Annotated in this window: 46 protein-coding genes, 2 tRNA genes, 1 pseudogene and 1 riboswitch (1 of these 50 only partly in view); of the genes and pseudogenes, 34 read left to right on the top strand and 15 right to left on the bottom strand. The window is 42.9% G+C overall.

Translation table 11 applies throughout. The annotated features are described in order from the left end of the window. Positions 1–28: 28 nt before the first annotated feature. Entirely contained in the window at positions 29–2,791 is a 2,763-nt protein-coding gene (locus D1136_RS05785) for a putative LPS assembly protein LptD (protein WP_202623071.1), read from the bottom strand. A 209-nt stretch (positions 2,792–3,000) separates the two neighbouring features. On the opposite strand from D1136_RS05785, the gene D1136_RS05780 reads away from it, so the two are divergent. From D1136_RS05780 to D1136_RS05755, 6 genes are all read left to right on the top strand, one after another. Beyond that, positions 3,001–4,101, top strand: coding sequence for an N-acetylmuramoyl-L-alanine amidase (locus tag D1136_RS05780; protein ID WP_237566998.1), 1,101 nt, complete (start codon positions 3,001–3,003; stop codon positions 4,099–4,101). A 9-nt stretch (positions 4,102–4,110) separates the two neighbouring features. Continuing rightward, positions 4,111–5,310: an MlaD family protein gene (locus tag D1136_RS05775; protein ID WP_202623070.1), complete on the top strand. Its 1,200-nt coding sequence runs from the start codon at positions 4,111–4,113 to the stop codon at positions 5,308–5,310. Positions 5,311–5,686: 376 nt separating this feature from the next. Beyond that, complete coding sequence (gene dnaA, locus D1136_RS05770; protein ID WP_161876671.1) at positions 5,687–7,111, top strand: chromosomal replication initiator protein DnaA; 1,425 nt, start codon at positions 5,687–5,689, stop codon at positions 7,109–7,111. Positions 7,112–7,192: 81 nt separating this feature from the next. After that, a complete protein-coding gene (locus tag D1136_RS05765) occupies positions 7,193–7,792 on the top strand; it encodes a YigZ family protein (protein WP_161876670.1) in 600 nt (199 codons plus the stop codon). A gap of 80 nt (positions 7,793–7,872) precedes the next feature. After that, positions 7,873–7,948, top strand: a tRNA-Lys gene (locus tag D1136_RS05760). Between the two features lie 210 nt (positions 7,949–8,158). Continuing rightward, positions 8,159–8,605, top strand: coding sequence for a GNAT family N-acetyltransferase (locus tag D1136_RS05755; protein WP_161876669.1), 447 nt, complete (start codon positions 8,159–8,161; stop codon positions 8,603–8,605). A 93-nt stretch (positions 8,606–8,698) separates the two neighbouring features. Here the strand turns inward: D1136_RS05755 and D1136_RS05750 are convergent, their stop codons facing one another. The 3 genes from D1136_RS05750 to kbl all read right to left on the bottom strand — a co-directional run bounded on the left by D1136_RS05750 (position 8,699) and on the right by kbl (position 12,033). Beyond that, positions 8,699–9,271 (bottom strand): flavodoxin, encoded by a 573-nt coding sequence (locus tag D1136_RS05750; RefSeq protein WP_161876668.1) that lies wholly within the window; start codon positions 9,269–9,271, stop codon positions 8,699–8,701. Positions 9,272–9,427: 156 nt separating this feature from the next. Beyond that, entirely contained in the window at positions 9,428–10,648 is a 1,221-nt protein-coding gene (locus D1136_RS05745; protein ID WP_161876667.1) for a site-specific integrase, read from the bottom strand. 194 nt (positions 10,649–10,842) lie between these two features. After that, positions 10,843–12,033 carry a glycine C-acetyltransferase gene (gene kbl, locus D1136_RS05740; RefSeq protein WP_161876666.1) on the bottom strand — a complete coding sequence of 397 codons (1,191 nt, stop codon included), beginning with the start codon at positions 12,031–12,033 and terminating at the stop codon, positions 10,843–10,845. Positions 12,034–12,181: 148 nt separating this feature from the next. After that, a riboswitch (FMN riboswitch) is annotated at positions 12,182–12,303 on the top strand. A 69-nt stretch (positions 12,304–12,372) separates the two neighbouring features. Between kbl and ribD the strand changes: the two genes are divergently transcribed. From ribD to ribE, 4 genes are read left to right on the top strand one after another with little or no spacing between them, the layout of a single operon-like run. Next, positions 12,373–13,473: a bifunctional diaminohydroxyphosphoribosylaminopyrimidine deaminase/5-amino-6-(5-phosphoribosylamino)uracil reductase RibD gene (gene ribD / locus D1136_RS05735; protein WP_161876665.1), complete on the top strand. Its 1,101-nt coding sequence runs from the start codon at positions 12,373–12,375 to the stop codon at positions 13,471–13,473. Between the two features lie 14 nt (positions 13,474–13,487). Next, complete coding sequence (locus D1136_RS05730) at positions 13,488–14,126, top strand: riboflavin synthase (RefSeq protein WP_161876664.1); 639 nt, start codon at positions 13,488–13,490, stop codon at positions 14,124–14,126. Between the two features lie 21 nt (positions 14,127–14,147). Continuing rightward, positions 14,148–15,416, top strand: a complete 1,269-nt coding sequence (locus D1136_RS05725; protein ID WP_161876663.1) for a bifunctional 3,4-dihydroxy-2-butanone-4-phosphate synthase/GTP cyclohydrolase II — start codon at positions 14,148–14,150, stop codon at positions 15,414–15,416. A gap of 25 nt (positions 15,417–15,441) precedes the next feature. Next, positions 15,442–15,906, top strand: coding sequence for a 6,7-dimethyl-8-ribityllumazine synthase (gene ribE / locus D1136_RS05720; protein WP_161876662.1), 465 nt, complete (start codon positions 15,442–15,444; stop codon positions 15,904–15,906). Positions 15,907–15,987: 81 nt separating this feature from the next. Here the strand turns inward: ribE and yidC are convergent, their stop codons facing one another. The 3 genes from yidC to D1136_RS05705 form a co-directional block, all read right to left on the bottom strand. Further along, a complete protein-coding gene (gene yidC, locus D1136_RS05715; RefSeq protein ID WP_161876661.1) occupies positions 15,988–17,838 on the bottom strand; it encodes a membrane protein insertase YidC in 1,851 nt (616 codons plus the stop codon). 35 nt (positions 17,839–17,873) lie between these two features. Beyond that, entirely contained in the window at positions 17,874–19,469 is a 1,596-nt protein-coding gene (locus D1136_RS05710) for a CTP synthase (RefSeq protein ID WP_161876660.1), read from the bottom strand. A 114-nt stretch (positions 19,470–19,583) separates the two neighbouring features. Further along, positions 19,584–21,401 carry a DUF349 domain-containing protein gene (locus D1136_RS05705; RefSeq protein WP_161876659.1) on the bottom strand — a complete coding sequence of 606 codons (1,818 nt, stop codon included), beginning with the start codon at positions 21,399–21,401 and terminating at the stop codon, positions 19,584–19,586. 180 nt (positions 21,402–21,581) lie between these two features. Here D1136_RS05705 and D1136_RS05700 point away from each other — a divergent pair, with 180 nt between their 5' ends. The 6 genes from D1136_RS05700 to D1136_RS05675 all read left to right on the top strand — a co-directional run bounded on the left by D1136_RS05700 (position 21,582) and on the right by D1136_RS05675 (position 25,132). Then, positions 21,582–22,481, top strand: coding sequence for a lysophospholipid acyltransferase family protein (locus D1136_RS05700; RefSeq protein WP_161876658.1), 900 nt, complete (start codon positions 21,582–21,584; stop codon positions 22,479–22,481). An 11-nt stretch (positions 22,482–22,492) separates the two neighbouring features. Then, the gene (locus D1136_RS05695; RefSeq protein WP_161876657.1) at positions 22,493–23,494 is read left to right on the top strand and encodes a glycosyltransferase family 2 protein; all 1,002 of its coding nucleotides are present in this window, start codon (positions 22,493–22,495) and stop codon (positions 23,492–23,494) included. A gap of 49 nt (positions 23,495–23,543) precedes the next feature. After that, entirely contained in the window at positions 23,544–24,107 is a 564-nt protein-coding gene (locus tag D1136_RS05690) for an RNA polymerase sigma factor (protein ID WP_161876656.1), read from the top strand. A gap of 2 nt (positions 24,108–24,109) precedes the next feature. Beyond that, positions 24,110–24,493: a hypothetical protein gene (locus D1136_RS05685; protein ID WP_161876655.1), complete on the top strand. Its 384-nt coding sequence runs from the start codon at positions 24,110–24,112 to the stop codon at positions 24,491–24,493. A 16-nt stretch (positions 24,494–24,509) separates the two neighbouring features. Beyond that, positions 24,510–24,962, top strand: a complete 453-nt coding sequence (locus D1136_RS05680; protein WP_161876654.1) for a hypothetical protein — start codon at positions 24,510–24,512, stop codon at positions 24,960–24,962. Positions 24,963–25,044: 82 nt separating this feature from the next. Further along, a tRNA-Ser gene (locus D1136_RS05675) sits at positions 25,045–25,132 on the top strand. 206 nt (positions 25,133–25,338) lie between these two features. Here D1136_RS05675 and D1136_RS05670 read toward each other — a convergent pair. The 3 genes from D1136_RS05670 to D1136_RS05660 form a co-directional block, all read right to left on the bottom strand. Continuing rightward, on the bottom strand, positions 25,339–25,554 hold the full coding sequence (locus tag D1136_RS05670; protein WP_161876653.1) for a hypothetical protein: 216 nt from the start codon (positions 25,552–25,554) through the stop codon (positions 25,339–25,341). A gap of 90 nt (positions 25,555–25,644) precedes the next feature. Continuing rightward, the gene (locus tag D1136_RS10845) at positions 25,645–26,883 is read right to left on the bottom strand and encodes a tight junction protein ZO-3 (protein WP_202623069.1); all 1,239 of its coding nucleotides are present in this window, start codon (positions 26,881–26,883) and stop codon (positions 25,645–25,647) included. Between the two features lie 461 nt (positions 26,884–27,344). Then, positions 27,345–28,307 carry a manganese catalase family protein gene (locus D1136_RS05660; RefSeq protein WP_161876652.1) on the bottom strand — a complete coding sequence of 321 codons (963 nt, stop codon included), beginning with the start codon at positions 28,305–28,307 and terminating at the stop codon, positions 27,345–27,347. Between the two features lie 379 nt (positions 28,308–28,686). Between D1136_RS05660 and D1136_RS05655 the strand changes: the two genes are divergently transcribed. Next, a complete protein-coding gene (locus D1136_RS05655; RefSeq protein ID WP_161876651.1) occupies positions 28,687–29,364 on the top strand; it encodes a hypothetical protein in 678 nt (225 codons plus the stop codon). 57 nt (positions 29,365–29,421) lie between these two features. Continuing rightward, the gene (locus D1136_RS05650) at positions 29,422–29,577 is read left to right on the top strand and encodes a hypothetical protein (RefSeq protein ID WP_161876650.1); all 156 of its coding nucleotides are present in this window, start codon (positions 29,422–29,424) and stop codon (positions 29,575–29,577) included. A gap of 439 nt (positions 29,578–30,016) precedes the next feature. Here D1136_RS05650 and D1136_RS05645 read toward each other — a convergent pair whose 3' ends face one another. Continuing rightward, the gene (locus D1136_RS05645) at positions 30,017–31,354 is read right to left on the bottom strand and encodes a S9 family peptidase (protein ID WP_161876649.1); all 1,338 of its coding nucleotides are present in this window, start codon (positions 31,352–31,354) and stop codon (positions 30,017–30,019) included. Positions 31,355–31,460: 106 nt separating this feature from the next. Between D1136_RS05645 and D1136_RS05640 the strand changes: the two genes are divergently transcribed. From D1136_RS05640 to D1136_RS05585, 12 genes are all read left to right on the top strand, one after another. Continuing rightward, positions 31,461–32,024 (top strand): RNA polymerase sigma-70 factor, encoded by a 564-nt coding sequence (locus D1136_RS05640; RefSeq protein WP_161876648.1) that lies wholly within the window; start codon positions 31,461–31,463, stop codon positions 32,022–32,024. An 80-nt stretch (positions 32,025–32,104) separates the two neighbouring features. After that, positions 32,105–33,283, top strand: a complete 1,179-nt coding sequence (locus D1136_RS11025; protein ID WP_161876647.1) for a FecR domain-containing protein — start codon at positions 32,105–32,107, stop codon at positions 33,281–33,283. A 34-nt stretch (positions 33,284–33,317) separates the two neighbouring features. After that, positions 33,318–34,457 carry a TlpA disulfide reductase family protein gene (locus tag D1136_RS05630; RefSeq protein WP_161876646.1) on the top strand — a complete coding sequence of 380 codons (1,140 nt, stop codon included), beginning with the start codon at positions 33,318–33,320 and terminating at the stop codon, positions 34,455–34,457. A 6-nt stretch (positions 34,458–34,463) separates the two neighbouring features. After that, positions 34,464–35,438, top strand: coding sequence for a hypothetical protein (locus tag D1136_RS05625; RefSeq protein ID WP_161876645.1), 975 nt, complete (start codon positions 34,464–34,466; stop codon positions 35,436–35,438). 47 nt (positions 35,439–35,485) lie between these two features. Next, positions 35,486–38,860: a SusC/RagA family TonB-linked outer membrane protein gene (locus D1136_RS05620; RefSeq protein ID WP_161876644.1), complete on the top strand. Its 3,375-nt coding sequence runs from the start codon at positions 35,486–35,488 to the stop codon at positions 38,858–38,860. A 13-nt stretch (positions 38,861–38,873) separates the two neighbouring features. Further along, complete coding sequence (locus tag D1136_RS05615) at positions 38,874–40,268, top strand: RagB/SusD family nutrient uptake outer membrane protein (protein ID WP_237566997.1); 1,395 nt, start codon at positions 38,874–38,876, stop codon at positions 40,266–40,268. 24 nt (positions 40,269–40,292) lie between these two features. Further along, complete coding sequence (locus D1136_RS05610; RefSeq protein WP_161876643.1) at positions 40,293–42,092, top strand: hypothetical protein; 1,800 nt, start codon at positions 40,293–40,295, stop codon at positions 42,090–42,092. A gap of 14 nt (positions 42,093–42,106) precedes the next feature. Next, complete coding sequence (locus tag D1136_RS05605; protein WP_161876642.1) at positions 42,107–43,612, top strand: PKD-like family lipoprotein; 1,506 nt, start codon at positions 42,107–42,109, stop codon at positions 43,610–43,612. Continuing rightward, on the top strand, positions 43,609–45,642 hold the full coding sequence (locus D1136_RS05600) for a S8 family serine peptidase (protein ID WP_161876641.1): 2,034 nt from the start codon (positions 43,609–43,611) through the stop codon (positions 45,640–45,642). Before D1136_RS05605 ends, D1136_RS05600 begins: the two co-directional genes overlap by 4 nt. 4 nt (positions 45,643–45,646) lie before the next feature. After that, positions 45,647–46,615, top strand: coding sequence for a PorV/PorQ family protein (locus tag D1136_RS05595; protein WP_161876640.1), 969 nt, complete (start codon positions 45,647–45,649; stop codon positions 46,613–46,615). 46 nt (positions 46,616–46,661) lie between these two features. Next, positions 46,662–47,756 carry a TlpA disulfide reductase family protein gene (locus tag D1136_RS05590; protein ID WP_237566996.1) on the top strand — a complete coding sequence of 365 codons (1,095 nt, stop codon included), beginning with the start codon at positions 46,662–46,664 and terminating at the stop codon, positions 47,754–47,756. Between the two features lie 482 nt (positions 47,757–48,238). Then, positions 48,239–49,483: a hypothetical protein gene (locus D1136_RS05585; protein ID WP_161876639.1), complete on the top strand. Its 1,245-nt coding sequence runs from the start codon at positions 48,239–48,241 to the stop codon at positions 49,481–49,483. Between the two features lie 36 nt (positions 49,484–49,519). Here D1136_RS05585 and mobV read toward each other — a convergent pair whose 3' ends face one another. The 3 genes from mobV to D1136_RS05570 form a co-directional block, all read right to left on the bottom strand. Continuing rightward, the gene (gene mobV, locus D1136_RS05580; protein WP_161876638.1) at positions 49,520–50,830 is read right to left on the bottom strand and encodes a MobV family relaxase; all 1,311 of its coding nucleotides are present in this window, start codon (positions 50,828–50,830) and stop codon (positions 49,520–49,522) included. A 432-nt stretch (positions 50,831–51,262) separates the two neighbouring features. Then, positions 51,263–51,841, bottom strand: coding sequence for an ORF6N domain-containing protein (locus D1136_RS05575; RefSeq protein ID WP_161876637.1), 579 nt, complete (start codon positions 51,839–51,841; stop codon positions 51,263–51,265). A 45-nt stretch (positions 51,842–51,886) separates the two neighbouring features. After that, the gene (locus D1136_RS05570; RefSeq protein WP_161876636.1) at positions 51,887–52,186 is read right to left on the bottom strand and encodes an XRE family transcriptional regulator; all 300 of its coding nucleotides are present in this window, start codon (positions 52,184–52,186) and stop codon (positions 51,887–51,889) included. Between the two features lie 431 nt (positions 52,187–52,617). Between D1136_RS05570 and D1136_RS05565 the strand changes: the two genes are divergently transcribed. Beyond that, positions 52,618–53,112 (top strand): hypothetical protein, encoded by a 495-nt coding sequence (locus D1136_RS05565; RefSeq protein WP_161876635.1) that lies wholly within the window; start codon positions 52,618–52,620, stop codon positions 53,110–53,112. Next, positions 53,112–54,173 carry a hypothetical protein gene (locus D1136_RS05560; protein ID WP_161876634.1) on the top strand — a complete coding sequence of 354 codons (1,062 nt, stop codon included), beginning with the start codon at positions 53,112–53,114 and terminating at the stop codon, positions 54,171–54,173. Before D1136_RS05565 ends, D1136_RS05560 begins: the two co-directional genes overlap by 1 nt. 147 nt (positions 54,174–54,320) lie before the next feature. Here D1136_RS05560 and D1136_RS05555 read toward each other — a convergent pair. Then, positions 54,321–54,791, bottom strand: a pseudogene (locus D1136_RS05555) (site-specific integrase); the annotation flags it as partial. Positions 54,792–55,109: 318 nt separating this feature from the next. Here D1136_RS05555 and D1136_RS05550 point away from each other — a divergent pair. Further along, positions 55,110–56,441, top strand: coding sequence for a site-specific integrase (locus tag D1136_RS05550; RefSeq protein WP_161876633.1), 1,332 nt, complete (start codon positions 55,110–55,112; stop codon positions 56,439–56,441). Positions 56,442–56,444: 3 nt separating this feature from the next. Further along, on the top strand, positions 56,445–57,671 hold the 5' portion of the coding sequence (locus tag D1136_RS05545) for a site-specific integrase (RefSeq protein WP_161876632.1). 117 nt of this gene lie beyond the right edge of the window; the window shows 1,227 of its 1,344 coding nt (coding positions 1–1,227); the start codon lies at positions 56,445–56,447; its stop codon lies beyond the right edge, outside the window.

The raw sequence follows: 57,671 nt of genomic DNA, 5'->3' as shown, positions 1-57,671 counted from the left end.
GCTTGTTTTTGAGTTGGAGGCTTTCCGGTTACCGCCTGTCATACCAGGAATCTTTTTTGGTTAATTTCAGGTCCTGGAGCAGACTGGAACGCACATTGATTTGAAAATTATAAGATTGATGGGTACCGAACGGAATGCAGGAAAAAGTCATTTCCCAGCAATGCAGGTCGCGGGTAATATTGAAACTGGTGGCAGTTACTTCTTTTTGCTGGAAGTCATATCCCGTACTGTACCCTAACTTCCACCGGGGAGTCAGTGAAAAATCGCCATTGATGCGGACCATTTGGGAAATGGTGGTGTTCGTGATGGGACGTGTGGCATTTGCTGCCGGGTTGGGAGCATAGTTCTTGCTGTAATTAAATGTATAGTCCAGGCTGATGCTCCAGGGAACTTCAAAATCCATATATTCATCGTAATGTCCGTTCAGCCGGTCGTTTTTTTCCATTTTCTTTTTCCCGTTATCGGACGAAAACTGAATGCCCGAAGAGGCGGTTACGCGGGTCAGTCGTCCGACGCCTCCGTGATATTTGTTGTATCTCACGGCCGAGGGACTGATGGCGTAAGGATCCAGGGTGCCCGACAGGTTGATGTTCACCTTGTTGTTAAAGACTTTGGTCCGGGCAGAAAGCTGAATCATGGACCAGCGCATGGAATCGGCAAAAATGTTGTAACTGCTCTGAATGCGGAAACTTTCCAGCAGTTTTACTTTTTTAAATTCCTCTTTACCGGTGGTATCCTTGTCATTACGGACTTTCATCTCCACATTATTATCCACACTCAGGTTCAGGGTACCCGTTTGCTGGGAGCGGGTGGATCCTGTCGGCGTCCCGTAAGTTTTGCCGTCAAAGATGGAATAACGAACCGGTTTGCCGTTACGGTCCAGATAAGTCTTATAGTATTTATCCGGGTCCACACCGAGGTTGGGGGTATAGGTGATGCTTGCACTGGGGCGAATCACATGGCGGATGGCAAAGACCTTGCTGTCCGGTTTAAACTGAAACATTCCGTAAATGGTCGGGTTGTAGGACAGGCCCACGCTCGTGTTGTAATTGTGGGCGTAATGTAAACCGTAAATCGTGTCTATGGGAGTATACCCGTAACCGGCTACGGTGGAGTCTGTAACCCAGTTTCCCCGCCGGATGGAACTGAGGTAGGCAACTCCATTGTAATTGATGGAAGGGGTCAGGGAGAGGTCTTTGGCAATGTTGATGCTTGTACTCAACGGAATAGAGTGTTTGAAGCCATTGTTCCAGTCCCGGGCCATGTGCTTGAAAGATTCTCCCAGTTCGGATTCTTTGGTCTGTATGCTGTTGCGTAATTCTGCGTTATAGGTGAAACCGATATTCTCATACCATTTGATTTTACCCACTCTTTCTTTTCGCCGTAAAGGATAGATTTGCGATACGCGGAAATTTACGTTCGGCAAAGAAAGCGAGATGGAAGTGTCCCGGCTGTTTTGGTTGTGGGTAAAGCTGGCTGTCAGGTTGAAAGGCTTGTCCGGCCATTTTTTACTCCAGGAAATGCTGGATTGCTTCCGTTGGTTGGCAATATCGTTGATATTGGTGGAATTGTAGTAATTGTTGCTGGCGGAGGACATATCCACCGAAGCAGAAAAAGTAGTGTAGGGATTGGCTTTCGGGTCCTGATTGTGGTTCCAGCGCACCGACCAGTCTTTGGACTCGGTGTAGTCCGGAGTTCCTTTCTCGCTGGTGTGGTTCCGGCTCATGCTGAAATTGAATTGACCGGTAAATTTATAACGCTTCCGGTAATTCGATCCGGCATCAAGTCCCCACGAACCGTTGGTGTAAATGGTCCCTGTCAGGGCCAGGTCTACATAATCACTGATAAACCAGTAGTACCCTCCGTTACGTAAGTTGAAACCCCTCATTTTTTCTTCTCCGTAGGTGGGCATCAGAATGCCGGAAGTCCCTTTTTTGGTAATGGGGAAGAACCCGAACGGGATGGCTAAGGGCAAGGGTACTCCCTCAATATTAAGATTGGCAAACCCTGAGATGACTTTTTTGTCTTTGATCAGTATGGCTTTGTTCATCCGGATGTAAAAATGAGGATGGTCGTGTTGGTCGCAGGTGGTGTACAGGCCGTTTTTCACACAATACAAAGAGTCTGTCATTTTTTTCGTGAGTTTTCCCTGTACATATCCTTCGCCTTGTTGAGTGATGATTTCCTTGATCACCCCTTTGCCGGTTTTGAAGTTGTATTTTAGGTCAAGGCTTTCAAATTCCTGGTTGCGGTCTTTGAACTTGGGCTTCCCTTGCAATACTCCGCTTGAATCCGCCACTCCTGAAGCATAGGCAATGTTATTGGCCATGTCCAGTTCGATGTAATCGGCTGTTAGTTCGGTGGATAAATATTTGATGAAAGCGTTTTTATATAAAAACATTTTTTTCTCCAGAATGGAAAATTTGACGGAATCGTCGGCTCTGTAAGTGATGATGTCCGTAAACATGGGCTTGGATGCGGCCGTACTGTCTTGCGACATGGCCGTACTGTCGGAAGATAAAACCGTTGAATCGGTTAAAAGAGCGGCTTTGTCTGTCAGGCTGTCGGCTGCAGCAAAGGAATCCTGTTGGCTGGACGGTGATACTGCCGATAAAGTGTCATTTGTCTTTTGGAAAGTATCTTTGTCCGGTAAATTCCTGGTTTTAAGGCTGTCAATAGCCACATATTCCTTCGGAAGTGAGTCTTTTCCCGTTTTTTGCGGGAGAGGGGAGACTGTTTCTATTTCCTTTTTTCCCTGTGAAGAATGCGATGCGACAGAGCATGCCACCATTATAAAAATGATAGATATCGTGAGAAATTGAAGTGTATATGCTCTTAGTTGCAATTTATTATACTATTTTTGTGATGAATAAATGCATTCCGCTTCCTGAATTCGGAGTGCAAATGTAAGAAATATTGATTGTTAATAGCCATCATTCTTTTTAAAAAGTTTTAAATATCATGATAATTAAATGCGGATTTGCAGAAATATTGCTTATTATGTTTACAATATTTACTGTGGGAACATCCGTGGGACAGACAGAAGTAAATAAATTAAAATGCATTTGTATTGATGCAGGACATGGGGGCTCTGACCCCGGAGCCTGCGGATTGCAGTCCCGGGAAAAAGATATTGTTCTGAAACTGGCCCTCAAGGTGGGAAAGTTGATAGAACAGGCATATCCGGAGATAAAAGTAGTTTATACCCGGAAAACCGATGTGTTGATTGACCTTTCCCAAAGGGGGCAAATTGCCAATAATCATCATGCGGACCTGTTCATTTCCATACACATCAATTCCAACGAACTGCGCTCTCCCCATGGCTTGGAGACTTATGTGCTGGGGCTGCACCGCACGAAAGAAAACCTGGCGGTGGCCATGAAGGAAAACTCCGTAATCAAGTACGAGGAAGATTATTCCACCAAATATGCCGGCTTTGACCCTTCGCGCCCCGAATCGTATATCATGTTTAGCCTGATGCAAAACCTTTATTTGGAAAAAAGCCTTGAGTTGGCGGCACTGGTACAGGAAGAAATGGTGGCAGCCACCAAGCGGTCGGACCGGGGAGTGCGTCAGGCGGGGTATATTGTGTTGGTCAAAGCGGCTATGCCCGCCATATTGATAGAGGCAGGATTTATTTCTAATCCCGAAGAAGAAAGGTATTTGCTTACCCAAACCGGACAGAATAAAATTGCGACCGCCATATTCAAGGCTATTCAGAAATATAAGATGAAGGTTGAGAAACAGGAGGATGTCATTTTGGTGGAGAAAAAGACAGAAAAAAATACTCCTCCGGAACAAGCTCCGGTAAAGATGCCGGAGCCCCGGAGTACTGCTTCACTTCAATATGCGGTTCAGGTGGCTTCCGCTACTGCTAAAGTAAAAGATGTTTCCCGCCTATGTCCCGGAGAAAAAGTAGGGGAATTGGTTTCTGGCGGGCGTTATCGCTATTATGTCAGGCCGGGAGCGGAACTGGAGGAGGTGAAGAAAAGCTTTTCGAAAATAAAGAATAAAGTCAAAGATTGCTTTATTATCGGTATTTATGATGGAAAGGCCATCTCTGTGGCTGAGGCAAAAAAGTTGGAACAAACCCGAAAATAGTTTAGAATTATGATACATATCAAAAGAGAAGTAAAACTTGCATTGACGGCTATTGCAGCGGTGGTTATCCTGATTTGGGGAATCAACTTCCTAAAAGCCAGGGCGTTGTTTGACCGGAATAATATTTTTTATGGAATTTACGACCGGGTGGATGGTTTGAAAGTTTCCAGTAGTGTTATTTATCGCGGTTACAGCGTCGGACAGGTGAATGCCATAAATTTTACCGGAGAACATTTCGACAAGGTTCTGGTGCAGTTTTCCGTGGGGAAAAAATTGGAGATACCTTCCAATACCGTTGCTGCAATTCAGAATGCCGATCTGATGGGGTCGAAAGCCATTAATCTGATTCCCGGCGATGCCTTGGATTATGCCCAGAGCGGAGATACTCTGCGGACTCAATTGGAATTGGGGTTGATGGAACAGTTGAACAAACAGCTGGAGCCTCTAAAGAAAAGAGCTGAGAATGTGATGGTGTCCCTGGATACTGTCCTGATGGCCTTGCAGGAGATTTTCAGTGAAGATGCTAACGGCAACATTCACGGTTCCCTGAAAAGTGTAAGCAGAACATTGAATAATATGGAAAATGCTTCCGGCACTTTAAATCTTTTGCTATCCAATGAATCGGGCCAGATTTCCCGTATTTTGGAAAATATCCACAGCATTACTGAAAACCTGGAAAACAATAATTCCGAAATTGCCCGCAGTCTGAGCAATGTTACTTCCATCAGCGATTCCCTGAGAGAAATAAATCTCAATTATACCATCCGCAGTCTGAACAATATACTGCTCCAGACGGATTCTATTGTGACTAAAATCAACCGGGGAAAAGGAACATTGGGAGAGGTGGTGAATGATGAGGAATTGTATTATAATCTGACTGCTGTCAGTAACAATTTAAATAAACTGTTGTCCGAATTCAGACAGAATCCCAAAAGATTTGTGAATTTGTCTGTTTTTGATTTCGGTGGAGGGAGAAATGCCGCTTCCGATGCTTATGGTATTGTCATAGCCGAATCTGAAGAACCTTTGGCCCTTAATTCTGAACTCTATCTCCAGCATCCTGATTTACAACGTATCAGACGGAGTGGAAAATATCTTTATTTGATCCGGACTTTTAAAACGTTAAAGCAGGCGGAAAGAGAATTGAAGGTGGTTAAAAAATGTTTTCAAATGTCCTATATTGTTAAATTAAGTGAAGATATAAATTAGAGTGATTCTAAATAAGAAGAAAAACGAAGTTAAAAAACAGAACATAATATGGTGAATAAATAATATATTATGAAAAGTTTTTTATTACCCTGGAGCCTTTAGCCAGAATTGTTTAGGAGTTTTTTTAAGAAGGAATAAAATAAAATTGGTAATCATCCGATTCTCTAATTGTTAAAAAGAAATGTCCTTCTGTATTGATTTTAATATATTGATTTTTAGTCATTTACATCTAAACATTTGACATAGAAACCCTAAGCGTTTTTTGAAGATAAACAAGTAAAAAACCATTTTTTTATCTATTTTTTTTTCTTGAATTTAGCACCATGAAAAATAACCGTTGGTAGAAAAAAGAAAACTTACTGGCAAACAAATAACTATGGAAAAAAATTGTGTAAGGATTTGGGCGAAATGTCTGGCTTTAATCAAAGAGCAGGTCGTACCGGAACGGTACCGGACCCTTTTTGAACCGATTCGGGCATTGAAGTTTGAGGGGGATGTCTTGACAATTCAGGTGGCCAGTGCTTATGTATACGAAGAATTGGAGGGCGAATACATTGATATTCTGAAAAAGGCGTTGCAGACGGTAATCGGACCTAAGGCTAAGCTGGAATACTCTGTTGTTGTGGAGAGAAGCAAGTCTTCCGAACCTTTGACTACAACTTTATCTTCGAACCCGGTTAAAAAGCCCGTAGCCAGTACGGTATATCTGGAACAGCCTGTGAATACGGGGTTGAAGAATCCTTTCGAAAGGAATTCGAACCGGATTCAGATAGACTCTCAGTTGAATCCGGCCTATACTATGGAAAGTTATGTGGAAGGTACTTGTAACCGTCTGGCAAAGTCTGCCGGTATGGCTATTGCCAATAACCCCGGGGGTACGGCTTTCAATCCTTTGTTAATCTACGGAGGTTCTGGTTTGGGGAAAACACATTTGGCCCAGGCAATCGGATTGGAGGTGAAGCAGAATCATCCGAATAAGGTTGTATTGTATGTTTCTACCAATATCTTTCAGACACAGTTTACTGAAGCGGTCAGACGGAATGAAGTAAATGATTTCTTACATTTTTATCAATTGATAGATGTGCTGATTCTGGATGATATACAGGAATTGGCCGGAAAAACCGGTACCCAGAATACTTTTTTCCATATCTTCAATCATTTGCACCAATCTGGTAAACAATTGATTCTTACTTGTGATAAAGCTCCGGCTGAATTGGAAGGGATGGAAGACCGTTTGCTGTCCCGTTTCCGCTGGGGATTATCCGCGGAAATAAAAGCTCCCGATTTTGAAACCCGTAAAGAAATTGTGTTGAACAAGGCCCGGAAAGACGGGATTGACTTTTCAGAAGAGGTGATTGAATACATTTGCAAATATGTAGACAATAATGTCCGGGAACTGGAAGGAGCAATGATTTCTTTGCTGGCACAGTCCACCTTTAATAAAAAAGACCTGACCGTAGAGGTCGTGCAGGATATTCTGGGCAAAATGGTAAAGAAGTCTACCGAAGAACTGACAGTAGATAAAATACAACATATCGTTTGTGACCATTTTAGAATTTCCCGTGAATTGTTGCAGACCAAAACCCGCAAGAGAGAGGTTGTGCAGGCACGCCAACTGGCCATGTATTTTAGTAAAAATTATACGAAATATTCCTTGTCTTATATTGGAAATCAAATCGGTAAAAAAGACCATGCCACGGTGTTGTATGCTTGTAAGGCTGTTACCGACCTGATGGAAACGGACCGGAATTTTAAAATGCAGGTGGAAGAAATTCAACGGAAGCTGTATTGCAGTAATTGAAAAAAACTGACTGAAGCGCAAAAGGGGATTAAATGAAAGTGAGGTGCTGGATTTTAATCCCTTTTTAATTAAACTCCGTTTATGGAAGATGTCTATAAAACCATAGAATTTCCGGCAGAAGGACAGTATAAGGAAAAAGGAAGCCGTTTTATCGCTTTGGCCTATCCTGTCAGACAGGAAGAGGAAATCCGTACTATTGTCGCTGCAATAAAGGAAAAATACTACGATGCCCGCCATCATTGCTATGCCTGGAGATTAGGAGCCGATAAAAAGCTTTTTCGGGCCAATGATGACGGTGAACCTTCTTCTACTGCCGGTAAACCGATTCTGGGACAGATCCAGTCTCATGATTTGACTGATATTTTGATTGTTGTCGTTCGTTATTTCGGAGGAATAAAATTAGGTGTTTCCGGATTGATAAATGCCTATCGGGAAGCAACTGCAGATGCTTTGCAGAATGCCGTTATGGTGGAAAAAACCGTAAATGAGGTTTTGCGGGTCCGGTTTAACTATCCTGTCATGAATGATGTGATGAGAATTGTAAAAGAAACAAATCCTGAAATACTTGAACGTCAGTTTGAATTGGAATGCGAGATGCTCCTCTCTATCCGTCAGAAAGAAATGCCCCTCCTTCGTTCCCGCCTCCAAAAGGTGGAATCTGTGTATTTTTCGGATGAATAATAATAAAAAAAGTCCTAAAAATTTGTACGGATAGATATTATCCTTATCTTTGCACCCGCAATGGAGAAACATTGTGGCCCGATTCGCTAGCTCAGCCGGTAGAGCACAACACTTTTAATGTTGGGGTCCTGGGTTCGAATCCCAGGCGGATCACCAGACAAACCGGCAAGATGTCGTAAATCGCTGAAACTATTTTAGTTTCAGCGATTTTTGTAATGTCCCTATCCAGCAAAATAACGCACATTGTAGGGTTTGGCGGTGAACAATTTATTGCTGAAACTATGCAGATTCAGCAAAGAATTTGCATGGAATGTAATGGATAGGACTTATTTTTGAAGGTGATTATTCAAAATAAAAATCTTTTTCATGGTAGAGTGTGGGAAAATAGAACGATGTTGGGAATATGAGACCTTGACGCGGATATGGTTTGAGGCAGTGAAGGTCACGCATGATTTCCTGAGCAGGGAAGACATTGATTTTTACCGGGCGAGGATTCCTCATGATTATATGCTGAATGTAGAGTTGTATGCACTAAGGGATGAGGTCGGTAATTTATGTGCTTTTATCGGATTAAGTGCAGGAATGATTGAAATGCTTTTTGTTCATCCCCGTGTGATGGGCAAAGGTTATGGCTCGGCCTTGCTTCTGTTTGCCGTAAGAGATAAAGGCATACGAAAGGTGGATGTCAATGAACAAAATTGCCGGGCATTGGAATTTTATCAAAGGCATGGCTTTGCGGTTGTTGGACGTGATGATATTGACAGTGAGGGGAAGCCGTATCCCATATTACATCTTGAATTAGAAACCTTGTAAACAACGTTTTTGTGGTGTGGGTCCGTAATAAAAAATTCCCGATTTGTTGATTTATCGGGAATGAGAAGAGATGATGGTATGATGTATGGGACCTTATTCAAGAACCTTTTCCACCCATTGTGTGATATTGGCTGCAGATGTACTGTTTAGGAGTTTGCCTTCCGCCCAGTCTATCTGAGGATATGTCTTTTTAAGAGTAGCAACACTGTTGTTGATAGAGCTTCCTCCGGAGGTGGCAAAAGGGATTATCCGTTTTCCATCAAAGTGATGGCTTTCGATGAAAGTGTTTACCGGACGGGGGGCAACATCCCACCAAATGGGATAGCCGAGGAATATGACGTCGTAGTCGTTTATATTGACTGCTTCTCCAGCAATGGCGGGGCGGGAATCGGGGGTGTTCATCTCTAATGAGCTACGGGACTGTTGGTTATGCCAGTTCAGGTCTGCGGAAGTGTATGCCTGGGCCGGAACTATTTCGTATAGTCTGCCTTTTGCTGCTTTTGCTACTTTCTGGGCGATTGTTTTGGTTGTACCGGTCGCTGAAAAATAGACTACCAGTACTTTCTTGCCGGTTTGTGAAGATTTCATTTCCTGTTGGTTTTGTTGTGCGCATGCGACGATTGAGAGTAGAATCATCGTGCTGAGTGTGGTTAATAACTTTTTCATAGATAGAGGGTGGTATATTTATTTCAAGTATAAAATTACAATAAAATGAGGACAGCTACTTTGTTATGAAGGTCAAATTATTTTGTTGAAAAGGTCATTGGTATCTGATTTTTCGCTCGCATTGATTTGAAGGAGTGATGTTTTTAGTCTTACTTTTCATAGGTCTTTCAAGATGAGTGAATTTGCTTTGTCAATAATGGAACATTCTAAGGAAGCAAGATAGATTTGCGTTGTGGTTTCTGAACCGTGCCCCATACCTTCGCTGATAACGGAAACAGGTATGTTTTTGTTTTTTGCAATGCTGGCCCATGAATGGCGCGCTACGTAAGTGCTTAGAGGTATCGGCAGGTCAATGAGTTCCCCCACTTGTTTCAGGTGTGTGTTTACCATATATAGTTTGTTTTTGTATTGTTGTCTGGCTTTCTCTGTGTTGGGTGTCTTGATGATGGGCAGTAGATAGGGACTGGCTTGTAGGAACGGCGTATTGTATTTATCTACAATTTCCTGCATACATTTTTCCCATTTGATAGAAAGCTGTTGTCCGGTTTTCCGCCTTCGGTAGGTTAGCATTCCGTTTTTGAGATCCGATTTTTTTAGGTAGGCCATATCTACAAATGACATGCCCCGGGTGTAAAAACTGAACATAAACATATTTCTGGCAAAGGCCGTTGCCGGATAGGCTGTCAGGTCTAATTCCTTGATTTTCCGTATATGAGCTATTGTGACAGCCCGTTTTACGGTTTTGTCCACTCCAGTATAGACGTGTTTGAACGGATTTCGTTGTGCCGTAGCTCCTTCTTCTACAGCCCGGTTGTATACAGCCCGAAGAACGCGCATGTAGAATGAAATAGTGTTCATGGTAATGCCTCTTGCTTTCAGGTAGGCTTCATATTCTCTCATTAAATCGGAGTTTATGGCATCCAATATAATATCTTTGTTTTTCCGGAATCGCAGAAAATCGTTAAGTGTAGCAATGTAAGCCTCTGCCGTCCGTTCGCGATGAAGTCGTTTAAGTTGGATGATAACCTTTTTCATAAAGCTGAAAAAGGATTGTTCATTTGCAAAATCCTGGAATTTTTGGATAACATCGTCTGCTGTTGTTATGTTGCTTGAATTTCTTTTGCATAAATAAATGATCTTTTCCAGTTGTCTGAGGTCTCTGATGATGTGTTCCTGAATAGAAAACAGGTAATGGTACCGGTTGTTGCGGGTATTTTTGACAATGATTGAGGCTTTGGTTTTATTCCACTCATCCGCAAAAATCCGGTATTTTGTTTTTAATTGGCGCACAGTGCGGTGCTGGATGATTTGATAGTAGATGCGACCTTCTTTCCCTTTTATGGAGGAAGGGCGGAATTTTACTTTGATTGATGCCATATTATTGGTTTTTAGGTTTGTATTTTTCTACAAAACTAAATTCCTTATGGTGTGGCTGTGTGGGTATCGGTATAAAAAACTCTTGGCGGTAATTGATTTTGTGGTTTATTTGTCTTTTGCTTTTTAGTAGTCCGGAAAGAAATAGGGCTGTCGGAAACCGGCAGCCCTATTGATAATAGTTGATGTTCTGAATATTAGTGAATAACATTCAGTTTTTTACCGATCTTGATAAATGCTGCAATAGCCCGGTCTAATTGTTCACGGGTATGAGCGGCAGACAACTGAATCCGGATGCGTGCTTGTCCTTTCGGAACAACCGGATAGTAGAAACCGGTTACATAAATATTTTCTTTTTGCAGTTCGGCTGCGAATTGCTGTGAAAGCACAGCATCGTATAACATCAGGGCTGCAATAGCTGATTCTGACGGTTTGATGTCGAAACCGGCTTCTTTCAGTTTGCCCCGGAAATAGTTTGCGTTTTCCATCACCCGGTCGCGCAGTTCTGTGCTTTCCATCAGCATATCGAATACGGCGATGGAAGCGCCGCAAATTGCCGGAGATAAAGAGTTGGAGAACAAATAAGGTCTTGACCGTTGACGCAACATTTCGATGATTTCTTTTTTACCAGTGGTGTAACCGCCCATAGCTCCACCCAGGGCTTTACCCAGCGTTCCGGTAAAAATGTCGATGCGGTCCATTACTCCGTTGTATTCAGCAGAACCACGACCTGTTTTTCCGATGAACCCTGCAGCATGACTATCGTCTACCATGACCAGGGCGTTGTATTTGTCTGCGAGGTCACAAATCTCTTTTAATCTGGCAATGTCGCCGTCCATAGAGAAAACTCCATCGGTAACGATGATTCGGAACCGTTGAGCCTGTGCTACTTTCAACTGTTCTTCCAGGTCTTCCATGTTGGCGTGTTTGTATCTGTAGCGAACTGCTTTACACAGACGTACTCCGTCGATGATGGAGGCATGGTTTAATTCATCAGATATGATAGCGTCCTCTTGAGAGAAGAGGGGTTCAAAAACACCGCCGTTGGCATCGAAACAAGCTGCATATAAAATTGTATCTTCTGTACCAAAGAATTGGGAAATCTTTGCTTCCAGTTCTTTGTGAATATCCTGGGTTCCACAGATGAAACGCACGGAAGACATACCGTAGCCCCGGGCATCCAATCCTTTTTTAGCTCCTTCAATCACTTTCGGATGAGAAGAAAGGCCCAGATAATTGTTGGCACAAAAGTTTAACACGGTTTCTCCGGTTGTTAATTTAATTTCTGCACCCTGTGGGGTTGCGATCAGTCTTTCGGTTTTGTATAAACCAGCATCTTTAATAGACTGAATTTCACTTTTTAAGAAATCTTGAAATTTTCCGTACATAACTGTAAGTTTGTTTTGAATATGTGCTTCAAAATTATAATTTTTCTGCATACCTTGTATAAAAACGATAAAAATTTTATCAAGATTTATAGGCGGTTGGGAGGCTATGTTTAGAAAATTATCATTACTTTTGCAAAGTACATTTTAGATATTTCTTCAGGGCAGGGTGTGATTCCCTACCGGCGGTGATAGCCCGCGACTCTCCGGAAGGGGACTGAACCGGTGAAATTCCGATGCCGACGGTGATAGTCCGGATGAGAGAGGAGATAACACAGCGAATGAATATTCCTGTTGTGTGATTTATATAATGCCCTGAAGCAATTCAGGGCATTTTTCTATATGAAAGAAAGAGATATACAGTACATGAACCGGGCCATTGAGTTGGCCGAGCGGGGAAAGGGCTGGGTAAATCCCAATCCTTTAGTGGGGGCCGTTATTGTGAAAGAGGGAAAAGTGATCGGAGAAGGGTGGCATGAGTGTTTCGGCGGCTTGCATGCGGAGCGGAATGCTTTTAAGAATTGTTCGGAAAGCGCAGTAGGGGCTACTTTGTATGTTACTCTTGAACCGTGTTGCCATTATGGGAAAACACCTCCCTGTACGGAGGCGGTGATTGAGCACCGGATTGCGAGGGTAGTTATCGGGTTGACAGACCCGAATCCGTTGGTTGCGGGGAAAGGAGTGGAGTTGTTGAGGAAAGCGGGTATTGAAGTGGTGACGGGGGTGGAAGAAGAGAAAGTGAGGGAGCAGAACCGGATTTTCTTGAAATATATCACTACTGGAAAACCTTGGGTCGTTTTGAAGACAGCTATGACGCTGGATGGTAAGATTGCGACTTGCACGGGAGATTCTATGTGGGTGAGTGGAGAGCAGGCCAGGAAGGTAGTACAGGAAATGCGTTGTACCTATCAGGGAATCATGGTTGGGAGCGGTACGGTGAAAGCAGATGATCCGCTGTTAAATTGTCGTTTGGAGGGAAAGGTCAGGCAGCCCGTCCGGATTGTGGTGGATAGTAAAGCTTCGGTTGATTTGGAGAGCCGGCTGGTAAAGACGGCTGCCGACTACCGGTTGGTAATAGCTCATACGATGAAAGCGGATGTCCGGAAACTGGAGCATTTGAGAAAATCAGGTGTGGAAACCCTGGTATGCCGGGAGCAGGAGGGGCATGTGGATTTGTTGGATTTATCGGAACAATTGGGGCGCTTGGGAATAGATTCAGTGTTGTTGGAAGGAGGGGGACAGTTGAACGAAGCTTTTCTCCGGTCCGGGCTGGTTGATGAGGTTTGGGCTTTTGTGGCTCCTAAGATTGTAGGGGGAAGAGAGGCAAAAACGGCAGTGGAGGGAGAAGGCATAGCCCGGATGAGTGACGCTCTGGTTTTACATCGGGTGACGGTTGATAAAGTGGGTGAAGATATATTGATAAAAGGAAGATTGGCGCGGTAAAGACCATTAAAGTTATGTTTACGGGAATTATTGAAGAAATAGGCAAGATTAAAGCGGTAAAAAGAGGAAGCAGAAGTGTGAGCCTGGATATTGAGGCGGATAAAGTTTTAAAAGATACGAAGGTCGGTGACAGTATTGCCACGAATGGAGTTTGTCTGACGGTTACCGGTATGGGGGAGAATTTCTTTTCTGCTGATGTAATGCCGGAAACTATGGAACGAAGCAATCTGAGATTGCTTAAGCCGGGCGAGCGGGTGAATCTGGAGCGGGCTTTGTGCCTGAGTGCCCGGATTGGGGGGCATCTGGTAGCCGGACATGTGGACGGGACCGGTCGTTTGATTGAAAAAACGGAAGATGAAAATGCTATTTGGCTGACTTTTTCTGCTGCTCCGCAGCTTTTACGTTATGTCATTGAAAAAGGGTCAATTGCTATAGATGGGGTCAGTTTGACTGTTGCTTATGTGGATGCTTCTGTTTTTCGGGTGTCTGTTATTCCCCATACCCAGAAAGAGACTACGTTGGCCGGAAAGTCTGTCGGCGCAATAGTCAACTTGGAAAATGATATGATTGCAAAATATGTAGAAAAATTGTCAGGCGGAGGAAAAACTGCCTCTGGGTTGACTTTGGATTTTCTGCAACAGCATGGTTTTTGATAAATATAAAAAGAAAATACAATGGAAGAATTTAAATTTAGTACGATAGAAGAAGCTGTCGCTGATTTGAGAGCCGGAAAAATGATTGTTGCGGTGGATGACCCGGACCGGGAGAATGAGGGGGATTTGATATGTGCTGCCGAACATGCGACTTTGGCTAATGTGAATTTTATGGCTTCTTACGCCAAGGGATTGATTTGTATGCCTATGAGTAAGGAGTTGACAGCTAAATTGGGATTGGAACAAATGGTGACTAATAATACGGATAATCATTGTACGGCTTTTACGGTTTCTATTGACCATATCTCGACGACTACGGGTATTTCAGCTTTGGAACGTTCGGTGACAGCGATGAAGTCGGTGGAAGAGGGAGCAAAACCTTCGGATTTCCGGCGGCCGGGACACATGTTTCCTCTGGAAGCCAAGGCGGGGGGAGTATTGGAGCGGATGGGGCATACAGAGGCTACGGTGGATTTGATGCGCATTGCTCATTTAAAAGAATGCGGATTGTGTTGTGAGATTATGCGGGAAGACGGGACGATGATGCGTACCCCGGAATTGAAAGAATTTGCTTTAAAGCATGGATTGAAAATGATTACCGTGGCAGACCTGATTACTTACCGCCGTCGTACGGAGATTTTAGTGGAGCGGGTCACGGAGGCGGAAATGCCTACGAAATACGGTATTTTTAAAGCTTACGGTTATGTAAATAAAATCAGTGGTGAGCATCATGTTGCTTTGGTGAAAGGGGAAATTGGGGATGGCGAACCGGTGTTGTGCCGGGTTCATTCTGAGTGCCTGACAGGAGATGCTTTTGGTTCTTTACGTTGTGATTGCGGCGAGCAGCTGGCGGAAGCTCTACGCCGTATTGAGAAGGCTGGACGCGGAGTTTTGCTCTATATGCGTCAGGAAGGCCGTGGCATAGGTCTTATTAATAAGTTAAAAGCGTATCACTTGCAGGATGGGGGGATGGATACGGTGGAGGCCAATCTGGCTTTGGGATTTAAAGCCGATTTGAGGGAATATGGTACAGGGGCTGAAATTTTAGCTGATTTGGGTGTGAAGAGAATGATATTAATGACTAATAATCCCTTAAAAATTAAAGGTCTGGATGGTTTTGGACTGGAAGTTGTAGGGCGAGAACCGATTGAGATGACTTGTAATGAGAAGAATGAGTTTTATATGTATACCAAATATAAGAAGATGGGGCATATCTTGCATGTGCGGAATGAGGCTGATATTGCTTCTGTCCGGCAGAAGATAGAAAAAGAAAAGAAAGAGGAAAAATGAAATATTAACGATAAAAGATAAAAATATGAATTTGCTGGAAGGAAAATTATTGGCGGAAGGCCAAAAAGTGGGTATTGTAGCTGCCCGTTTTAATGAGTTTATTACTTCTAAGTTGCTGGGAGGAGCTGTAGATGCTTTTGTGCGTCATGGAGGGGATGAGGCCGGTTTGGATGTAGCTTGGGTGCCCGGAGCTTTTGAGGTACCTTTGATTGCAAAGAAAATGGCTGCGAGCGGTAAGTATGATGCTGTGATTTGTTTGGGGGCTGTGATTCGTGGGGCTACGCCTCACTTTGATATGGTTGCTAATGAAGCAACAAAAGGAGTGGCACAGGTGGGGTTGCAGACAGGTGTTCCGGTTATTTTTGGTATTCTGACTACGGATTCGATAGAGCAGGCTGTGGAACGGGCAGGAACAAAGGCTGGAAATAAAGGATTTGAAGCTATGACTACTGCCATTGAAATGATAAATTTGTTGAAAACCATTGGTTGAAAACAGGATAGGTTTGGAATAGGCCTGTCTAAGGCCAAAAAGAAAATACCCCCTAAATTATTTAGGGGGTATTTTCTTCGTTTATTTTCTTCCTTTTGCCTGCTCTCTTATGCGTTGTTGTTGCATTTTCTGCATTTCTTCCAGCCTTTGTTGGAATTTGGATTTTTTGACTGGTTTGGTTTTTGCCAGTTCGATTTGCTGCAATAATTTTTTATCGTCAACAAATTTCCGGATAATCCAGGTTTGGAGAATGGTAATGAGGGTTGCAATAAAATAGTAGTAGCTTAAACCGGAGGAATAACTGTTAAAGATAAACAGGAACATCACCGGCATAATATACATCATGGTTTGCATGCCTTTCATCTGGTCATTCTGGGGTTGATTTTTGTTGTTCATGACCATATAGATGATATTGGTTGCAGTCATCAGCAGGCAAAACAGGCTGACATGGTTTCCGTAGAATGGAATAGTAAAAGGCAGTGTGGCAATGGAATCGTAAGATGCCAGGTCGGTTGCCCATAAGAAACTTTGCTGACGCAGTTCTATCGCACCCGGGAAGAAATAGAAGAGGGCAATCAGAATCGGCATTTGAATAAGCATGGGAAGGCATCCTCCCATAGGATTAACGCCTGCTTGTTTGTAAAGTTTCATCATGGCTTGCTGGCGTTCCATGGCTTTGTCGGCCGGATATTTTTTTGTCAATTCATCAAGCTGAGGTTTCAGCACCCGCATTTTTGCCTGAGACATGTAAGATTTATAGGTGAGCGGGAAAAGAATAAGCTTGATAATTAGGGTCAGTAATAAAATGATAATTCCATAGTTCAAGGTTGTATTGTTTTCCAGGAAATTGAAGATGGGAATAACAACATATTTGTTGAACCAGGCAATCCATTTCCATCCCATATTAATGACGTCGGGCAGGTCGATGTCCTTGCCATAAGCTTTTAGGACAGAATAGGAATTGGGGCCGAAGAAAAATTTCATGTTGTATTGTTCATTGCTTTTTCCACTGTATGGGAGTGGAATTTCAGCACTGACCTCTTTCAGGTAGCCGTTCCTTTCGCTTATTTTACTGGTTAGTAACACATCACTGAGCGGAGTTTCCGAAATCAGGACAGAGGAAAAAAATTGTTGTTTGAAGTCAATCCATTGGATTTTGTTGCTCAGGGTTTCTTTTTCGTCAGAAGTCAGGGAAAGGTTCTCCACATCATCTTCGAAAAATTTATAATAAATTCCGGTATAGCGGTTTTCGAAATCCTTACTTTTTTCAAGCTGAGGCATGTTGATGCCCCAGTTAAGAGTCAGGAATGACGAATTGGAAGCGATGACTTCTCCCATCTCATGGGTAAGTATGCTGAAATCAGTCATATAACTGTCCGGGGCCAATTTGTAAAGATATTCAATGTATTTAGTGCTGTCAGCATACAGGCGCATGGACAATGTTTGTTCCTGGTCTTTGGCGTAAAGGGTCGTTTCTGTCGTGCCAGGGGTGAAAAAGAACTTTTCGGTATTGATTTCCTGGTTGAGAGCATAAAAATTCAGTCCGAAAGTTGCCTCCTGTTTTTTCCATAAAACCAGAGGCAAAGAATCGTGAGTACGGTATTCTTTGAGGTCGACATAGACAATTTGCCCTCCCTGGGTGCTGATGTGAAGTTTTATTTTATCATTTTCCAGAGTGATAATTTTATTTTCTGCGTTAGCCTGAAAGAAAACGGAGTCCGCTTGACTGCTTGGGGTTGCCAGGCCGTTTGGGGAAGATTCAACTGAAGCTTGTTGCCGGGCAGCAGCTATTTCTGCTTTTCTTTCTACCTTGGCGATAGAATCCTGACGCAGCATTTCCAGTCTTTGTTCTTCACTGGGATGATTGAAATAAGAAAAACCGATCAGGATGAGGAAGATCAGTATTAAACCGATGATTGTATTTTTGTCCATGTTTTAATTCTATGAAAGTCTGTTTTTAATTTTTTTTATGACAAACAAGCTTTGATGAAGGCGATGAATAAGGGATGGGGCTTGATGACTGTACTTTTATATTCGGGATGGAACTGAACACCTACAAACCATTTGTGTGCAGGAATCTCTACAATTTCAGTCAGGCCTGTCTCCGGATTCATACCTGTGGTGAGCATGCCTGCTTTTTCAAATACATCCCGGTATTTGCTGTTAAATTCATAGCGATGGCGATGCCTTTCCATAATTTCTTGCTGGCCGTAGGCTGCGTAAGCTTTGGAGCCTGGTTTTAGTTCACATTTATAGGCTCCAAGCCGCATGGTACCTCCTTTTTCGGTAATTCCTTGTTGTGAATCCATCAGGTCAATGACCGGATATTGGGTTTTGGCCGCCATCTCGGTGGAATCGGCACCTTCCATTTTCAATACATTCCGGGCAAATTCTATGACTGCCATTTGCATGCCCAGGCAAATACCGAAGAAAGGAATATTGTTTTCGCGGGCATATTTAATGGCAACTAATTTTCCTTCTATTCCCCGGTGTCCGAATCCCGGAGCTACGAGAATGCCATGAAGGTCTTTTAGTTTAGAAGTGGCATTCTCAGCATTCAGTTCTTCACTGTGAATCCATTCGATGTTTACCTTGCAGTCGTTGATTGCTCCGGCATGGATGAAAGCTTCTACAATGGATTTGTAGGCGTCGTGCAATTCAACATATTTTCCCACTAAGCCGATACGGACTTCTTTGCTGTAATTTTTGAGTTTATAAAGAAATTTTTTCCACGCTTCCAGTTCCGGTTCGCTGTTAAGCGGCAAACCGAGCTGTTCCAGGACAATTTCGTCCAGCTTTTCTTCCCTCATCTTAATCGGCACTTCATAAATGGTGGATACATCGATGGATTGAATGACGGCTTTGGGCGAGACATTGCAGAAAAGGGCTACTTTTCTGCGGAGGTCGGTGTTGAGCTCGTGCTCGGTCCGTAAGACCAGAACATCCGGTTGTACTCCGATTTCCAGCAATGCCTTTACAGAATGCTGGGTGGGTTTGGTTTTCAGTTCACCGGATGCCGATAAATAGGGTACCAGAGTCAGATGAATCAATACAGATTTTTCTCCGAGTTCCCATCTGAGCTGACGGACTGCTTCAATAAAAGGTAATGATTCAATATCACCGACAGTACCGCCGATTTCTGTGATAACGACATCGTATTCTCCTTTGTTGCCCAGAAGTTTTATGTTGCGCTTGATTTCATCTGTGATGTGAGGTACGATTTGTACAGTTTTTCCCAGGTAATCACCACGTCTTTCTTTGTTGATAACGTTTTGATAGATTCTGCCGGTAGTGATGTTGTTGGCTTGGGAGGTCGGACAGCCTGTAAATCGTTCATAATGTCCCAGGTCGAGGTCTGTTTCCGCACCATCATCGGTAACATAGCATTCCCCGTGTTCATAAGGGTTCAGAGTTCCCGGATCAATGTTGATGTAGGGGTCCAGTTTTTGATTGGCAACTTTGTAACCTCTTGCCTGAAGTAGTTTTGCAAGAGATGAGGCTATAATACCTTTTCCCAGAGAAGAGGCAACACCGCCGGTGACGAATACATATTTTGTTGACACTGTATCTTTTGTTTATAAATTTATCGAAGTTGCAAATGTAATAATTAAAGGGGAAAAGTAAAAAGGGTGCCCGAACATTTTCGAGGCACCCTTGGGATGAAGTTTTTAATGTCGTTAAATTAATGTGTCCAGTGCTTTTAATTTTTCTTGTAAAAGTTTCAGCCGTTGCTTAGCTTTTTCGATTTTGGAAGTCAATTCACTGATAAGTCCCTGGGCCTTGCTGGATTTTGTGAAGAAGCCCATGTTGTTCTCCCACGTGTGAATATCGGTTTCCAGTTGTTTAATTTTTCCTACCAGTTTTTCTCTTTCATTGATGATTTTGAATTCTTTATTCTCACTGCTGTCCATGGAGGAAAGCTTTGCCCTGAATCTTTCCAGGTTGCGGTCAAATTCATTGAGGTTTAACTGGTCGAACCATTCGTTCATGACATTCCGGAATTCTTCCTGGAGGCTGTCTTTTACTTTGATGGGAACGAAGCCGATTTCACTCCATTTTGCTTGAAATTCTTTCAGTTTACTGATGTCTTCTTCTGTGTTGCCCGTTAGGCGGAATTGTTTGATTTCTTCCATCACTGCTTTTTTCAGTTCTAAATTCCGGGCTTGTTCGGTGTCAATGTCTTTGAAAAAATTATTTTTGTTATTGAAAAAAGTATCGCAAGCTGTTTTGAACCGTGCCCATACTTTGTTGGAGTATTTTTTGGGAGCGGGTCCGATTTTTTTCCATTCTTTTTGGTAGGAGATGATTTTATCGGCAGTTTTCTTCCATTCTGTACTGTCTTTGATTGCTTCTACTTTTTCGCAAAGTTGAATTTTTAGTGCCAGATTTTTGTCCTGTTCTTCATTCCATTTTTTATAGAATTCTCTTTTCTGGTCGAAAAAGAGGTCGCAGGCAGTCCGGAATTTTTTGTAAATTTTATTCCGTTCTTTTTGTGGAATGCTGCCTGAGTGGTTCCATTCTTCCTGTAATTCAAGAATGCTTTTGGTGGCGGTGTTCCATTCCGAGATTCCTTTGTATTCTCCCCGGGCCAATTGTTCGGCTTTTTCGCAAATTTCTTCCTTTAATTTCAGGTTGTTTTCTTGTTCCTGTTTCAGAGATTCAAAAAAATGGTGGTATTTCTCGTTGATTTGACCGGTTGCCGTTTTAAAGCGTTCCCAGACGTTTTCTTTTTGTTCTTTAGGGATAGGGCCGATTTCCTTCCATCGGGTATGTAGTAATTGCAACTGTTTAAAAGCGGCGGCAATGTCATTTTCTTCCGCTAATTTTTCCGCTTCTTCACAAAGTGCATTTTTGGCATCCAGGTTGCGCTTCAGGTCTAAATCCCGGAGTTCTTTATTGATTTTTATATAGTTATAGAAGTTTTCGACATGATGGTGATAAGTTTCCCACAGGCTGTTCACGCAAGCCTGAGGAACCATGCCTGTATTATGCCAGCGTTCTTGTATATCCCTGAATTCCTGAAAGGTTTTATCTAAGGATTCTTCCTTCTGAACCAGTGCTTTGAGTTCCTCAATAAGACCGGTTTTGATTTTCAGATTTTCTTCCCGTTCGGCTTCGAGCTGCCGGTTGGCGGAATTTTTTTTATCTTTATAGAGTTTATAGAGTGCATTGAAACGTTCCCGGTTGTCGTTTTTATATTCAAAGTCTTCTGGCGAATCTCCGTCAGCTGTGAATTTTTCCAGTGCTTTTTCGTATTCTGATTTATACCGGGCTTCAAATATTTCCGGCAAGCTTTCCATTGTATTTTTTATTGCAGCTACGGGATATCCGTCAATCAGCTTTTGAGCCTGACGAACAATTTCTTCAGTGGAAAGAGCCGAAAAATTGATTTCCGGCAGAGGTTGGGGTAATGTATTTTCCGGGGTTTCATTGTTTTCTGAAACTTCCGGGGTTATGGTTTCTTCTTCTGAGATAAAGCTTTTTTCTTGCTCCATAGTTTGTCAGCGCTTAAATATGTGTATCCGCATGAAGCATATGACTGTCATTTTGCTTCATTATCAAATACGAAAATAGTTTATTTATCTGAGAAAGACAAATTATTTTAGATTTGCAATGGAGGATTTTAGATTTTGGTTTAAACCCTTTATCTTTGAATTTTCAAATCAGCGGATGCAATGAGGTCGAAAATATTATGTAGTTTAATTTTGGGAGTCAGTAAATTGCCTCTGGCGGTACTTTATTTGTTTTCCGATATTTCCTGGCTGGTAGTTTATTATGTAATAAGGTACAGGCGTAAAGTAGTCCGGATGAATTTGATGCATGCTTTCCCTGAGAAATCTTTGGAGGAAGTTATCCGAATAGAAAAAAAGTTTTACCGGCATCTTTGTGATTTGTTTGTAGAATCCTATCATCTGGGGCATATGACGGAGAAGGATATTCGTCGTCGTTGTGTTTTTACTAACCCGGAAGTCGTTCAGCGTTATTTTGACGAAGGGAAGAGTGTTATAGCAGTGTTAGGGCATTACGGTAATTGGGAATGGATGGCATCTTATGGTTTATGGATGCCCGGGGATGTTGATTTCTTCACATTGTATAAACCGTTACACGATGAGGTTGCTGACCGGGCAATGTTCCGGATTCGTTCCCGTTTTCGGGCTAAGCCTGTCCCGAAGAATGATATATTACGGAAAATTGTAGAGAATAGGAGGGCCGGACGTTTATTTCTGGCCGGGTTTATCGGTGATCAGACTCCTAATGCTGCGAATCTGAATTTCTGGATGGAGTTTTTAAATCAGGATACTCCCGTATTGTTCGGAACCGAGAAGATAGCCCGTAAATTTGACATTCCGGTGGTTTCTTTACGGATGCGTAAAGTGAAGAGGGGGTATTATGAGGTGGATTTTATAAATATTTGTGATCAACCGAATTGCTTGGAATCTGGAGAGTTAACCCGGATGCATACCCGCCGGTTAGAGAATAATATCCGGGAAGTTCCGGAATTGTGGTTATGGTCGCATAAGCGGTGGAAACATAAGCGTGTTTCGCAGGACAGGAATGTCCGGGTGTTTGAATGAAAGGGATGGATATGGTTAAAGTGGCAGTGATTATATTAAATTGGAATGGTGAAAAATTATTGCAGAAATTTTTGCCTTCCGTGGTGGAATATACGCCTTCCGCATTGGGAAAGGTAGTGGTGGTGGATAATGCTTCTGAAGATTGTTCAGTGGAGGTAGTCAAGCAGGGATTTCCTTCGGTAGAGCTGGTTTGCTATGACCGGAATTATGGGTTTGCCGGAGGATATAACCGGGCGGTTAAGGAGAGGGAGGAGGAAATCGTGGTTTTGTTGAATAGTGATGTGGAGGTAACGGAAGGGTGGCTGGATCCCTTGGTAGAAATGTTGGAGAAGGAGCGGGAGGTGATGGCTGTGCAGCCGAAAATCAAGTCCTGGCGGGAGAAAGATAAGTTTGAGTATGCCGGGGCTTGTGGCGGATATATCGACCGTTTGGGATTTCCCTTTTGCCGGGGCCGCATTTTAAATGTAACGGAAGTGGACCGGGGACAATACGATGAACCGGCGGAAGTATTTTGGTGCAGTGGTGCTGCCCTGTGTATCAGAAGGGCTGATTATTTACGGGTTGGGGGATTGGATGAACATTTTTTTGCCCATATGGAAGAAATTGATTTGTGTTGGCGGTTGCGGAATAAAGGAGGGGTGTTGAAAGTCGTTCCAGCCTCGGTTGTTTACCATTTGGGAGGAGGGTCGCTGCCTATGAACCATCCCCGGAAGTTATTTTTGAATTATCGCAATAATCTGCTTATGCTATATAAAAATCTGACCATCAGTCAGTGGCGTCAGGTGAGGTGGCAACGTTGGGGATTGGATTTGGCAGCGCTGGTTTTGTTTCTGGCAAAAGGAGAATGGAAGAATGCCCGGTCTGTTTGGTTGGCTTATCGTGAGTTCGGGAAGATGAAAGCTTATTATCAACCCTCAGGGCAAGAGGGTACAGACCGTTGTATCTACCGGGGATGTATAGTCTTTCAATATTATTTTAAGCATATCCGTGCTTTTTCACAACTGTCTGAATAAACTTTAAGAGTTTATTTTTGTCTATATTTAGAAAGCAGTAAAAACGCCAATGGAAGTCTTTGAGGATGAATATATCATTACTTTGTTTCATGCAGAGAAGCAGGAACAGCGGGCTTTCCGCTTGTTGGTAAATCAGTATAAGGAACGGCTTTACTGGCATATCCGTAAAATTCTGATTGGTCATGAAGATACGGATGATGTACTGCAAAATGTGTTTGTGAAGATTTGGCAAGGGTTGAAAGAATTCCGCTATGAATCAAAGCTTTTTACATGGATGTACCGGATTGCTACGAATGAAGCTTTGAATTTCCTGAATGAAAAGAGGCGTAAAGTTTATGGGAGTACTGATGAGATTTCTACCTGGCTGGAGGATACGTTGGTGAGTGACCATTATTTTTCGGGGGATGAGATTCAGAGGGAATTGCAAAGGGCAATTCTGACTTTATCCGACCGTCAGCGATTGGTTTTCAATATGAAGTATTTTGATGATTTGTCTTATGAAGATATGGCACAGATATTGGGAGTCGCTGTCGGTACTTTGAAGGCAACTTATTACAATGCTGTGAAGAAGATAGAAGCAAATTTGAAAATTGTAGACACCTTAAATGGATGAGTATGGACAATTTCAATAAAAAATACGAAAAGAAAAATCCTTTTTCTGTACCGGATGGTTATTTTGAACAGTTGGAAGACCGGTTGATGGAACAGGTGGGGAAGCGGGAGAAGCATCGGAAAGAGGGGATTTGGTTACTTGTCAAGCCTTATCTGGGATTAACAGGTGTTTTTTTACTTGCTTTATTTGTGGTACAGATTATCTTACCGGCTGTGGTTGATAAACACCAGATGGTCATAAAACAAGGCGGTGAGGTGGTGCAGCATTTGGAGATAACTGAAGAAAATGTTTTTGATGCCCGTTTCAATCCGACAAATGAGGAAATTATTGAGTATCTGTTTTCCGAAATGGATAGTTATGAGTTGTTATATGCAGAAAATTACTGATGATAAAAATTTGGATATGAAAAATATAATATTGTTATTGCTGTTACTGGCAGGGGGAGGTAGTATGGCGGTTGCCCAGGGAAAACTGACAGAGGAAAAACGGAAAGAATTTGAGGCCCAGAAGGTTGCTTTTTTTACTCAGGAATTGGATTTGTCTCCTTCGGAAGCTGCAGTGTTCTGGCCTTTGTACAATGAAATGCGGAAAAAGAGAAGAGAGATTGAAGGACAAATGCGCAAAGGAGCGAATGAGGTGAATAAGGCTTCTGCTTTGGCAGAAGAGAAGTATGCGGAAGCCATTGGTAAAAAATTAGCATGGGAAGATGAATTGCAGAAGATAAAGAAGGAATATTATCAGCGTATGACAGGCATCCTTCCTGCTTCAAAGGTTTGGAGACTGGGAGAGGCAGAACGTAAGTTTCAGCGGCAATTGTTTGAAAAGCTGTGTTGCAACTCTGCTGTCAAGAAATAATTCTTAAAAATAGTAGTAAAAGTTTTGTAGGTTTACGAAAAAGCACTACTTTTGTCGTCGCAATAGTGCAATTCAGCACTCTGGAGAGATGGGTGAGTGGCTGAAACCAACAGTTTGCTAAACTGTCGTACGGGATTACTGTACCGGGGGTTCGAATCCCCCTCTCTCCGCCGAACTCCAGATACGAATGGGGGACAATATACGACAAACCCTGTAAAATCAAGGTTTTACGGGATTTTTTCTTTTCTCTATTGAATATCTCAAAGACACGAAAAAGCCCCGTTTGGACAAAGTTCCGTTACTAAATCGTTACTAAAAACAGTACGATGATTTTAGTAACGATTTTTAAAGTAAATGCCTGATTTATGGCTTGTTGTCAAAAAAGTGTCTGCTCATAATTCATCATACGGATTCGTTTTTCATTGAGCAGGATTCCGTTCGTCGTGATTTGCTGTGTAAAACCTAAAAAGACATTCCGAAATCGCTTTTTGCGAAAATTCCGAAATTTAGCAATCACTTCGTCAAAATACATCAAAGGTTCGCTTCCGAACCAATCCAGCATCAACGTTTCCGCCTTTTTCTTTGTAATCATTGTTAGCAAATTACCGTATTCTGTTTCAATATTAAAATTGCTTAACTGATCGTTTATTGTATTTCTATTTTATGATTAGTATTTAATCCGCTAATCTCCTGTGGGTTCATTACGGTCTATTTTCACATGTAAAGTCTGTGGCTTACCGTTACGTACTATACTTACAGCCAAAGCATCCAGCAAACGTAATTGATTGGCTGTTTCCAAAGTGATTTCACCGTAGGGGATGCCCTCTATGGAAACAATTTCATCACCCACTTGCAAGCCCGCCGTCTTATAATAATTTTCTTTGTAATTGCCTACACAATTCACAATAAATCTGCCATCCTGGCTCTTCCGAGTCGAATAATGGAAACGTTGGTACAAAGGATTCACCAGACGCTTAAAATGACGGAGAGGTTGCAAGCCGAGATGCTTGTTTTTCATGTCGAAAAAGACATTGAAACGTTTTAGAAAGTTCAAACCGATAACATACGGATGAGACACGGAATTTTTATAGTCCAGCGTATAAAGACGCAAGGAATCCAACCGTAAATCATTAAACAACGTCCCTGTCACCGTATAATACCGTGTATAACGACCTAAATCCTGCAACCATACCGCATCTTCCCTTTGATGCAGATAGTCCTGCTCCTGTGTTCCTAACAAAAAGACAATATCCTTGGAAAGTCCGGTATCAATAAAAAACTTTTGATAAATAGTAAGAGTATCCTGGTTCGAAAAGCAAACTTTTAACGGCAAGGTGACAAAAAAAGGGCTATAGTCCGAGATTTCCAACGGTAACAGTATACAATTTTTCGGAAACTGGTAGCCATCTGCGGAATGAACTTCCATATAATTGTTCTCAAAGTTCAACTCCCATACGTGTGTCGTATCGCTTTTGGGAATATTGAACATCCCGTCAGCAAGAGTGCTATTCATATATTTTTTATAAGACCATGCACATATTCCTGAATAGACAAAGTCAGTTCTGCCAAGTTTCAACTTTAGTTGCATCGAATCATAGAGTATTGCCGGCTCTTTGACCATACTCCATGCAACACCCCAAGGTATTGTGCCCCATACGTGATTTTGAGATAAAGACGGATTGACCGACAATATACTGCTGTCCAAAGTTACAAACTCAAAATTATAGCCAAAATTATCCCCAGAATCAAACACCAATTTTACCGTTACACTATCGTTTAACTGTACGGGAATCGCCACTTTTCTGTCTTTCAGATCAAAGGTAAAATAACTCCGATTGGATGTGTCCACCTGTTGCCGACAACTGCACAACACTCCCAATAAAACAATAAACAACAAATAAGGAATATTTATTACTTTCATAATCTTATAAATTAAAATTCTAATGAAGGCGTCCGGAAGTCCAGAGCAATTCCAAAAACAGAACTCAGCCATTTTAGGATTAAGCCACTTCCGGACAATCTTCTCATTTACAAATTAACACATGAGATTATCTGGTTATCAGCTATTCAATGTATGTCCTAAAGGTATAAAGATTCCATACTTTTATGGCTTTTTGCACAAAAATTAAATATACGGGAATTTGGTAAATAGTGAGTATATTGTTTCTATCCGTTTATTTTAAAGTCAATTTATCTTAGGATAATACACCCAATTTTAGGGAATGTGAAAAGTCAGAAGATGAGCGGCAGTTCATTGAAAAATCATTTTCACGACATTGAAACGTACGAAGCCTATGTTCTGAGAAAACGGAAAATGTAAAAATGCCCTGCATGTTAACATACAGGGCATTTTTGTAAATGTAGTATAGAAAATATTGGTTTCTAAAGGGGCTGCTTTTTGTCTTTTGAGCCGGGTTGTTGTTTGTTCCATTGGATATTTTTGGAGGGTGTTGCTGACAGAATTTCATTGCTCCGTTCTTGCGCCAATTTTTTATCTGCTTTTTCAACAGATTCTTCGGTGCGGTTTGTTCCTTGCGGTTCGGCGTCCACAAGTCCGTTTGTTTCCCTTACGTATTTCAGGGGGTCAGCAATGTATTGCCATTCTTCCTGTAACTGGGTACTTTTTCCTTGGTTCCAGGGGCCCCGGGCATCTTCGCCCTGTGACATGTTGAAATAAAGATTGCTGTATTTCGGGGAGGTCTGGAATACAGCCGGTGGAAAATTGGGCTGAATGGTGGCTAAGGCTGCTTCGAATTGCTGGTAATGAGTTACTTCCCTGGTCATCAGGAATACAAGTGTTTCTTTTACTAATGGGTCGTCGGTTAATGGAATCAGGTTTTCGTAGCCAATTTTGGCCCGGCATTCACCTGCCATGTTGGAACGGAGATCGACTGTTAAATCGGCAGTTGCAGAAACATAACTGGCACACCAGGGATTACCATTGCTGTCGGTAAGGGCCGGGCTGCCAGGTGCACCTACCAGAAAATGCGGATAGGTGAATGCCTGATGAATGAGGTCTTCTTTTGCAGCTTTGCCGCTCATCATAGTATGAAGGGGGGTATCTTCCACTACGTTTTTCATTTCGCCGCCGACACTTCCCAATAACATTTGGATGGTAGCTCCTACGATTTCAAGGTGTCCGAATTCTTCGGTAGCGATGTCCATCAACATATCGTATTTGTCCGGGAAGGGATTGTGGCAACTGAAAGCCTGTACGAAATATTGTAAGGCCGATTTTAACTCTCCATTGGCTCCGCCGAATGCTTCAAGCAATACACGTGCGAAACGCGGGTCGGGTTCGGAAACCCTGGCATTGAATTGCAACTCTTTTACATGGTAAAACATAATTCATTGGTTTTAGATTAATAATAGGGTTGATAAATGAATATTCCGTTTTGACGGACATATCTTATTGGTAAAACGTTGATTTACAATGTTTGTTCTGTAAAAAAATATAAGCATTATTATAGAGTGTAATTCTGCCGGATATTTTCGACGGAAGTTTTATGAGGGATTTGAGGTAAAAGAAAATACAGGCAGGGAAATGGCTGGATAAATTTTATCAATAAATACATATATTATTGAAATACAGTGTTTTATTAATGTTTTTTGTGTTGTATTTAACTAACATAGAAGATGGAATGGCGTTTATACTGTAAACAATTTCGGTAGACGGTTGATTGAATGGCTGGCTATCAAATATTAACAACTAAATTTAGAGATTATGCAAACAGGTACAAACAACCAGGGGCGTGAAGATTACCAGGAAAAACCGGAACAATCTTCACAACAAGGAGCACCGATGGGTAATGAGAATTACCGGGGACAGCAAACGAAGCAGGAACACCATGTGCAGTCGGATGAGACGCAGTACGGGAAAATCCGGGAAAGTGAAATCGGCTCGGGTAAGACAGAACAGCGTTCTGCAAACCTTCGTGAACAGGTGAACGAAGGTGCCCGCACAATGGGAGAGAAAACTCGTGAATCTTCAGACAAAGTGGGGGATAAAGTAAATGACTGGACTGATAAGACGAAGAATAAAATCAATGAATGGGCTGATAAAGCTGAAGATAAGATGAATAATCTGAAGGATAAGGTAGGGGAAAAGATGGACGCTTGGACAGGCAAGAATCATAGTGAACGGGCTGAGGATAAGTACGAGAAGGCCGAAAAAAAGATGGATAAAGCCGAAAAGAAATTGGACAAAGCTCAGGATAAATTTGCCCAGGGATATGAAAACGATGGGGTCAGAAAAATGGAAAAAGCTGAAAAGAAAATGGATAAGGCTGATGACAAAATCCGGGATGCCCATGAAGAACTGAGGAAAACTACTGATACTTTTTCTTCAAAAGATAAACCTTCCGGTAAAGAGAATACAACAGGTCAGGGGACTATCCGGTGAGGAGGATCGTTTGAGGAATGAGAGAATCATTTTTAATATTCACTTAAATTGTTAGTTATGAAAGAAGAAAGTAAAAAAACGAAAACCAGAAGTACAGCTTCTCAGAGCAGCGGGACTTCTAAAGGATGCTCATCTTCTAAAAATAGTAGCGGAAAGAGTGTTCAGGCAAAATCTTCCAAATCGGGTTCTCAGAGCAGTAAAACGGGAAAATAATTGAATTGGGAGAATAATAGAAGGTAAATTACGTTTCTATGAATGTATAATTTTTAATACAAGTACGATGAACAAGGAAAATCAAAAAGCAGGAAACAGTGGTAGTCATACTCAGGGAGGCAGCCACGAACAACATGTAGAAGCAGGCCGTAAGGGTGGTGAAACTTCTCGCAGTGGAAGTCGCAGCTCACAGAGCAGCCGTACTCAATCAGGTAGCCGCACTCAGAGTGGCAGTCAGGAACAACCTGCCAAAACCAGCCATAAGAGCGACGAGACTTCACGTGGCAGCAGCCGTAAAAAAGAGAGTGGAAAATAGACTTCTTTTGACTTGAATATGGCGGCAGCTTTTCTGTTATAAATGCTGTCACGGTTGTTTAGGATGAAGCAGGGGCTATGGGAAGAATTTCCTATAGCTCCTGTTTTGTTTTAAGCACCTGTTTTATTGTGCCTTTATCCATTTTATGATGTCTTTTGTGACTTTTGGGCAGATGGTTTCTTCAATGTCGGAATATTCAACGGGCAATCCTTTATCGGCAGTCTGGAACATGTGGTTCAGGCCGGGATAGGCAATTGTGGTTACTTGCAGGTTGCCGTTTGTGGTGATTCCTTTATGGATATAAGTGAGATTTTCTACTGGAACCTGACAGTCTTTGTCTCCGTTTAGGGCCAGTACGGGGCAGGTGATTTCGGGGAAATCCCATTCTGGGTCATATTTCAGTAATTCGATTTTGCCGGGATTATAGAGTTGTCGGGTGGTTTCAGATGCTTGTCCTGCCAGGGGAGTACCGGCAAAAAGTTCGGTTAGCTTGCGTTCGCAGGTTTGTGCATCCGCTGTTTGCAAAACGATTTCCTGGGCTTGCTGCATATATTGGTTGTAAGTGTTGATGAATTCCTCTTTGGCGCCGCTTGCCCGCAGAAGGGCTGCCCGTTGCAGGAGCAATAGTTCACTTCCGTTGACACCTCCTCCCGCCAGGGTAATGATAAAAGCTACTTCTTTGCGGGCAGCCAGGCTGAAGGCGATGAAAGCGCCTTCGCTATGTCCGATTATGCCGATGCTGTCCGGTCGAATCTCCGGCCGTTGTTTCAGGTATTGTAAAGCAGTGTAGGCATCGGTTTCGAAATCCGGGAGTCCTGAAGCGTTGAAATTACCTGTGGAGGCTCCGGTGCCCCGATCGTCTACTCGCAAGCTGGCAATACCGTTTCGGGCAAGGTAATCGGCTATAACCAGAAAAGTTTTGTGTTCGTGAAAGGTATTGTCCCGATCCTGAGGACCGCTGCCGGAGATAAAAAGTACAGCTTTTTTTGTCGTTGGGGTCAAGGGGAGAGTCAGGGTTCCTGCCAGGGTAATCCCGGCTGCTTCGTTCCGGAAAGTGACTTCTTCCGAACGATAGGGAAAAGGCGGTCGCGGTGTTTGCGGCCGGTGGAATACAACCGGTTGTCTGCTTAGTATCAGGGGAAATGTGTAGCCGTCCTGTGTCAGAGTTCCATGAAGTTGTTTGTCTGTTTGTCTGTTTATCTGACAGGAGATGTCGGCATCCGGAAATTCCAGATTGAATGGGGTATTTATAAAATCTGCTTTTGTGGCTGGATAAATCCGGTCTGATAAATCCGGAATTTTGAGTGTTGCCGAGCAGACATCTTTTTGCTGTTGCAATTCTATGATTAACCGAAGCCGGTGGGTCTTCAGGTCGGGATAACCGTACCATATACCCGTTATATCTTGTGAAAAAAGCGGAAGTGTGCAAAAAAGCCAAATGGAAAGTAAATAGTTTTTCATGATGGTTTATATTTTTCTTAAAAACGCTCAAAAGTAAAAAAAGGGGGGAAAGTAGTTATAAAAATATGGGTTAACTTGTATATTTGCCATTGTTAAAATTAAATAAATGCAGATTTCGGACACCGGACTTTTATTAACATATCTGTCGCAGAAAGATAACAGAGCCTATGGTCATTTGTACAGTGTGTATTACACTGCATTAAAGACGGTGGCTTGTTATTATGTAAAGGATGAGGAAGTGGCGGCTGATTTGGTACAAGAGGTGTTTGTTTCTTTGTTGGAGGTTTCTCATCGTTTTGAAACGGCCGATGAAGTGAAATATTTTCTGTATAGTGCTTTAAAAAACAGGTGTATCAGTTATTTCCGTAAGCAGAAAGTCCGGAACAGATACAGACAAGCAGTATTGCATTCTGGTGAGCAATTAGAACATTTTTGGGAAAAAGTGCTTGAAGAGGATGTGTATGCTCATTTGATGGCTGCTATTGATACTTTACCGCCACAGTGCCGGTTGGTGATGCTTCTTTCGCTGGAGGGGCTGAAAGCTTCTGAGATTGCCTCCAAGCTTCATATTTCGGAAGAAACCGTTAAAGACCATAAGAAGAACGGCAGACGTAAACTTTTACGTTTGCTTGATAATCCTTTCCTCTGTTTTTTAATATCTTCTTTATAAAATCACCGTGTTTTTTTATCAGACACCCCCTTTTTAGTGTGTGGTGCGTATTGTAAATATAATTGGTAAAAAAGCGTAAAGTGTGGTTTTTAAATAATCGTAAACAGTTTTTTGAGTTATCTGGATTGATATCCGGCTTTTTAGCTGGTACACTATCGGAGCAACGGCGTGAAGAGTTGGATTCCTGGGTGGATGAGAGTGAAGAACACAGGGTATTGTTCGGACGGATTTGTGCAGAGCAGACTATGCGGGAGAAGATTCACAACTACTGTGAGGAGGACGTTCAATCTGCTTTTCATGATTTTTTGCAGAGACGCCGGCAATTGACTTTTAGGCGGAGAATTTACCGATGGGCGGCATGTGCTGTATTGATGTTGTTGTTGAGTGGTGGTTGGTTGCAATGGCAGGCAATCCAATTGGAATCGTTCCCGGGTAATGTATTGTCACAGGAGCTGGAGGTGGCGGATAGCAGCAGGCGACCTGTTCTGACCCTGGCTTCCGGAGAACGGATTGTGATTCCGGAGAAGGGCCTGGTGTTGGAGAGTACAGTGGCAGGGCAGCAAGTGATGGCAGAAAATGGATTTCCGTATCAGCATGCAGATACTTTTTCTTATTCTGAATTGGTTTACAATACGGTGAGTGTGCCGCCGATGTGTGATTTTTATTTTGTCCTCAGTGACGGTACGAAAGTATGGATGAACGCAGCTTCTTCTATACGTTACCCTGTGAAATTTGCTGCGGATTCCCGCACGGTATATGCCAGTGGTGAAGTTTATCTTGAGGTGGCCAAAGATAGTCGGCGGCCTTTTTCAGTTGTGGTGGACGGGATGAGTATCGAAGTGTTAGGCACTTGTTTTAATGTGCGTGCTTATCTGCATGAAAACGAGACAAAGGTTGTTTTGTCTGAAGGAAAAATAGCTACGCGGGTGGGAGAAAAAAAATATACCCTTACTCCTGGTAATCAATTGTCTTTAGAAGAAAGCTCCGGAAAAATAGATATCCGGAAGGTGGATGTTGCCGATGTTCTGGCCTGGCGACGGGGTTTTTATGTGTTTAAAAAATGCAATCTGACGGAAGTGGCTTCGACTTTACAATATTGGTACGATGTGGAAATTGTATTGAAGGGAGAAGTGGCAGCCCGTACGACTTATACCGGTGTGGTGAATAAAGAAGAAGCGATAGAAGTGTTTCTTGCCCGTTTGGAAAAAGTGTCGGATGTGAAGTGTTCCCGGAAGGGGAAAGTAGTGATGATTCAATAGTATAGTTATACAATATTAATTTAAGATCAAACGAATGAAAAAGTGGATAATCTTAGGATGTTGCCTATTGGTGGCAGAGTGGACGTTCGGACAACAGAACGGGAAAACGGCATCCGGAAATGCGAAAGTGTATGAAATCAACGGTGGTATCAGTGGTGAATACCGTGGAAAAGTGTATTTGGTGAGGGAGGAGCGTATACACGGACCTCAGACGCGTATTGACAGTTGTGAGGTTGTGGATGGGCGTTTCCGTTTTACCGGTGAGGCACCGGAGCATTCTGTTATCCATTTTATCCAGAGTGCAGACGGACAATTGGCACCGATATTCCTAGAGCCGGGAAACATTCGGATACGTATGCGTGCTGACTATTTCTTAGGAGCCAGGAGTGAAGGTTCTGTCAACAATAATTTGTGGAATTTGCACCAGTTGTTTGTTGAATATAAAAAAGACAGTATACGTCTGGCAGCTGTTACAGACTGGGCGCGTTTTGGAATGGGGACTCCCGAACAGCAGGCTGAGAATTTCAATTACCGAACCCGTTTTCAGAACGAAAGCAAGCTGGAGATGGAAAAAGGCATGGTGAGGTATTATAAAGAGTTGGCTTTTGCGCCTTTCATTCTTTTGTTTGAGATGACCGGCGAACTGTCGTTGGATGAATTGAAAGCCTTGCGCAGCCAATTGGACACTTGCCTGAATAACCATCCTTACACCAAAGAGTTGGACGAGGTGATAGCCAATAAGGAGTTCAAGGTTGGCTGTGAAGCACCGGCTTTTGTCATTCGCAGTATGAACGGTGAAGAAATAGAATTGAAAAATTATGCCGGAAAATATGTCTTGTTGGATTTCTGGGCTTCGTGGTGCGGACCGTGTCGCCGGGAGATGCCGAATGTCGTGAAGCTTTACAAGGAATGTAAAGGAAAAGGTCTGGAGATTATCGGTATATCCCTGGACAAAAAAGAAGCCGATTGGAAAAAAGCGGTGAAGGATTTGGGCATGACCTGGCCGCAAGCTTGCGATTTTTTAGTGTGGGAAGGTCCGGTAGCCCGGAAATATAATCTGAGTGCGGTGCCTTATACTGTATTGATTAATCCGGAAGGGAAAGTGGAAGCGCTTGACCTCCGGGGAGAGCAGTTGGTGAATACCATCAAATCTTTGTTAAAGAAGAAAAAGTAAGTTGCTATGAAAAAATGGTTTTTAGGTTTGTGCAGCTGTTTGCTCGTTTGGGGGCTGCACGCACAGAAAGTGACTAAAATCAGTGCTGTTGCCGACGGTTATAACGGAAAGGTCATTGATTTCGAATTTATTGACAATCCGGACAATAATATGCAATTTCCTTATGTTTCAGGGCAGCGTATGGAATTTGAAGTGGAATTGAAAGAACCGGCCTTGGTAAAAATCAATTTGTGGCTGTGGTTGATGGTATGTCCGGGTGATGAGATTCATGCTGACATTCATTATGACGGAAAGAATTACCGGACGGCAGAGTTTAGCGGAACCCCTTCGGCAGTGGCCCTCAATGAAGCCATCCGTGACGGACGTAATCACCGGGTTGCCGGACGTTATAAGACCAATCCGCTTGCGGCAGTAGTGACGCAGGTGCCGGCAGACAAATATTATGCAGAGACACAGGCCAACTGGAAGAAGGAGCAGGAGTTGCTGGAGGCGGTGCGTTCCCGCGTAAATCCTTTTGCTTATGAATATGTTTATGCGGAGTTGGAAGGCATGTATCTTTCCAATTTAGTGAAATATCCTTATGTCGTGTCGGATGTGGCGAAAAAGCATATCGGTGATTGTATTCCCGCCGGTTATTGGAATGTGCTGGATGGTTATCGGGTGAAAGATTCCAAAGCTGCGTTGAAAAGTTTTACTTATAAAAGCTGGTTGCTCGATTATAAGGAGTATACCGACAAACTGAAAGCTCGGAATGCCGGACAAGAGTGGAAGTATGTCAGGGATTTACAGAAGTCCTATGACGGCTTGGTGGCTTTTTATGACGGGAATGTCCGGGATGCCGCTTTGTATATTCTGTTTTACGATGCACTGACCTCCCAACGGGATGATTTTGACCTGATTGCCAAACTCAGCAAAGAGTATTTCAAAAAATACAATAAAGACAAAACTTATAGAAAAGAATTGACCGAAATGCAGAAATAGACCTGTGTGTAAGTCGATGTGCATTTACTAACTTAAATATTTAAATTATGTGGAAAAAAAGACTATTACAAGGTATGTCAGGATACCGATTCCTTGTTTTTGCCTTGTTTATGCTGGTTTTTTCCGGGGGATTGAGGGCTGCCGGAGAGGATGAGTACCAGAAAAAGAAAATTTCACTGCAGGCAACCAATGAAACGGTGGAGGAGGTATTGAATAAAATCGGTAAAGCGGCGGATGTTCGTTTCTTTTACAATCATTCAGCTTTGGATTTTTCGAAAAGAATTACTGTCGATTTTAAAGACCAGGAATTGCGTAATGTGATAGGACAGGTGCTGGCGAATTATTCTGTGGATGTGGAGTATCAATTGAACCATACGGTTGTGTTGCGGCCTAAAACTCAGATGCCGTCTATCGGCGTGCAGAAAGTGAACGGTACGGTCCTTGATGTCAAAACCGGAGAAGCTTTGATCGGGGCAAGTATTGTTTTGAAGGAACAGCGGGGTGTGGGAGTAGTGACGGATGTGGATGGGAAATTTCATATCGAATTGATAGAAGGTGGAGCGACAGCATTGGTTGTCAGTTATATCGGTTATCAGACCGAGGAGGTGAAACTGCCGGCTACCGGTAATCTGGAAAATGTTACTGTAAAATTGACACCCATGGTTGCCGAGTTGGAAGGAGTGGTGGTGACGGGTATGGCGCCCAGGAAAGTTTCCGGTTTTACCGGCCGTTATGTTACGGTGAAGGGAGAAGAGTTAAAACGACTCAACCCGAATAATTTGTTGCAGGCATTGTCTATATTTGATCCGAGTTTTCATGTTATAGAGAACAATCAGTATGGTTCGGACCCGAATAAATTGCCGGAATTTCGGTTGCGTGGAGATGTGCAATTGGGGGCAAGCGACCCGACTAATTTCCAGATGATGATGGGAGATTATTCCAATCGTCCCAATATGCCCTTGTTTATTTTGGATGGTTTTGAAACTTCCTTGCAGCGGATTGTCGATTTGGATCCGGAGCGAGTGGAGTCCATCACGATATTGAAAGATGCTGCCGGTACGGCGATGTATGGTTCGAAGGCCTCCAACGGGGTGATTGTATTCGAGACCAAGAAACCGAAACCGGGTGCGCTGACCTTGAATTACAGCGGGAATGTCGGTGTTTCCGTGCCGGACCTTTCGGATTATAATCTGATGAATGCTTCCGAGAAATTGGAATATGAACGCCGTGCCGGATTGTTTACCACTACTGATATGTTGAATTACTACAACAGGTACAAAGAGGAGGTTTTGCGTGGAGTCAATACGTATTGGTTGTCGCAACCGTTGCGTACTGCTGTTACCCATCGTCATACATTGGGTATTGAAGGCGGAGACGAGGCTATCCGTTATTCTTTGGGCCTGAATTACGGCAGTGAATACGGAGTCATGAAGGGTTCGGACCGTACCAATGTGGGATTAAATTTAGTATTGTCCTATCGCCGGAAGAAATGGAATATCAGCAACTCATTGAATATGACGAATACGGATGCAAACAATTCGCCTTACGGTTCATTTTCAGAGTATACGAAGTTGAATCCTTATTATCGTCTGACGGATGAAAACGGACAATACCAGAACGTCATTGAAATGAAACCGATGGCTGTCGGAAGTAATCGGGTAACGATAACCAATCCGTTGTATAATACGCAGTTTCCGTATAAAGATTTGACGAAAAATTTCAGCGTAGTGGATAATTTTTCTTTGGAGTATGCGATTTTGGATAATTTGCGTGTAAATGGCCAGGTATCGTTTACCAAGAGCCATGCAAGGTCTGAGCAATTCAAATCATCACATCATACAGATTTTGCACCTGAAAAAGTAGAAGATATCACCCAACGCGGTACTTATGCAAAAAGCATAGGTGAGTCGATAGGATGGAGTGCAAATGCTTCATTGAATTATAATTACGTAAAAGGCAAGCATGGATTATTTGCGTTGGCACGATGGAATGTTGAATCATCTAAAAGCGATGGTGTCAATCTGTCTGCCAAAGGTTTTCCGGACGATAACATGACGGATTTCCTGTTTGCTTTTGAGATGGACCGGGATGTGAATGGTAATGAATCTACGAATCGGTCGGTGGGTGTCTTGGGTAGTTTGAACTATATGTATGACCAACGCTATTCTGTGGATTTCAATGTTCATGGTGATATTTCTTCGCAGTTTGGTTCGGATACCAAGATGGCACCTTTCTGGTCGGTGGGTGTCCGCTGGAACATGCAGCGGGAAAAATGGCTGGCCGGAACAATTATTTCCAACCTGACGCTGACAGCCAACATGGGTGTTACCGGTTCGCAGAGTTATTCTCCTTATCAGGCAAAAGAAACTTATTCTTTTACTGACCTGATGTTTCCTTATCCGGGAGCGGATGTTTTGGGGGCGCAGTTGATGGGAATCGGTAATCCTGCGTTGAAATGGTCGAAGACAAAAGCGAAATCGGTGAATTTGGAGGTTGGTTTATGGAACAGCCGTTTGAATTTATCCGCTTCTTATTATCACAACTATACAGACCAGATGTTGCTGTCGACAAACATTCAGCCTTCAACGGGTTTCCCGACATTGACGCGGAATGTCGGCGCGGTGTTGAATGAGGGTATTGACGTTACTTTAAACGGTTTGTTGATCAGTGATTATGAGCGGCAAATCCAATGGTCCTTAGGTGTGAACTTTACCCATAACCGGAACGTGATCAAGAAACTTTCCAATGAATTGAAGGAGATGAACCAGAATAATCTGAACAATCGGAATGAGATTTTGCCGATTTATGAGGAAGGCGAATCCACTTCGGTAATCAAATTAGTGCCTTCGTTAGGAATTGATCCTGCTACAGGAGAGGAACTATTCCGGAAACTGAACGGAGAGAAAACCTTTGTCTGGGATGCTGCCGACAAAATACCGGTGGGTGATACAGAGCCCAAGGTACGTGGAACCATTCCTTCCTCGTTTATGTGGAAGAATCTGAGTGTAAACTTAGGATTTTCTTTCCAATGGGGAGCTGACCGTTTCAATCAGACTTTATTGGATAAGATTGAAAATTCGAATATTTCCGGAAATGTGGATAAACGGGCCGGTGGTGCCGACCGTTGGAGTCCGACGAACCGTTATGCGAAGTATAAGAGAATCAGTATTGAAGACCAGCATACTCCGACAAGTACCCGTTTCTTGCAGCGTTACAATGAGTTTGCATTCACTTCAGTAGCTATCGGTTACCGTTTTGAACCGAAGTATTTCAAGTTCCTGGAAACGTGTAAAATTGCCAGTCTGTCGCTGAATGCTTCCATGCAGGATATCGGCCGGATTTCCACAGTGAAACAGGAACGGGGATTGGATTATCCGTTTGCCCGGAGTTTCAATCTTTCTGTGTCTGTGTTGTTTAATTAATAAGAGGGAGGTTATGATGAAAAAAGCAATAATAATCACAGGAATGGCATTGGCTGCATTGTTGACCGCTTGTTCGGATTGGGTGAATGTTTCTCCCAAGCAAGAGGTGGAATCCGATAAATTGTTTACATCGGAAAACGGTTATAAAAGCGCCTTGATTGGAGTATATGCCCGAATGACGTTAACTGAGAATTACGGGAAAAATCTCTCCTACGGTTATTTGGAGGAGCTGGTACAGCGTTATGACAATTACGACCCGTCTTTGGCTCCGACGGATGCCAGACGTGCGGAACGTTATGATTACAAGAATAATACCGGAGCCAAAGGATATGTAAATACTGTCTGGCAGGAATTATTCCAGACGATAGCCAATTTGAATAATCTGTTGAGACGGTTGGATGATAACGGCAAAAATGTTTTGGTGACTGACGGACTTTGGGAGCAGATGAAAGGTGAGGCGTTGGGGTTGCGTGCATTCCATTATTTCGACTTGTTGCGTTTGTACGGACCTGTTTATTCTAAGGACCCGGAGATGAAGTGTTTGCCTTGGCGTACGGAGTTGAATGCCGATCAGAAAGATTTACTGCCGGCGAGTGAGATAGCAGGTCATATTATTGATGATTTGAAAGAAGCGGAAAGTCTGTTGCAAGGGGATAATTTGGAAAATAATCGGCAACATCGGATGAATCTATTTGCTGTTAAAGGATTATTGGCCAGGGTTTATTTGTGGATTGGGGACAAGGAGCATGCAGCTGTTAAAGCCCGTGAAGTGATTGATGAGTGCGGTTTGGAATTGGTCGTGAACAATAGTCAGGATGTTTCCATGTTTGATGAGACGCTTTTTGCTCTTGGAATGGATGATATGGAAGAAAAACTTCGGAGCGATTGGGCGGATTTGACGGTTTACGGTAATGAATTGTACATTTCGCGTGAGAATGCGGAAACGGTATTCGAGGCTTTGCGCGGTATCGGACTGAATGATATCCGTTATCGGAACGGTTACGGATTCATACACGGAGTAAACGGAAGAATGTGCAGAAAGTATTTGGGTAAAAATGTGTTGTATTGGGAAAAGATCCCTTTGATTCGTTTGTCTGAAATGTATTACATTTTGGCAGAGTCGGTTTCTTTGTCGGAAAGTGTGACTTATATCAATCGGGTACGGAATATTCGTGGTATTTCCCGGGTGAATAATTACCAGGCAGATGATTCTTATGATGAGGATGCCCGTATAGAAGCTTTGAAGTTGGAATACAGTAAGGATTTCTTTGCAGAAGGACAGTATTTCTATTTTTTAAAACGTCACAATTGTCAGAGTTTTTATCGTTGTCCGGTGGATGATATGACACTTTATTATGTGTTGCCCACGCCTGATGATGAAATTGCCTATGGCACAGGAAATGAGTAATTATACCATAAAAACGACAAGAAGATGAATAAAGTATACATATATATAATATTCTTTTGCGGGATAATGGCTTGTCAGGAGGATGACCTTGTGCAGTATTCCCAGGAGAAAGATGCCATACAGTTCGATCGGAATTATGAGAGAACCCGCGACTTTAATTTTGCGACGGCCTATGAAGTCCGGAAAGATTCGAATTATTACTGGGGAGATTCGCTGCAAGAGATCCAGATGACTGCCATTTTGCAACTGCAGGGTTTTCCTACACCTGACGAACGGCCTTATAAATTGAAATCTGTCTTGGTGGAAGGTCAAGATTCGTCCAAGGTGGCAGAGGTCCGTTTTGAGCCTTATTATAGTCTGGCTCCCAATCAGTTGATTGATACGGTCGTGTTTACCGTTTTGCGTCCGAAAGGCAGGGGAAATTACACTATAGGTGTAGCGATAGATTCGGAGGGAGACGATGCGTTCTTTGAGAAAGGAGCGGAAGAGTGTTCTGTATATCGGTTGAATATATCGGACCGTTATGATGAACCTGCCGATTGGCGTTACCGGGAAGAATGGTTGGGGGAATTTGACCCGGAAAAATATGCCTTTATGGTAACTATTGGCAACAAATTATTCAGCCGGTCAAATTATCGCATGTGGTCGCGGACGGATTTGTACAATGCCGATTTGCGGGCTGCGTTGGAGGCGTTTAATGCCTCTGTTCCGGAAGAAGAGCAGAAGAAATTCAGTTTTCCCAATATGCCGAAATACGTGTGGTGGGATGACCAAGACAAATGGTTAGGAGAATTTTCCATAGAGAAATATGGATTTATTCAGGAGATGATAGAAAATTACGGGGATAAAGAGGAAGAGTTGCTGGCAAATTCGAAATTGGAATGGTGGAATTTACGGTTTCGCGAAGAGTTGGCCGAGACGGAACGACCTGGGATTACTTTCCCGAGAAATACAGAACGTTCAACTTGGTGGAGGGAATCTTTTTTAGGAGATTGGACGTTGGATAAACAGGAGTTTGTGGTACTGAATCTTTTCCCAAGGAGTAAATATCAAATCGGGGAAACGACTTGGGATTACGCATCGTCCGTATTGCGCAGAATTCTGGACCGGCATAATATTGAAAATCCCAATGAACCTTTGAACTATGAGTTTATAGATGAGGGTAAACCGGACTGGTGGGGGTATTTTGAAGACTTGTTCGGACCCTATTCGTCGGTGAAACGGGATATCGTGGTGGAAGCCGTGCTGAATAATAATATGCAATGGGGAGAGTACAACATAAATATCTTGAAAGACGGAAACAGTTCCGTGGTTCTCAATATTGTACCGCGGATAGCAGCCGAGATTAAAAGTTACAATGCAAGCCACCCGGGTAATGAGATTACCGATTTTCCTTCTAAACCGGCTTGGTGGGATGTTAATTTGTTAGGTGAGTACTCGGAAGAGAAAGAGGCATATTGCGAGTATGTCATTAATGAATTTCAAGGAGGTCAATGGTGGACGAGTAAAATAGGAGAACATTGGGCTACTGTATTCCGTTGTTGTGTTGGGTGGTATAATCAGAAGACGGGTGAAACACTGGTGAATGATTTCCCGGTTACCGATGGCAAATGGTATTATTGGGACAAGTATTCAGATGTTTGGGGTGAATATTCCGATGCGAAAAAGACGTTTGTTTTGTGGGTTTTGTTCCGAAATATTCCCGGATTTGGTGATTCTTGGGATTATATGATGGGGAAAAGCCAAGCCCAAAAATTGTTAACCGATGCTTTGAAGGAATACAACGAAAAGAATGACCCCGATTTGCCTTTTAATTTTAACTGATAAAATTTCACAATATGAAAAATATATTTTTGATATTGATTTTTCTTCTTTTGGGTGGATTGCTCGGATGTTATGACGACAAAGGCAACTATGACTACAAGGATATCAATACGGTAAGTTTCGTGATACAGCCTGAAAGTGATAATGGTTCTTATCGTTTTAAGGTACGAACAACTGATTTTGATGTTGTCTTTTCTCCTGTCGTGACCCAAACTCTGCTGAATAATGAGGATGCTCTGGAGTATTTGTGGGTAGTTTCACATAGTGAAGACGGAGAGATGATAGTCGATTCGGTCACTACGAAAGAACTGACTCTCACTTTTCCTGCCCAAAAGACAAAGACTTATGCTGTTCGTTTTTGTCTGACGGATGCAACTACGAATGTGAGTACTTATGCCGCATTAACTATGCGGACAGTGAATCCCTATATAGATAGCTGGCTTGTATTAAACGGTGAGGAATCGGAGCGGCGTATTTCGGCTGTGGAAGATCCGGATTCACTTCATTATGTTTATACGGAGAATGCCTGGACTGATATGGGGAATGCTCCTCGTTTCCAAGATGCTGTCGGATTGATTTATTCTCCGCTGGGATTGAAGAATAATACGGCTCCGGAATGTATGTATGTAATTACTGCAGACAGTTTATTGGCACTGGATCCTTTTGCCATGCAGGTAAAAAGAACCAATAAGGAACTTTTCTCACAGAAGTTACAGAACGAGGACCATGAGTTGTGGTATGGTATGGATGGGAGTCCTGTGGGTGGAATTCCTTTATTGGTGGATAAAGATTATAATTTTTATTATACCACAACTAGTAATGACGGAGTATTTCTCGACCCTTATCTGGGTTTAGTCAAGGGAGGGTGCCGTGCTTCCAAGCTGGTTATGTCATCAGAATCGAATGTAGTTTGTATTTGGGATGATGAACAGAAGAAGTTCATGTATCTTCCGGGAGGTGATGGTGCGGTTTATGAGGTGGAGGATAAAGAGTATGATTGGACGGACAAAGAAGTGGTTTGGTTAGGTTTGGATAATGTGTTACCGGAAGGAGATAATAAAGGAAGAGTGGCCTTGGCCTTGGTCAGGGAACAGTCAACGGGGTATTATTGGACTTATCATTATGATTCTGATGGAAATAAGTTTACGCGGGATTCTATCGGGGAATTAACCATTGATAAAACTACGAAGTTCGCAACGACGCAGGCTTTTGAGAATCAATTTTTTTATACAGTGGGTTCTAAAGTGTACCGTTATAATGTGGCCGGAAGAGAGGCTGAGGAGTTATACGACGCAGGTGCACCGATTACCCGTTTGAAATTCCGGATTAATGAAAGGTCGAATGTCGGAAAGAATGATTTTATGCGTTTCTTGGGTGTTGTCGTTGATAAGGGAACAGAAGGAGAATTACATGAAGTTGTGCTGAGCAATGCCGGTGATGTGGAGGATGTTCACGTATTTACGGGTTTTGGTCCGATCCAGGATATTTGTTTTACTTTAATTAATCGTATTATGTTATGATAAAGAGTAAGTTAATATATACGTTGGTGGTTCTGCTGGTTGTAGCTTGCCAGAAAGAGGAACTTAATGTGACGGTACCGCGGGATGATTTTTCGGTTGTTCCTGGTTATGCGGGTAATGTAAAAGGCCAGTTGCAAGTCAAATTCCGTGAGCTGTCGCAAGATTTGGAGGTAACGCCTACTGCTGCCGGGTTGGAGACGGATAACAACGAATTGACAGAGGCTGTCAATCGTATAGGGGGTGTGCGTGTGGAGCGTTTGTTCCCTTACGCCGGGAAATTTGAAGCACGTACGCGGAAGGCCGGCTTGCATTTATGGTATAAAATCTATTTTGATGAGGAAGTCAATTTGGATTTGGCTGCTCGTGTTTTGTCAGGCGTTTCTGAAATAACGGATGTGGAACCGGTGTGTCTGCCTACAGCTGATGCCGTACAATTTCCTTACTATGACCCTTGGTTCGGTCGGCAGTGGTTTTTGCAGTATGCAGGTTCTGACTTGGAGCGTGAACTCGGACCATTGGCAGTATCTTCGGATATAGATGCGGTTGAGGCTTGGGAAATTGAGAAGGGGAGAAAAGAGGTGATTGTCGCCGTTGTGGATACGAAAGTGGATGTAGGGCACGCGGAATTGCGTCCTAATTTATGGGTAAATTACAATGACTGGCCCGACGGAGTGGATAATGATAATAACGGGTATGTGGACGATGTGTATGGTTACGGCGTGGCTAATCAGCAGGATGCAGACGGTCACGGTACGCATGTGGCAGGAATTATTGCGGCAAAAAATAATAACGGTTGGCCGGTTTGCGGAATTGCGGGGGGGGACAATAATCAGAATGGGGTTCGGTTGATGGCTTGCCTTAGCAGTGGTGGACCAACGGCTATAAAATATGCCGCTGATAATGGTGCTGTGATTTGTAATAACAGTTGGAGTGTAAAAGTCAATAAAAACAACCGCAAGGCGTTGCAGGATGCTGTAAATTACTTTGTGACCTATGCGGGGATGGATGAAAACGGAAATCAGACGGGGCCGATGCGTGGAGGTCTTGTATTGGCTTCTGCCGGTAATGAAGGACAGGAACTGGAAGAATATTATCCGGCTTCTTTGGATAATGTGATGGCTGTGGCGGCACTGCGTCATGATATGAAGAAGGCTGCCTATTCCAATTATGGTTCCTGGGTGGATATTTCCGCTCCGGGTGGCGAAGGAGGCAATACAGGTATTTACAGTACGTTGGAAGCTAAGAATTGGAATTATAACAGTTTGTTCGGATATGCAGCGGGAACCTCTATGGCGACACCTGTTGTGGCCGGTGTTGCAGCATTGATTGTATCTAAATACGGAGGACCGGGTTTTACTCCTTATGATGTTGAATATCGCCTGCTGCATGGAGTGAAACCGGTGTATGAACATAATCCCGGATATGAAGGTAAACTGGGGGTAGGATGTGTAAATGCGTTGTTGGCTTTGCAGATTACACCGGAGCAGGTGAATTATCCGCCTTTTGTTTCTTATGACAAAGATTTTTCGCAAACAGGTATCTATTATTACGGGGACAGGGATGAGTATGAATTCACCGTTGAGGAACGCAATGGTGAAGAGATGACCTATATGGTGGACGACCCTACCGGTTCGGTTACCCACACCCGGAATGGCGATAAGATAGTGCTTTCATTGAATAATAGGAATTGTAAAGCAGGGGATCATGTTATCGTACTGACGGTGACAGATGAGTCGAATCTTTCGACGTCCGTACAGATACCTGTGAAACTTTTGCCGGAATTATTCAAAGAGGTGGAAATAGAAACGAATGTGGTGGATAAATTGACTGTTCGTGCCAGTATGACGTTCAGTGGTGCGGTAAAGGCAGAGTTGTTTGATACATCCGGTAATTTGGTTCTTCGGGATAATATGACGATCTCATTGAGTGAGCCGGGCATTCTTGATCTTTCGGGAGTGGATGGAGGAAACTATGTTTTGAGACTGACCTGCAATAATAAAACGATAACCAAGAATATTATAAAATTGTAATACCATGAATAAATTGAGATATAGTTTATTTTCATTGCTTGTTCTGGGTGCCTTTGCGGTATCCGGACAAAGCAATGCGGGAGCTGTGCAGTTTCCGGATCTGACGCCGGATGTGCGGGGTGTCGGCATGGGAAATACGGGTGTTGCCTCTTCGGCCAATGCTTTTTCTGTGTGGCGCAATGCTGCCAAGAGTGTATTTTCGGCCAAGAAAGCTGAAATCGGATACAGTTTTACTCCCTGGATGCGTGAATTGACGGAAGGTAACGACCTTCATGGTGTGGGCGGATATTATAATATTGATGATAAACAGGGGATTACTGCTGGTTTCCGCTATTTTAAACACGCAGAGATTGACCTTTTGGAAAACAATGGAACGTTCACCCCTAAGGATTGGAGTGTAGAGGCCGGGTATGCCCGTCAGTTGGTAAAAGGATTATCGGTTGGCGCAACAGTCCGTTTTGTGCATTCCGATTTAAGCGGTGTGGAGAAGGACGCCATAGCGAATGCCGCAGCTTTTGATTTGGGTGTGTATTACCGTCATACGTTGGCTGGTTCGGAGAAATCGTTGTGGGCGGTAGGATTGCAGGCCGCTAATTTTGGTACTAAAATCGACTACGGACATGGAAAATACGACCAACCGGCTAAAGTGAGTGTGGGCGGAATGATAAATCATGCCTTTGATAAGCATCGGTTGCAGGGCACATTGGATGCTGGTTGTCGTGTGTTGCCCAACACCTGTTGGGAATGGGCGGCCGGCTTGGAGTATGCGGCCTGTGATAAGGTATTTGTGCGTGGCGGTTATCATTGGGGAGAGGAGAACAACCGGATGCAGCGTTACGGAACGGTGGGATGCGGCGTGAATCTTTGTCATGTCCGTGCTGATTTTGCTTATTTGCTTCCGGAGACCAACAGTTTTCTGAAAAATACCTGGCAGGTGGCTGTTGCCATTGATTTGGATTGGTTTATACGATAGAGCAGGAGGGTGCCTTCGGGCACTCTCTGTATTTAATTTTGAAATGATGATGAAAAATATCTTGAAATATTTATTTCCTTTTTTGTTTCTGGCTTTGCCGGTATGCGGACAACAGTTCACTATCGGGGGAAAAATTGAACTGGACAGGGGCTGTTTGTTGGTGCTTACACAGACTCCGGAGGGAATGGATACGCTGGCGCGTACGGCATTTTCGGGAGAGACTTTTTCTCTTGCCGGAGAATTGGCGGAACCGGTAGTTGCACATCTTGTCGTAGAAGGTTACGAGGGGGGATTTGTGATGATGCTGGAGCCGGGAGAAAATTATGTTGCTACTCTTACCCGCAATGGGCAGGGTGATATTCGTGGTGGCAAGTTGCAACAGACATATCTGGATTATCAGGCTATTGTTCTGCGGGCCAACGGCGAAACGCGTGCCTTGAAGCAGAAGATGGCGGAAGCGGGTGCGCAGAAGCATTTTAAAACGGTGAAGGAGTTGCAGGAGAAGGCGAACAAAGTACAACAGGAGGCCAAAGGTAAAATGGATGCTCTTATCCGCCGGAATGCTGATAATGTGCTGGCTGCCTATTTGCAAACTATCGGGATGGAACGCATCAATGAGCTGGTACCTTTGAAACAGATGTATGCTTCATTGTCTGAGAAAGCGAAAACGACTGCTCCGGGACGCATTCTGGCAGCTCGTATTGTTGCTATAGAGCAGGTGGGGATTGCTGCCAAAGCACCGGATTTCGCCCTGCCGACGCCCGATGGCGAACAGGTATCGCTGTATGGTGTGAAAGGAAAGTTGAAAATCATTGATTTCTGGGCTTCGTGGTGCGGACCTTGCCGGATGGAGAATCCCAATATGGTGAAATTGTACAACGATTTTAAGGATAAAGGTCTGGCCGTTATCAGTGTGTCGCTTGATGAACGCAAAGCCGCCTGGACGCAGGCTATCAAAAAGGACGGAATGCCGTGGATTCATGTGTCCGACCTGGAAGGCTGGAAAAGTGAGGTGGTGAAATTGTACAATGTGGATGCCGTACCGTATATCTTAGTCCTTGATGAAAATAATCGGATTCTGGCTAAGAATATCCGTGCAGAGAAGTTGCGTGCTTTCGTGGAAGAACGGTTGGGGAAATAGCTTTCTTCCCATTTAGATTATTTTATCCTGTTCCATACGACTAAATTTTAACGGGTTAAAATTAATACAACGGATAACAATTAATTCGGTGGACTAAAACCAGAAGGAATAAAGTCCACCGATTTCATTTGTTTTTACTGCTTCGATTTGCCCGGATTCCGGTAAATTTATATAAAGAAAAACTCCTGAAAATCTTGATTTTCAGGAGTTTGCTTTATTTTGCTTGTTGCTTTCGTGAACTCGGCGGGGATTGAACCCCTTTTTTACCGTTCAGATTATCAATGCGTTTTAAAAGTATCTTTTGCAAACTCCACCGATTTCGCAGCAAACCGTTTTCTGTGTTTTGCTGTTGTTTTACGACATTTATTGGCAAATATAGTGAGAATTTTTCAAATAAAAAATATTTGTTAATTTTACAATTTAATTGCGAATGTGTGATTAGAACAGGGTGTTTGGTAAATGCATGATAAAATAGCTATTTTATGTCAACAATATCTTTAGAGGAGCGTAGAGAGCAAGCGAGTCAGTTAGTAGAGGAAATTAGGTCAATAAAAGATTCTTTAACCTCAATTTTACATGAAACTGATACGCTTTTTAAAAATATAAAATCTAATGATAAGGGATACAAGGCTCTCATTGAAAAATTAAATGATATTAATGAGAGAACACGGATAGCTATAACTGCTTTTAAAAAGGACCAAAGCCAAATAACAAGATATTTTAAAGAGGCAGATAAATTTTATCAAGATAAATATCTTCCATTAACGGAAAAGTATGCTATAACAAAAAAAGAATTTACAACTAATGCTAATAATGCAGAGAAAGATGCTAAGAAATTTAAAGAATTAAAAGCTGAATGTACTTCTAAATATGAAGAAATTATAGTATTAGGAAAGAACTATAAAGCAAAAATAACTGAGCTAAAGAAAATAGAAGCAGCTATTCAAAAACTTCATAAAGCTTCAGAACAAAATAAAGGTAAGATAGATGACTTATATAGAGTAATTACTGAGGTTCATAAAGATATTTTATTGAAGTGTGAAAATATTAAAGAATTACACTCAGAATGTGATAATCTTACAAAGGATATTCAAAAATATAGACAAGAATCAGATTCGAATAACCAAAAAATACATAAATTACATGAAACATCTAAAGTAACTTTATCTGAGATTCAAAAAATATATGAAATTGCAAGTGAAACAGGCCTTAGTGGTGAGTTTGAGAAACGTAGAGATACCCTTAAGAAAGAAATTGATAAATGGGGAAAATATATCTTTTTGACTTCTATTCTGCTTTTTGGGGGCATTCTTGCGTTGTTTGTTTTTCAATTAGGATTAAACTGTTGGAAATTAGATGATACTTTTGATTTAAATTTTTATATCAGATTTTTAATCTTTTCTCCTGTTGTTTATTACCTCTATTTTATTTCAGTACAATATAGTCAAGCGAAAGAATTACATGATAAATATGCTTTTAAAACAACGTTATCAATGACGATAAAATCTCATATTGAGTTATTAACACAGCAAGGGTATTTTAATGAAAAAGAACATGTGGATAAAGTTCTGAAATTTATACTTGATGGGTTTAGAAATATTTACAGTGAACCTAATAAAAATTCAGAAAACTATAAAATGAAGGTAAAATTGGCAAATATTGAAATTGAACTTCAGAAAAAGATTATAGCTCAATTATCTAAATCACAATCGATTAAAACTCATTGATTTTATATGCAACTGTCAGATTAAGTCTTGACTAATTCATTTTATATCTGCCAATGTTTTTTTAGTTGGAGTTTGCCTTTGCTTAACCCCGACCTTTTGCAAAACCTCCGTGCGCTTATTTCTGAACCACGCGGTGTCATTTACCCCATCAATTGTTAGCAGGAGTTTTTCGCGTTCTTCGGGGTGGGGTTTGACTTTTGCAGTTGAATGTTCGGCAGAAAAGTGCTTTTGAAATTCGGGGGAATAGAGCGAACCGGAGAACGTGACGGTTTTGCGGTGTAGCAGTTCCTTTATGATGTCTTTGCCGAAACCAATGATGCGGCACAATCCCTCAATTCTTAACCATTCTTTTATAATAGGGAATAAGAAGAATATTTTATCCAATGTACTTTTCAACTTCTCCCTTTCTTCCTTGTGTTCTTTCTCTATTTTCTGTATATGGTTATTTAATCGGCTGATTTCTTTTTTCAAGTTGTTATTTTCATCCGTAAGGGCTTTTATCTCCTGCTCCTTTTGCCGGACTTCCTTGTTGTCGAATAAGGAACTGACGCGTTTCGCCGCCTTTGCTGTGACATTTACCACTTCACTTTTTAATTCATTGGTCTTTATTTCACTTTTTATTTGTGAAAGTTCCTTTTCAGCTTGTTCCCTTTCTGATGAAAGATTTTTAATATCCTCCTGGATACTTTCGGATTGGTTCAGTAAATCTCGGTAATATTGCGAATTGGTCATGTGTTTAGCTTCTGACCCGTCAATACCCCTTTTTAGTCCGTATCGCTGCATACATTGGGCATAACTGTCCTGATAAGATTTGAGGTTTACGCGTGTCATAACATCATCGGCACATAGACGGTAGGCAGAGGAGTCTTTCTTCCTGTATTTTCGTTTCCCGTCATCCTGTTTGCTTTTGGCTTTTCTTCTTTCCCCCGTAACGATAGGTATTAAGGTGGCGTGTATATGGGGTGTTGTTTCGTCCATGTGAAGGACGGCAGAAACAACATTCTCCTTTCCGAATGTATCGTGTAGCCATTTGAGATTATCATTGCACCAATCGTCCAGCCTTCCCTGCGTTTGAATGTGTTTCATATCCTCGGGGCTGCCCGTCAGTAATGCGCGGATAGCACGGACTTGGTTCTTGCCGATTTTCCGTTTCAGGTTGGCGGAGTCCAGTCTGTACTGTATGGCTTCCGTCCGGTTTTGTACCCCGTCGGGAAACCGGACAAGTTCGCGGTTCAGGTGAGTGCGTGTCGGGTCTGCGTTTTTGGGTGTGATAGTTCGTTCGATGTGTGCTGACATGCCGGAATCCGTTCCGGCTGCCTTTTCCAGATGTAGTACGGCGTATCCCATGCGTAACGGTTTTGAGTGTTAGTGCTTCCAACGGCATCAGAGGTGCCGCCGGGGATTCCAAAGGGGTTTACCCCTGTGGCTTATTAGGGCATTTTTAGCGTGAGTGGAACGTAGCGTCAAGAAAATGCCCTAATAAGCTATGGCATTAAACAATGCCTTCTTGCAAAGCGTAAATCTGAAAGGGAAGAAATACTGCTTTGGATAATATTTATCCGGATTTATCCGGAGGCATAGTGTTAAATAATGAGGTTTAAAACGTGGCTTCATCTTGCTCCCTATTAAAAATAAAGCCACAAGGTAAGTAAAAATATTCTTTGGATATCAATGTGTTATCCCAGTCGGGTGCTTATTCAATATACTGCATTGGTTTGCGTAGGATATATATTCAAATATTCATCCCCTCACGTCATGAAGTGAAGGAGTGTTGGGAAATTATTCATCATATCTTATGAATCCGATTCGGGGGCGTGGTTTCTTTTCGCGTTCTTTGTTTTGTATCTGCAATTCGGCAAGGGTCTGGTTAATCAGTTCGATTTGTATGCGGGTGTCTTCGTTGATGTCGTTCTGGTCGGCGAAGACTTCCTCCATGTATTCTTTGAGTTCCTTTACTTCCCGTTGAAGCAAGGAAACTTTATCAACCGGAGTATTGGTTATCAGTTGGCGGATTGCAACGAAAGCACGCATGATATTAATATTCACCTGTATGGCTGTGTCTGAGTTTAATATACCGGAAAGCATGGCTAAGCCCTGTTCGGTGAAGGCATAGGGTAAATATTTCGTGTGCTTTCCCCTGCCGGTCTCTAAGATTCCAATTTGGAATCTTAGAGCTTCCCATTCGTCAGCTGTCAATTGAAACATAAAGTCAGAGGGGAAACGTTTGATGTTTCGCTTCACTGCTTTATTCAAATTACCGGTGGTTACTTGATACAATTCCGCCAAATCCCTGTCCAACATCACGCGTTGTCCGCGGATTTCATATATCTTGCTCTGGATGGTTTGTAATTGGTTCATGGCTGTGGTTGTAAGGTTCGTTTATTCCGGTGTTCCGTGTTTTCCCTATTTCTTTAACTCCTGCCGTCGACGTTCACGGATTTCGTGGTATTCTTCGATGCAGTTTTCCTCAACGTATCGGGGAGGATAAAAGTCGGCAATGCTGCAATCCAATATTTTTGCCAGTTCGTTAAGATGGTTGGAATTGTATTTGTATCCGCGAGTATAGGATTCGGTTTTATGGACAAAATCATGTACAATACCTAATTCCAATGATAGACGATGCGGATTAATATCCATTTTAAGCCTTCTTTTTTTTACAGCCTCAATAATATATCGCTCAATGGTTGTATGTGTCTTGTTCATTTTTCGTTTAATTAATGTGTAAAGAAAAGATTTTTGGTAAAATATTTGTTAGTGACATATCACTAAACTATATTTGCTGCCAGCTTATGGAAATATTTGCCAATAATTAATTTTATGCGTTATGAAAATTTTTAATATCTTCGCGAAGAAAGAAAAAAGTGTTCCCTAAGGGTTAGGACACGAAAAGGTATATAAGTGAAAATTTTTTGTTTAAGTGTCTCGTACTGAAAAATCGCCAAATTTTCATCGCTGAGATAATAGACAAAATAGTTTCATGCTGCATAGGCGTGGACTATGGATTCTATTAGTTAGCGATAGGCGTTTGGCGATGCCCTCAGTACAACGAAATAGATGAAATATTTCACGCCTTTTCGTGTTTATGTCATGCTTATAATCGAATTAAAGTAATTAACCCATTTAATTGACAAAACATGAACCCACAAGAGAACACCGTGTCCGTTAATGACACATTAAACGCCCCTCAAGTAACAGAGCAACCACAGTGCAAGGAAAAAACCGAGGTGAGAAAATATTATCTTCATCATCAGCTACTATTCAATCCGGACGCCACGCCCGAACTATCTGACGATGCCTGGTTAATTAGCTTCAAACGCCGGACCGAACGGTTTGCCGAAATGCTGGAATTTTTGGAACGTTCGTGGGCAGAAGATATACCTGCCTTGCAAAAAGCCTGTTTCTCCTATCTTACCGGGGATAATATTCCCCGCAAAGAACGGCAGCAAGTCATCGAAGCGTGGACAAGCTGGTCCGATTTCCAGTTTACCCTTAACCGCTACCGGGGTTTAGCCTCCTTCTTTCTCAAATACTACCGGCGTATGCTACAGGAAACCGAAAGTCTGCTCAATGCGGCTTCTCCCGAAGCCTCTCCCGAATCACAAACCACGAATCAGAAAGGAGGTATATAATGGAAAACACAGAAAAACGCCCGGTTTCACCAGAGGCTATACAGCAAGAGCCGAAGAAAGAGCGGGAATTTAACCTGACACCCTCGGAATCCGTATTTTTCAGCCAATTGGAAAAAACCCTGAAAAATCATGCTGCCGACATGACTGCCCCCAAACCGTTGGTAGTACTTCATGACAGCTTCCGTCGTTTAGGCCGTCTCTTTATCTCTTTTGAACGCCCGTGGCTTAGTGATTGCGGCATCCTGCAAAAAGCCTGCGCGTGGTACCTTGCCAACGGCAAACCCGGCGAAGAGGAAAGCAAGCGTCTGATTGAAACATTGCACGGTTTTACTGTATCCGCCTGTCTGCTTTCGGAATGGAATGAGCTAACCCATAACATGCAGGCCTTTTTCCGAACCCAGGAAAAGGAGTTAAAGCGGCTGTTTGATTACGAGCAGGAAAGGGAGCGGAAACACAAGGAACGGGAGGAGCGTTTGGCGGCCGAAGGCACGGGATATTGCCTGACCATCGGCGAAGGAGAAATCTACGGGCTGCTTTATCCTCAGATAAAAGAACTTTACAAAACGATGGGACGGTTTATCGAACGGGAAAAATCACCATTCCAATGTAAGATGAAAGACTATGACGGATATGGCATCAGTATCAGCAAGAATATTGATTTATACGGGGATGAAAACCATTTCCACGTTAATTACAGCCTTGGCGACTTACATGCGGATTCAGAGGGTATCCCTGCCGGACAAATGCAAAGGATAGCCTGTATCATATCGGATTTCCTGAAAGTGTTCGGGGAAAACGGGGATAAAAAGGTATGTTGGGACATCGCAGACTACCCCCAGGAATCACAACCCGATATTACATTTGAAATAAAGGAAGACAGCAGGCTGCCCGCTATCAGAACTATCCCGTGGATAAGTAAACGCATTTCTCAGGAAGAGGGCGGGGGAACGGAGATAGAATATTGTATTGATGTGAACGAAACCCATTCCGAGGAATTGACGTTCGGGGAGTTTGTGGCGGTCTACCGAAAATTGGGGGAGTTTCTCAATAATCGGTCATAATGTAGTAGCCTTGCTTGTGTGGGTAGGGGAAATTGTTGTAAAAGCCGGAAATAACCTGTCGGGGTTATTCTGGCTTTTTCAATGATTTTGCGGGAGGGTAATCGTGTTTTGAGCCCCTCCGTTCGGCTCAAAAACACGATTACCGGGTTACACTGCGAATTTTTCTCTTAACGTCTGCATTTCCTCCGAAATGGTACGGTCAAGGACTTTGGCATATATCTTGGTTGTTTTGATGTCTGAATGTCCTAACATTTTTGCAATAGATTCCATTGAAACCTTATTGGCAAGAGCAATACAGGCGAAGGAATGCCGGGCTACATGTGTACTCAGGTTTTTCTTTATCCCACAAAGGTCGGCAATCTCTTTCAAATAACTGTTCATTCTTTGATTGGAGGGAACGGGGAAAACAATATTTTTCCTTTCGCATTCGGGATGATGTTTGTATTTGTCAATTAATTTCAGTGGTATTTCCAATAGTGGAATATTACACATATTAGTAGTCTTTTCCCGCGGTTTGCGAATCCAATACTCGCCTTTGTTGTCGCATAGGATATGTTCCGGCGTCAAATGTTGAACATCCGTAAAGGCTAATCCGGTGAAAAGATAGAAAACTATCAATGCAACCAATAGAGGAATCTGGCAAAAGAACTGCAATTCGTTGTAAAGCAGCAAAATTGTGTTGGTTTGCGCAGTTGGGTAAATAGCAAAAACAGGTAGAATAACGAACCTGTTCAGCTACCAAGTCATTACCTGTTTTCATTTCATTTAGATGCAGTCAATCAAGGGATAAACTGTCAGTTAAAAGGTATTTCCATCCGGGAATCTTACTTTACCCTACAGATTTAACCTATCCGGTTTTGATTGCGCCGTTCTGCCTGATTCTCATACCGTTCAACAGGCGAGATATGAGTAAAATTGCAATCAAAAAAGTAACGCATGAAAACAGAAATGAAAGTGCTGCTCTACATCAAGCGCAGCGTACAGGACAAGGACGGCTTTTCTCCGCTCATGGGCAGAATATCCGTCAGGGGAAAGGTCAATTCCATCGCGCAATTCGCGTGCAAGTTCAAAATCGATGTGCGGTTGTGGAACGCCACCGCCCAACGCTGCACCGGCAAAAGCAAGGCGGCGACAATGGCAAACAGGGAGATTGAACGGCTACTGCTGTTGTTGCAGAAGCGGTTCAACGAACTTTCCGACATCCGGGATATAGTGAAGGCAGAGGAAGTCAGAAACGTGTTCCAAGGTCTGGCTGAGACCCAGGACACCATCATGAAGCTCTATGCGGAGCATAACAGCGACTATGCCCTGCGTGTAGGGGTGAATAGGGCGGCAAGCACGTTCTACCAGTACCGGAACACCTGCCGGATACTCGGTGAGTTCCTGAAAGAGAGATACCATGTGTCGGATATGCCTGTCAAGCAGCTGGATGAGAACTTTATCGAGGCGTTTGATATGTATATGCGCACGACAAGGCGTTTCATGCCCAGGACCATACTCGGACATATTAACCGCCTGAAAAGCGTAATGATGCTTGCCGTGTTCCGCGGCATCGTCCCTTTCAGCCCGTTCAAAGGTTATGCGCCGCAGAAACCTGTTTTCAAACAGATGTATCTGACAGAAGACGAGCTTGACAGGTTTGCGAACACTACCTATGACACCCCCAACCGTAATTTCACGAGGGACATGTTCCTGTTCTCGTGCTGGACGGGTATCTGTTACTGCGACATGAGGAGCCTGACAGCCGCCAATCTGGTGAGAGCGGATGACGGCAGTCTGTGGATTCATACGGAAAGACAGAAAACAGGGACGCCCGAATGTATCCGGTTGATGGAGATACCGCTGAATATCATTGAAAAATACAAGGATATGGACAGCGACGGGAAACTCCTTCCTATGCTGACCAAAGAGAGCATGAACAGACACCTGAAAAAGATGTCCGTGATGTGCGGCATCAACCGTCCAATCTCATTCCATCAGGCCCGGCACACCTTCGGAAGCATCATCTGTCTGTCACAGGGGATTCCGATAGAGACCGTCAGTAAAATCATGGGGCATCGGCATATCACCACCACACAGCGGTATGCGAAAGTCACGCAGGATAAAATAGACAAGGATATGGACGGTCTGAACGATATTATCGGGGGCAAGTTTACTTTATCGGGCATTGACACTGCTCCGTCTCCAATTCTGAAGGATTATAGCCAACGTAAAGTCAATCCGAGCATGAAGCAAAGAGAGTACATAACCAAAATGATGGAGGGGTAAGCCATGCGAAGCACATTCAAACTGTTGTTCTATATCAACCGCCGGAAAATAAAGAAAAACGGCAGATGTCCGATTATGGGACGGGTCACCCTTGACGGGAAGATAAGCCAGTATTCCACAGGGTTGGAAATAGAGCCTGACTTATGGGATGCAAAAGTGGGCAAGGCATTCACGGACGGCCGTAAGACCGGAAACATCACCGGCGAAAAAAGAAATGAGTTGAACAGGCTGAACTCATTATTGGAGGCTTTGGAGGAGAAAGCGAAGGCCGCCTACAAAAGAAACGTGGACTCTTATGGCTTCGTCTCGGCAGAAATCATCAAGAATGCCGTCACCGGGAAATCCGATGTCAAAGAGACATTGCTGTCCCTGTTTGACGAACATAACGGGGAATACGCCAAACGTGTGGGCATTGACCGGACAAGGCATTCCTACGTCCGTTATCTTACCACCCGCAAGCATATATTTAACTTTTTGAAATTCAAGTATGATTTGGAGGATATTCCGTTACGCTCACTGACGATGAAGTTCATGACCGACTTCACGTTCTATTTCTCTACCGTACTGCGGTTAAAGGTGTCTGCCTACAATGACTACCTTATCCTGCTACACAAGATGACACGGCTGGCGTTGAAGAAGCACATACTCAAGCGCGACCCGTTTGCAGGGCATAAGATTGAGAAAGTGCCTGTCAACCATCGCCACCTGAACAGGGAACAGTTTGAAAAGCTGCTCAATGCCCGACTGCCCACCTACCGCCTGTGCCACACGCGCGACCTGTTTGTCTTTTCGGTGTTCACTGGCATCGGAAGGGCAGATCTGGCAAACCTGACGGAAGACAACATCGTCACAAAGGAAGACGGTTCCAAATGGATTCACATCGCACGGCAGAAGACCAAGGCGGAGTGCCATATCAAACTTCTTGACATACCTCTCCGCATTATCGAAAAATACAAAGGGGAAGGCAAGGACGGAAGATTGTTTTACGTCCCGCAGACCTGTAACCTGTGCCGCAGCCTTAAAATCATAGCCGAACAGTGCGGTCTGGGATGTCACCTGACATTCTATCAGGCGAGGCACAGTTTTGCGACCCTTATCTGCCTGAGCAACGGGGTTCCGATAGAAACCATCAGCAAGATGATGGGACATTATTCCATACGCACCACCCAGATATATGCCGAGATAACCAACCACAAAGTGAGCAGGGATTTGGAAAACCTGTCAGAAAAT

The organism is Odoribacter sp. Z80 (assembly GCF_009935865.1).
GTDB lineage: Bacteria > Bacteroidota > Bacteroidia > Bacteroidales > Marinifilaceae > Odoribacter.
Note: the sequence above shows the minus strand (reverse complement) of the source record. Positions and strands in the feature narration are given on the sequence as shown.

What these genes read in the sequence shown, in the direction of transcription:
- D1136_RS05785 (WP_202623071.1), bottom strand. Translation starts at nt 2,791, where the DNA reads ATGGTGGCATGCTCTGTCGCATCGCATTCTTCACAGGGAAAAAAGGAA.
- D1136_RS05780 (WP_237566998.1), top strand. Translation starts at nt 3,001, where the DNA reads ATGTTTACAATATTTACTGTGGGAACATCCGTGGGACAGACAGAAGTA.
- D1136_RS05775 (WP_202623070.1), top strand. Translation starts at nt 4,111, where the DNA reads ATGATACATATCAAAAGAGAAGTAAAACTTGCATTGACGGCTATTGCA.
- dnaA (WP_161876671.1), top strand. Translation starts at nt 5,687, where the DNA reads ATGGAAAAAAATTGTGTAAGGATTTGGGCGAAATGTCTGGCTTTAATC.
- D1136_RS05765 (WP_161876670.1), top strand. Translation starts at nt 7,193, where the DNA reads ATGGAAGATGTCTATAAAACCATAGAATTTCCGGCAGAAGGACAGTAT.
- D1136_RS05755 (WP_161876669.1), top strand. Translation starts at nt 8,159, where the DNA reads ATGGTAGAGTGTGGGAAAATAGAACGATGTTGGGAATATGAGACCTTG.
- D1136_RS05750 (WP_161876668.1), bottom strand. Translation starts at nt 9,271, where the DNA reads ATGAAAAAGTTATTAACCACACTCAGCACGATGATTCTACTCTCAATC.
- D1136_RS05745 (WP_161876667.1), bottom strand. Translation starts at nt 10,648, where the DNA reads ATGGCATCAATCAAAGTAAAATTCCGCCCTTCCTCCATAAAAGGGAAA.
- kbl (WP_161876666.1), bottom strand. Translation starts at nt 12,033, where the DNA reads ATGTACGGAAAATTTCAAGATTTCTTAAAAAGTGAAATTCAGTCTATT.
- ribD (WP_161876665.1), top strand. Translation starts at nt 12,373, where the DNA reads ATGAAAGAAAGAGATATACAGTACATGAACCGGGCCATTGAGTTGGCC.
- D1136_RS05730 (WP_161876664.1), top strand. Translation starts at nt 13,488, where the DNA reads ATGTTTACGGGAATTATTGAAGAAATAGGCAAGATTAAAGCGGTAAAA.
- D1136_RS05725 (WP_161876663.1), top strand. Translation starts at nt 14,148, where the DNA reads ATGGAAGAATTTAAATTTAGTACGATAGAAGAAGCTGTCGCTGATTTG.
- ribE (WP_161876662.1), top strand. Translation starts at nt 15,442, where the DNA reads ATGAATTTGCTGGAAGGAAAATTATTGGCGGAAGGCCAAAAAGTGGGT.
- yidC (WP_161876661.1), bottom strand. Translation starts at nt 17,838, where the DNA reads ATGGACAAAAATACAATCATCGGTTTAATACTGATCTTCCTCATCCTG.
- D1136_RS05705 (WP_161876659.1), bottom strand. Translation starts at nt 21,401, where the DNA reads ATGGAGCAAGAAAAAAGCTTTATCTCAGAAGAAGAAACCATAACCCCG.
- D1136_RS05700 (WP_161876658.1), top strand. Translation starts at nt 21,582, where the DNA reads ATGAGGTCGAAAATATTATGTAGTTTAATTTTGGGAGTCAGTAAATTG.
- D1136_RS05695 (WP_161876657.1), top strand. Translation starts at nt 22,493, where the DNA reads ATGGTTAAAGTGGCAGTGATTATATTAAATTGGAATGGTGAAAAATTA.
- D1136_RS05690 (WP_161876656.1), top strand. Translation starts at nt 23,544, where the DNA reads ATGGAAGTCTTTGAGGATGAATATATCATTACTTTGTTTCATGCAGAG.
- D1136_RS05685 (WP_161876655.1), top strand. Translation starts at nt 24,110, where the DNA reads ATGGACAATTTCAATAAAAAATACGAAAAGAAAAATCCTTTTTCTGTA.
- D1136_RS05680 (WP_161876654.1), top strand. Translation starts at nt 24,510, where the DNA reads ATGAAAAATATAATATTGTTATTGCTGTTACTGGCAGGGGGAGGTAGT.
- D1136_RS05670 (WP_161876653.1), bottom strand. Translation starts at nt 25,554, where the DNA reads ATGATTACAAAGAAAAAGGCGGAAACGTTGATGCTGGATTGGTTCGGA.
- D1136_RS10845 (WP_202623069.1), bottom strand. Translation starts at nt 26,883, where the DNA reads ATGAAAGTAATAAATATTCCTTATTTGTTGTTTATTGTTTTATTGGGA.
- D1136_RS05660 (WP_161876652.1), bottom strand. Translation starts at nt 28,307, where the DNA reads ATGTTTTACCATGTAAAAGAGTTGCAATTCAATGCCAGGGTTTCCGAA.
- D1136_RS05655 (WP_161876651.1), top strand. Translation starts at nt 28,687, where the DNA reads ATGCAAACAGGTACAAACAACCAGGGGCGTGAAGATTACCAGGAAAAA.
- D1136_RS05650 (WP_161876650.1), top strand. Translation starts at nt 29,422, where the DNA reads ATGAAAGAAGAAAGTAAAAAAACGAAAACCAGAAGTACAGCTTCTCAG.
- D1136_RS05645 (WP_161876649.1), bottom strand. Translation starts at nt 31,354, where the DNA reads ATGAAAAACTATTTACTTTCCATTTGGCTTTTTTGCACACTTCCGCTT.
- D1136_RS05640 (WP_161876648.1), top strand. Translation starts at nt 31,461, where the DNA reads ATGCAGATTTCGGACACCGGACTTTTATTAACATATCTGTCGCAGAAA.
- D1136_RS05630 (WP_161876646.1), top strand. Translation starts at nt 33,318, where the DNA reads ATGAAAAAGTGGATAATCTTAGGATGTTGCCTATTGGTGGCAGAGTGG.
- D1136_RS05625 (WP_161876645.1), top strand. Translation starts at nt 34,464, where the DNA reads ATGAAAAAATGGTTTTTAGGTTTGTGCAGCTGTTTGCTCGTTTGGGGG.
- D1136_RS05620 (WP_161876644.1), top strand. Translation starts at nt 35,486, where the DNA reads ATGTGGAAAAAAAGACTATTACAAGGTATGTCAGGATACCGATTCCTT.
- D1136_RS05615 (WP_237566997.1), top strand. Translation starts at nt 38,874, where the DNA reads ATGATGAAAAAAGCAATAATAATCACAGGAATGGCATTGGCTGCATTG.
- D1136_RS05610 (WP_161876643.1), top strand. Translation starts at nt 40,293, where the DNA reads ATGAATAAAGTATACATATATATAATATTCTTTTGCGGGATAATGGCT.
- D1136_RS05605 (WP_161876642.1), top strand. Translation starts at nt 42,107, where the DNA reads ATGAAAAATATATTTTTGATATTGATTTTTCTTCTTTTGGGTGGATTG.
- D1136_RS05600 (WP_161876641.1), top strand. Translation starts at nt 43,609, where the DNA reads ATGATAAAGAGTAAGTTAATATATACGTTGGTGGTTCTGCTGGTTGTA.
- D1136_RS05595 (WP_161876640.1), top strand. Translation starts at nt 45,647, where the DNA reads ATGAATAAATTGAGATATAGTTTATTTTCATTGCTTGTTCTGGGTGCC.
- D1136_RS05590 (WP_237566996.1), top strand. Translation starts at nt 46,662, where the DNA reads ATGATGAAAAATATCTTGAAATATTTATTTCCTTTTTTGTTTCTGGCT.
- D1136_RS05585 (WP_161876639.1), top strand. Translation starts at nt 48,239, where the DNA reads ATGTCAACAATATCTTTAGAGGAGCGTAGAGAGCAAGCGAGTCAGTTA.
- mobV (WP_161876638.1), bottom strand. Translation starts at nt 50,830, where the DNA reads ATGGGATACGCCGTACTACATCTGGAAAAGGCAGCCGGAACGGATTCC.
- D1136_RS05575 (WP_161876637.1), bottom strand. Translation starts at nt 51,841, where the DNA reads ATGAACCAATTACAAACCATCCAGAGCAAGATATATGAAATCCGCGGA.
- D1136_RS05570 (WP_161876636.1), bottom strand. Translation starts at nt 52,186, where the DNA reads ATGAACAAGACACATACAACCATTGAGCGATATATTATTGAGGCTGTA.
- D1136_RS05565 (WP_161876635.1), top strand. Translation starts at nt 52,618, where the DNA reads ATGAACCCACAAGAGAACACCGTGTCCGTTAATGACACATTAAACGCC.
- D1136_RS05560 (WP_161876634.1), top strand. Translation starts at nt 53,112, where the DNA reads ATGGAAAACACAGAAAAACGCCCGGTTTCACCAGAGGCTATACAGCAA.
- D1136_RS05550 (WP_161876633.1), top strand. Translation starts at nt 55,110, where the DNA reads ATGAAAACAGAAATGAAAGTGCTGCTCTACATCAAGCGCAGCGTACAG.